Consider the following 57,671-nt stretch of genomic DNA (forward strand, 5'->3'; position numbering starts at 1 on the left):
ATTGGTCACTCAGTTCATTGATAAATCTTTTTGATTATCATCAACGAGTGCCCACACAGATTGATAGGTTTATATTGTTAAAGAGCGTTCTTCTCTGGCTTGCCGAGGCTTCCTTTGAAGAGGCGGCCATTCTAGCGAGATAATGAAAAGTGTCAAACACTTTATTAAATTATTTCGTCTTACCGATTTGACCTACTTATTGGCTGCTCGCTGGGCTTGAACCCTTACTGGCTGTGCCGTGTCAGTGAGGCGGCATTATAGGGAGAACGAAGATGAGTGCAAGCGGTTTTTAATAAAAAATAAGAAAAACATCTATTTTGTTTAAATAGCAGCCACAAAGCGTCAAAAGAGAGCATTTCGCTCTCTTTTGATAGGCTTTAATCTCTCTCGATCTTAAATAAAAGCGTAGGCATCAGCAAACATGTGATCGCTTTTTGCATTTTTGTATTGGGTAAACTGTTCTCTTGCTACTCCAGCCATATCAAAACGACCTGCAATATAAATGTCGTACGCTTCTAACGACTCGAAATCATCATTGATCGCTTGGAGTACATTGCCAACCTTACCATTCCAACCTTCATCAGCCGTTTCAACAACAGGTACAAAGTGGATGTTCTCAAATTGCTGAGCAATCTCACTCAGTTCTGTTTTTGCATAGAGTTGGTAAACGTCTTTTGCTCCCCAGTACAAATAGATAGCGTTACTTTTCTTTTGGCTAATACAGTGATCTAAAATCGAGCGTACATAGCTAAAACCTGTTCCTCCAGCAATGAGTAGTAGAGGGCGCTCATTTTCTTTTACCCACGCATCACCGTGAGGTGCATCTATATTGACTAAACCATTGTTGCTTAATGCCGTTCTCATTTTCTCAACCACTTCCTGTGCATAAGCATTGTGCTCGGCGGCACCAATGTGCAACTCTAGTTCACCAGAACGGCAAGGGCTGCTTGCGATAGAAAATGGACGTTTATCTTTCTCACCCATTTCTACCATGAGATATTGCCCAGCTTTAAATGCAAGAACGCTTTCAGGTTGGAGGATGATTTTATAAGTATTAGAGGCTAATGGCTCAATTGACTTTACTTTACATTGGGTGGTCATGTTTTTCCTCTGACTTACTCTGCAAAAGTAAGTACTAAGTTACTTGTTGCAAAGGCTTGGCAAGGGAATATCCAACCTTGTCGCTGCTCTTCGTCAGTCAACATCGGTTCTAAGTTATATTCCACTACACCTTCTAATTTTCTGCACATACACATAGCGCATGCACCTATTTGACAACGGTGTGGAAAAGAGATGTTCTTGTTGAGCGCAGCTTCCAACACCGTTGTACCGTCTTGCACTTCAAAAGTATCGCCTTTCGGCAGTAAGATCACCGTATAAGTCATAAAATACCTAGCTCATCCCAGAGCGAGTCTATTTTGGTGACGACCTCGTGATCTTTTTGGATTGGCGTCCCCCACTCTCGCTGAACTTCACCAGAGAGTTTGTTGGTTGCATCCAGCAGGAGCTTGGAACATTGCCCTTCGTTAGCTTCTATACGATCAGTATCTCGAGACGGATCCATGCGCGTGGTTATCGCCCAAATCACATCATTCCAATCTCGGATATTCACATCATCATCACAGAGCACAACAAACTTCAGGTTTGAAAATGTCTCTAAAAATGCCCATATCTTTTTTAACAGCTCTTGAGATTGACCAGCGAACGCTTTGTTCATGGATACAATCAAGAAACCATCATTAGAAAATGGCACTAAATAGATATCAACAATCTCAGAATGCTGTGCTCTAAGCTGATCCAAATGCTCAGCTTTGATCTGAGGAGCCGTTGATGGTGATGACTGTTGTCTTGTACCGTCACTCTCAACATCCCATTTAATGGTAGCATCTAAGCCCATTTTGGAGCCTAGCCCCACCACTGGAGAGGCAAAATCAAGTGAATCAATCGGTGTATGTTCGATGAATAAAGTGTCTCGGACTGGGTCCATATGTGTTGTCATTGCATTGATAACTGAATTCCAATCACGAGCATCGACTGATTCATCGCACACCACCACATATTTAGTGTACATAAACTGGCGAAGGAACGACCAAACTCCCATCATGACTCGCTTTGCATGACCAGGGTATTGCTTTTTCATCGTCACCACCGCCATTCGATAAGAACAACCTTCCGGCGGTAAATAGAAATCGACGATTTCAGGGAACTGTTTTTGGAGTATAGGTACAAACACTTCATTTAACGCAACACCAAGCACAGCTGGTTCATCAGGTGGGCGTCCGGTATAAGTGCTATGGTAGATAGGATTGCTGCGCATTGTGATATGCGTAACCGTAAAGACACGATGCTTTTCAACTTCATTATAGTAACCCGTGTGATCACCATAAGGCCCTTCGTCAGCATATTCGTTTGGATCTATGTAGCCTTCCAGCACAATTTCCGCACTAGCAGGCACATCTAGATCATTACTGAGCGATTTAACCACTTCTGTTTTACTGCCTCGTAGCAATCCAGCAAAAGCATATTCAGAAAGCGTATCTGGCACTGGTGTCACCGCGCCTAGAATGGTTGCAGGATCAGCACCAAAAGCCACTGAAACTGGGAAATTCTCTCCGGGGTGAGTGTCCATCCAATCTCTTAAATCTAGAGCACCACCACGATGCGCCAGCCAACGCATGATGACTTTGTTTTTACTGAGTTTCTGTTGGCGATAAATCCCGAGATTTTGTCGCTTCTTGTTTGGCCCTTTAGTGATGGTCAGCCCCCAAGTTAGAAGGGGTGCCACATCATCGGCCCAACAACTCATCACTGGGATTTTGTCTAAGTCAACATCGTTGCCCTGCCAAACAATCTCCTGGCAAGGAGCCTTGCGTAGTCGTTTGGTTGGCATGTTGAGCACTTGCTTAAATAAAGGCAATTTATCGATAGCATCTTTGAAGCCCTGTGGTGGCTCAGGCTCTTTGAGATAAGCCAGTAATTTGCCGACTTCCCTTAACTCTTGGACCTCTTTACGCCCCATGCCGATCGCGACGCGTTTTGCGGTGCCAAACAAGTTAGTGAGCACGGGAACCGTATAACCGATCGGGTTTTCAAATAGCAAAGCAGGACCTGCGGCACGCAAAGTGCGGTCGCTAATTTCCGTCATTTCATAATGAGGATCAATCGGGCAAGTAATGCGTTTTAGTTGGCCTGTTTTTTCCAGATGGTCAACAAATTCACGTAAATCCTTAAAGCTCATAGGCCTACTACATCGCTGATTAAACTGCAGGCAGTATAACAAAAACAACCCATTAACGATCCCCAAATTTCATAGGGTTATTGAGAGAGGGCTTGCAAAATACCACGACTTTTCACCTGAGAATTACTCACCAGTAAATCCTTTAGCCAGCGGCTGTGTCCTTGCTCGACCAAAGCAGTGGCCACTAAATTGACCTCTTCATTGATTGACATTTTGGCTATCAGAAAGTCGCGGATATCAGGACGCATGGGGCTGATGCGAACTAATGCCTTAATCGCTTGTACTTTTAAACTTGGATTTTCACTGGCGGCCATGATCTGTTTTATCGCAAATTCATCGCTTACGCTGGCTAATCGTGTGAGTTCCTGCTGAATGGAGAAATCGAGAATGGTTTGTTCCTGCCGCCAACGCTTTAATAAACGGCTGGCTATCGCAGAAGAGTCAAAAGCTGGGGTTGAGAATTCATAGCCTTGTTCTTTTTCGACAACTTGATAAGTGGGTGCAAGCGCTTGCTGCTCTTCAATGAAGATCACCATATTCGGCGTTAGCGCGAGATCCAACTGCTCGATTTTTTGCAGCAACAGAAAACGTGCGGCTTCTTGCGGTAATAGCGCTAAACGTTGTAATGAAAAACGCAAAGAATCAAATTCATCATGTACTGCGTACTGCAATAGCTCTGCACTTTTATGGCGAATTTGTTCTTCCTGAAGCCATTTTTGAGCTGTATCAGACGTTATTTCTATAGAGGCAGCACTTGGCCACGCACAAAATAAAAATAGCGAGAGGAGAAGCGACGACAACATTCCTTGTTGCATTTTAACCTCCTTGTAACATTTAGCCTATTGTGGAAGGTTAATGGGTCAAATGCAAACAAAAACGCCACCGATAAACGGTGGCGTTGGTCATACTAAACTTAGCGTTTATTATTGACGGCGCATCGCATCAAAAAACTCATCATTAGTTTTCGTCATAGCGAGCTTATCAATTAAGAATTCCATTGCGTCACTTTCACTCATTGGGTGAACGATCTTACGCAGAATCCACATTTTTTGTAACTCATCAGGTTTAGTAAGCAACTCTTCACGGCGAGTACCGCTGCGGTTGAAGTCGATAGCAGGGAAAACACGTTTTTCCGCAATTTTACGGTTAAGGTGCAATTCCATGTTACCTGTACCTTTAAACTCTTCGTAGATAACTTCATCCATTTTAGAGCCAGTATCAACCAGTGCCGTCGCAATAATCGTTAAACTACCGCCTTCTTCTACATTACGAGCCGCACCAAAAAAGCGCTTAGGGCGTTGCAATGCGTTGGCATCCACACCACCAGTCAACACTTTGCCAGATGACGGGATCACTGTGTTGTAAGCGCGAGCTAAACGTGTGATGGAATCAAGCAGGATAACGACATCTTTCTTATGCTCAACCAAACGTTTTGCTTTTTCGATCACCATTTCTGCCACTTGTACGTGACGTGAAGCTGGCTCATCGAACGTAGAAGCAACCACTTCGCCTTTCACAAGGCGTTGCATCTCCGTTACTTCTTCAGGACGTTCGTCAATCAGTAGCACCATCAACACGCAATCAGGATGGTTGTTAGCAATACTTTGCGCGATATTTTGTAGCAACATGGTTTTGCCCGCTTTTGGCGGAGCAACAATCAAACCACGCTGGCCTTTACCAATCGGAGAGGCAAGGTCTAGAACTCGTGCCGTAATGTCTTCTGTCGAGCCATTACCACGCTCCATGATCATACGTTCATTGGCATGCAGTGGAGTTAAGTTCTCAAATAAAATCTTGTTACGTGCATTATCCGGTTTGTCGTGGTTAACGGTGTTAACTTTTAACAATGCGAAATAACGTTCGCCTTCTTTTGGTGGGCGAATTTTGCCGGATACTGAGTCACCGGTGCGTAAGTTGAAACGGCGAATTTGGCTTGGTGATACGTAGATATCATCAGGGCCAGCTAAATATGAACAGTCGGCGCTACGTAAGAAACCAAAACCGTCTTGAAGAATTTCCAAGACCCCATCACCAAATATATCTTCACCACTTTTTGCGTGCGCTTTTAGGATGGAGAAGATGATGTCTTGTTTTCTTAGACGCGCTAGGTTTTCGAGGCCTAGGCTCTCACCAAGTTTCACAAGATCAGACACAGGTCTGTTCTTCAATTCTGTTAGATTCATTGTGGTGGATACTTGTTTAGTCAAAATAGGATCTATTTTCTAGTTAAGATGGATTTTGGTCTCAGGATCGACCAAGAAGTGAACACTTGTCTAATTAACGTGCGATAAACTAGCACTAAATAATAGCCTAGTCTAGAGTTTGTTTCTTTTCAAAAAAACAAAGCCGTGCATCAGAAAATGTACGGCTTTGCGATACCTGTTATAGGTTTGCGTCCAAAAACTCTTTCAATTGAGTTTTTGATAACGCACCAACTTTCGTTGCAGCGACGTTGCCATTTTTGAACAGCAGCAAGGTTGGGATGCCACGAATACCAAACTTAGGTGGAGTACCTGCGTTGTGGTCGATATTTAATTTACCGATAGTCAGTTTGCCTTCGTACTCGCTAGCGATTTCATCCAAAATTGGCGCAATCATCTTACAAGGACCACACCATTCTGCCCAAAAATCAACAAGAACAGGGCCTGCAGCTTTGATTACATCGTTCTCAAAACCATCATCTGTAAGCTGCAAAATCTTATCGCTCATCTTCCACTCCAATATGTTTTTCTGCACTGATTATAAGCTAACCAGTAAATAGATGCTCTATTGGAATGTATTTACTTTCGTATTGCAAGCTTAAGCTGATATTCTATGGCGATGAAAAAGACACATATCACAGAGCAAAAGTTCGCCGATTTGGGATTACATCCTCAAGTTGTTGAAGGATTGGAAAAAAAAGGGTTCGATTACTGTACCCCGATCCAAGCCTTGGCGTTGCCGGTACTGCTCACCGGCCAAGACATTGCAGGCCAGGCCCAAACAGGGACTGGTAAAACGCTTGCGTTTCTCGCTGCTACTTTTAACCACTTACTAACAACCCCTGAACATGAAGGGCGAAAACCGACGCAGCCGCGTGCCATTATTATGGCCCCGACTCGTGAGTTAGCGATTCAAATTTATAACGACGCCGAACCTCTGATTGCCAGCACTGGCATCAAAGCCGCGCTGGCTTACGGTGGTGAAAGCTACGATAAGCAGTTGTCTAAGCTGCAAGATGGTGTCGACATATTGATCGGTACAACAGGACGTATCATCGATTTCTACAAACAACACGTGTTTAACTTGAATAATATTCAAGCAGTTGTGCTGGATGAAGCTGATCGCATGTTTGACCTTGGTTTTATCAAGGACATTCGTTTTCTGTTTCGCCGTATGCCAGAACCTAAAGAGCGCCTGAACATGCTGTTTTCAGCCACGCTTTCTTATCGCGTTCAAGAATTGGCGTTCGAGCACATGCATAACCCTGAGCACGTGGTTGTTGAACCAGAACAAAAAACTGGCCATCGCATCCAAGAAGAGCTGTTCTACCCGTCTAACGAACATAAGATGGCGCTATTACAGACACTGATAGAACAAGACTGGCCAGATCGCGCCATCATTTTTGCCAACACAAAACACCGCTGCGACTCTATTTGGGGTCATTTAGCTGCAGATGGGCACCGTGTCGGCCTGCTAACGGGTGATGTACCGCAGAAGAAACGTGAAAAGATCCTTGAGCAATTTACTACCGGTGATGTCGACATTCTTGTTGCAACCGATGTGGCAGCGCGAGGCTTACACATTCCTCAAGTCACACACGTATTCAACTACGACTTACCTGATGACTGTGAAGACTACGTGCACCGTATTGGTCGTACAGGTCGCGCAGGAGAGAGTGGTCACTCGATTAGTTTTGCCTGTGAAGAGTACGCCATTAACCTAACCGCGATTGAAGAGTACACCGGGCACGCGGTTCCTGTTTCTGATTACGATGCATCGGCGTTGATTGAAGACTTACCACCGCCAATTCGTCTGCGTTCTCGTAATCCTCAGCAGCGCCGTACTAATAACAATGGCCCTCGTACTGGCAACCGTAAGCCACAAAATCGTCGCCCACGTCAACCGCATCAAAGCAATAAGGGTTCGTAATCCATTTATGAGTAAAGCCGTCTCCTCGCCGCTCTACGCTGCCATCGACCTTGGGTCGAACAGTTTTCATATGCTCATCGTGCGTCATATTGATGGCAGTGTACAAACGATGGCCAAAATAAAGCGCAAAGTACGCTTGGCCGCCGGGTTAGATGATAACAACGCTCTTAGCCAAGAAGCGATGCAGCGAGGATGGGACTGCCTCAGTTTATTTGCGGAACGACTACAAGATATACCCGCCAGCAATATCCGTATTGTTGGCACTGCCACACTGCGCACAGCCACCAACGTTGAACTGTTTTTAACTCAAGCCAACCAAATACTCGGCCACCCCATTCAGGTTATTTCCGGTGAAGAAGAGGCGGCGACTATCTATAAAGGAGTGGCGCACACTTCAGGTGGCTTAGGACGACGCTTGGTTGTCGATATTGGTGGGGCCAGTACTGAACTCATCATTGGTGAAGGGTTCGGTGCCAAAGCGTTAACCAGTTTAAAAATGGGCTGCGTCACTTGGCTTGAGCGCCATTTTAAAGACAGACAACTTAACGCGGCTAACTTTAATCGAGCGATCGATGCGGCAAAACAGACGTTAGCGCCTATCCTTGAACAATACTCACAGTTAGGTTGGGATGTGTGCGTGGGTGCCAGTGGCACAGTACAAGCGTTGCAAGAAATTATGCTAGCGCAAGGGATGGATGAGGTGATCACTCATACCAAACTAAAACGCTTGCAAAAACAAGCGATGCTCGCCGATCACTTGGAAGAGCTTGATATTGAAGGCTTAACTTTAGAGCGAGCGTTAGTTTTCCCAAGTGGCCTCTCGATTTTAATTGCCATCTTTGAACTGCTCGAGATTGAATCGATGACTTTAGCTGGCGGCGCATTGCGTGAAGGCTTAGTGTATGAAATGGTCGAAGAGCTGCGCCAAGATGACATTCGAACGCGTACCATCAATAGCGTCCAGGTGCGATATCAAATTGATGTTGACTACGCCAAGCAAGTGGCTCAACTTGCCCAATCACTGCTCAAACAGTGTGGGGGGGAAGATTGGATTGCGGAACCGCAAGCTGAAATGCTGCTCACTACCGCTGCACAATTGCATGAAATAGGGTTAGCGATTGATTTAAAAAAAGGCGGTGAACACAGCGCCTACCTGTTACAAAACCTCGACTTACCCGGCTATACCCGTGCACAGAAACACTTTCTAGGCGAAATTGCTCGTCGTTATCGCGAGCAGCTCTCTTCATTGCCAGAGCAGTACGCTCTGTCGGGCAACAGCGCCAAGCGGGTGTTACGTTTACTGCGCCTTGCCGTATTGCTCAGCCATCGTCGTAACGAGGCACTACAGCCTAAATTTACACTGCAAGCTCAAGGTGACCAACTGACTCTTCGGTTATCCGCCAAATGGTTAGCGGCCAATCCTCTCACCACCGCCGAGCTGGATATTGAAGCAAACCGTCAAAGCGACATTGGTTGGCCACTCATTATCGACCCATCATAGTTATAAGATGCAGACACATAAAAAAGCCCGAGCAGCACTTGCTCGGGCTTTGATTTTCTATCTTCCTAGTATAATAGCTTGCTACCCCACTACTGAACATTTCAACTACTGAGCATTGATCCCAACGGTTCGAAAATCAGGGTTGACCGCTGTCAGCTTCCGGATCAAGTAATTGAGCAGCACACCGTACATCGGCACAAACAGGCCTAAACTGATCACCAGTTTAAAACCATAATCAACCAAGGCAATTTCGGTCCAATGTTCAGCCATGAATGGATCTGGGCTTTGATAGAAAGCAATCGCAAAAAAAGCGACCGTGTCTAATGCATTACCAAATAACGTAGAACATGTTGGCGCAACCCACCACTGCTTCATCTGGCGCAGACGATTAAACACATGCACATCCATAATTTGCCCTAGCAAATACGCCATAAAACTGGCAATCGCAATACGAGCAACAAACAGATTAAACTCATGAAGCTGAGCAAGCCCTTGGAATTGACCTTCAAAAAATAGCACCGAGAGTGCATAAGAAACAATCAAAGCCGGTAACATCACTAAGAAAATGATTTTACGGGCCAAGGCTGCACCAAAAATGCGTACAGTGAGATCCGTTGCCAGAAAAATGAATGGGAAAGTAAATGCGCCCCAAGTGGTATGTAAACCGAATACAGTAAAGGGCAGCTGAACCAGATAATTGCTTGATGCAATAATGATCAAATGAAATAGCACTAAAAGTGCCAAAGCTTTGCGCTGCTGCGCAAGGGTAAAGTAACTCATTGTGTACCTTTTTAGTTTGTTTTGGGGGCGAGGGAACCCAAATCGAAGAATTAGTCTTGCATTAATTTGTAGGCTTATCACGCGATCATATTCAAATCACGAGCTCAGCGGCGGGCGATTATACAGCAATAAACCCCCTCGACAAGCCTTGAAATAAGAGCAAACGTTTACCCATTGAAGAAAATATCACCGTTTTAAAATTCCCCTTTCACAGCTAAAGGCCGACCTTTTTGTTGTAGACATCCATGGGAACGTGCTATTCTTCGCCTCCATTTTTTCTGGCCTTATTTTCATTTTCTAGGATGAAACTCTCTGGGTCAGTGCTATCTTTTAACATGCTGATAGACGCAAATATCAGTATTCAATCCTAACCTAACGTGGAACAGAACAGATGGGCAAAGGTACTCTTTATATCGTCTCTGCACCCAGTGGTGCAGGCAAATCAAGCTTGATCTCTGCGATGTTGGAAACCAACCCAACCTATGCGATGAAAGTCTCTGTTTCACATACCACACGCGGCATGCGCCCGGGCGAACAAGATGGTGTTCACTACCATTTTGTGCAAAAAGAGCTGTTTGAAGAGTTGATTACTAAAGGTGAATTTCTCGAACATGCTGAAGTATTTGGCAACTACTACGGCACCTCTAAGGTATGGATTGAAAATAACCTCAACAAAGGCATTGACGTTTTTCTTGATATTGACTGGCAAGGCGCGCGTCAAATACGCGACAAAATGCCGGATGCAAAAAGTGTGTTTATCCTTCCTCCTTCAAAAGAAGAATTGGAACGCCGCTTGAATGCTCGTGGTCAAGACAGTGAAGCCGTCATTGCTAAACGTATGAATGAAGCTCAAGCTGAAATCTCGCATTACACCGAATACGACTATGTCATCATAAATGATGATTTCGATGTGGCATTAATGGATTTCAGAGCTATTTTACGTGCTGAACGATTGAAGCAAGACAAGCAAGCTGCTAAATATAACAGCATGCTCAACGCGCTACTGGCGGAATAATCACCCGCTCAAACAAGGCAAAGTCTATCGCTAGTATAAACAAAGATTAGACTGTATACTTTCTCGTCATTTAAAAATTTTTAGTTAACTATTTGGAGTTCTCATGGCACGCGTAACTGTTCAAGACGCTGTTGAAAAAGTGGGCAATCGTTTCGACCTAGTTCTGATTGCGGCTCGCCGCGCTCGTCAAATGCAAACTGGCGGTAAAGATTCATTGGTGCCAGAAGAGAACGATAAGCCAACCGTTATCGCTCTGCGCGAAATCGAAGAAGGTCTTATCACGAAAGATGTGCTTGATGCTCGTGAGCGCCAAGAGCAGAAAGAGCAAGAAGCCGCAGAATTGGCCGCCGTAAGCAGCATCGCTCACAACCGTTAATTCTGCCATTCAAATTCAACAACCTTCCGGGCCTATAATTTGTATCTATTTGATAGCCTTAAAGACGTTGTCCAAGAATACCTAACAGAGCCTCAAATTGAGGCTCTGCGTCAATCTTATGTGGTCGCACGTGAAGCCCATGAAGGGCAAACCCGTTCTAGCGGCGAACCTTACATTATTCACCCTGTTGCGGTTTCTCGAATTTTGGCTGATATGCGCCTTGATTTGGAAACGCTACAAGCAGCGTTATTACATGATGTCATCGAAGATTGCGATGTCACTAAAGACGATCTTGAAGCACAATTTGGTCACGCCGTGGCGGAATTGGTGGACGGGGTTTCTAAACTCGACAAGTTGAAATTTCGTGATCGTAAAGAAGCCCAAGCCGAGAACTTTCGTAAGATGGTGCTGGCAATGGTGCAAGACATTCGCGTTATTCTCATCAAACTTGCTGACCGCACACACAATATGCGTACCCTTGGCGCATTGCGCCCGGATAAAAAGCGTCGTATTGCCCGTGAAACGTTAGAGATTTACGCGCCTCTTGCTCACCGCTTAGGGATTCATAACATCAAAACTGAGCTAGAAGAGCTTGGCTTTGAAGCATTGTACCCGAATCGTTATCGCGTATTGAAAGAAGTGGTGAGATCCGCTCGCGGTAACCGCAAAGAGATGATCCAACGCATCCACAGTGAAATTGAAGGCCGCTTGCAAGATTTCGGTTTGAAAGCACGCGTGGTCGGCCGTGAAAAGAACCTGTTCTCCATCTATAACAAGATGAAAACCAAAGAGCAGCGCTTTCACACCATTATGGACATCTACGCTTTTCGAGTAGTAGTGGATAGCGCAGACACTTGTTATCGCGCATTAGGCCAAGTTCATAGCTTGTACAAACCTCGCCCGGGGCGCATGAAAGATTACATCGCCGTGCCCAAAGCGAACGGCTACCAATCTTTGCATACCTCGATGGTCGGCCCACACGGCGTTCCAGTTGAAGTGCAGATCCGCACTGAAGACATGGAACAGATGGCCGACAAAGGCGTGGCTGCTCATTGGTCTTACAAAGGTAATGGCGAACGCACTGGCACCACCGCGCAAATTAAAGCACAGCGCTGGATGCAAAGCCTACTTGAGCTACAACAAAGCGCTGGCAACTCGTTTGAGTTTATTGAGAACGTTAAGTCGGATCTTTTCCCTGATGAAATCTACGTCTTCACCCCCAAAGGCCGCATCGTTGAGCTGCCTGTCGGGGCAACTGCGGTTGATTTTGCCTACGCGGTACACACCGATGTCGGTAATACCTGTGTTGGAGCTCGTGTTGATCGAAACCCTTATCCGTTAAGTAAATCACTGAAAAACGGCCAAACGATTGAAATCATCAGCGCACCTGGGGCTCGCCCTAATGCCGCTTGGCTCAACTATGTGGTCACGTCTCGCGCTCGTACTAAGATACGTCAAGTGCTTAAAACCATGCGCCGTGAGGAATCGATCACACTTGGTAGACGTTTGCTCAATCACGCGCTGGGTGATCTTTCACTCAGTGACATCAGTGACGAGAACATTAAACATGTGATTGGTGAGCTTAAAATGGCCACGGTCGATGATCTGCTGGCCGCGATTGGTTTAGGCGAACTGATGAGTATTGTCATTGCGCGTCGTCTGCTTGGTGATGCTGATGAGCTGACCGAAGTGGAAAGCAATGATGGCAAACCGAAAAAGAAACTGCCGATCCGCGGCGCTGAAGGTATTTTGCTCACGTTTGCTAACTGCTGCCACCCCATCCCAGACGATCACATCATTGCGCATGTATCTCCGGGTCGTGGTTTAGTGGTGCATCGTGAAACCTGCCCTAATGTTCGTGGCTACCAAAAAGAGCCGGATCGTTACATGGCGGTTGAGTGGTCTAAAGATTACGACCAAGAGTTCATCACCGAACTGAAAGTGGACATGCAAAACCACCAAGGTGCGTTAGCGGAACTGACGAATGTAATCTCGAAAACAGGTTCCAACATTCATGGCCTCTCCACCGAAGAGCGTGATGGACGTTTGTATACTGTTACTGTGCTGCTGACCACCAAAGATCGCATTCACTTAGCAAACATCATGAAAAAAATTCGTGTGATGCCTCATGCACTGAAAGTGCGACGCCGGAAAAATTAAACTATCCAAATAAATAAAACCCCTTGCGGCTAACCACTCATGGGGTTTTTTATTTGCCGATACCCTACTTCATCTTGCATTTTAGACGTCACTATTCAAATTAGCCGATGGCCTGCCGCTTATCGACCATTACATGATTTTATGCTGTACAAAAAAACAGTTCGATGGTTGAATAATAGATAACGATACTGTTAATGAGCCCTGTTATGTCACAGCTACTGTCCGCGATTCCTCTCACCTCACTCTCTGGCGTGGGTGCTAAAGTGGCTGAAAAACTGGAAAAGGTTGGCTTAATCAGTGTGCAAGATCTGCTGTTCCATCTCCCTTTACGTTATGAGGACCGCACACGGATCTACCCTATTGCTAAATTGCATCCCGGGCTTTGGGCCGCCGTGCAAGGTAAAGTCATGGCGGTGGATACGGTTTTTGGCAAACGCAAAATGCTCACAGTAAAAATAAGCGATGGTAACGGCACCATTACGCTGCGTTTTTTTAACTTTACGGCTGGGATGAAAAACAATTTTGCTGAAGGTAAGTTAGTGCACGCTTACGGTGAAATTAAGCGTGGTGGATTCGGCCTTGAAATTGTTCATCCTGATTATAAATTTTATGCTCCTCAGCAACAGCCAGATGTCGAAGCTAACTTAACACCCGTTTACCCAACAACCGATGGCCTGCGCCAACTCACGCTACGCACACTTACTGATCAAGCATTAAGTTTACTCGACAAAGCCGCCGTACAAGAATTGCTACCTGCCGGGTTGTATGATCACCAAATTACGCTCTCTGAAGCGCTGCACATCATTCACCGGCCGCCACCGGGCATTAACCTGCAACTGTTTGATGAAGGGAAACACCCGGCGCAGGTTCGCTTAATTATGGAAGAGCTGTTGGCGCAAAACCTCTCCATGCTGGCTGTACGCCATCAAGGCCAGCAAGATATCGCATTGCCGCTGGCTGGGTCTGGCAAACTCAAACAACAACTGCTTGCACAACTGCCTTTCTCTCCCACTAAAGCGCAAACACGTGTTGTGACAGAGATCGAAGCCGATCTGGCACAAGCTCACCCCATGATGCGTTTAGTACAAGGTGATGTGGGCTCAGGGAAAACCTTGGTCGCTGCATTAGCCGCCGCACGAGCTATCGAACATGGCTATCAAGTAGCATTAATGGCGCCGACGGAATTGCTGGCCGAGCAGCACGCGATTAACTTTGCCAACTGGTTTGAAGCAATGGGCATCCAAGTCGGCTGGCTGGCGGGTAAATTAAAAGGCAAAGCGAAAGAAACAGAACTGGCTCGCATTGCCAGCGGTGAGGCAAAAATGATAGTGGGTACTCACGCTCTTTTTCAAGAACAAGTTGAATTTAATCACCTTGCACTCGTCATCATTGATGAACAACACCGCTTTGGCGTCCACCAGCGTTTAGAACTGCGTGAGAAAGGGGCGAAGCAAGGCGCGTATCCGCACCAGTTGATCATGACCGCAACGCCGATCCCACGAACTTTAGCGATGACTGCTTACGCTGATTTAGAAACCTCCGTTATTGATGAACTGCCACCGGGACGAACGCCCATTCAAACTGTCGCAATCCCAGATACAAAGCGTGATGATATCGTCGAGCGCGTACGTCATGCCTGTTTGAGTGAAGGAAAACAGGCTTATTGGGTCTGTACTTTGATTGATGAGTCTGAGGTGCTAGAAGCGCAAGCCGCCGCCGACACAGCGCAAGAACTACAACGCACTCTGCCCGATGTCAAAATCGGTTTGGTGCATGGCCGAATGAAGCCAAGCGAAAAACAAGCGGTGATGCAAGCCTTTAAAAACAATGAACTGCACTTGCTGGTTGCCACAACGGTGATTGAGGTTGGCGTTGACGTGCCGAATGCGAGCTTGATGATCATCGAAAACCCTGAGCGTTTAGGCTTAGCACAGTTGCACCAATTACGCGGCCGCGTAGGGCGAGGCTCTGTCGCCAGCCATTGCGTATTGCTCTACCATGCGCCGCTATCGAAAACCGCGCAAAAACGCTTGGGTGTACTGCGTGAGAGCAATGACGGTTTTGTGATTGCCCAACGAGACTTAGAAATTCGCGGTCCGGGTGAGCTGCTTGGTACCAAACAGACCGGCCTCGCGGATTTCAAAATTGCGGATTTAGTCCGTGACCAACGTTTAATTCCTGAAGTACAGCGCATTGCTCGCTACTTACACGACCATTATCCAAGCCACGCGACCGCCATTATCGATCGCTGGTTAGGAGAGAAGGACATCTACGCCAAAGCATAAGATTGTTCGTTCTGTATTCCCCTCTCCCTTACACAGCAAAAGCAAACGTTTGCTTTCTTGCGTAAACCCTCTATAATTTCGCCAATTTTTTTAGTGAACTACTCACTTATCCAGTCCGAGCAGATTCTGATTAACAGCAATCACAGATGACGTGTCTGCTCCACTTAGTGCTCCCACTCAGCGAACGCTAAGACAACAACGCACCATTAGGAAAACAGTATGACTATCCACAACGCTTCGCGTAAGTCTGATTTGGTTTATCAACTCAACGATAGGCCACCGCTACCCCAAACCATTTTCGCCGCTTTACAACATTTGCTAGCCATGTTTGTTGCGGTCATCACCCCTTCGCTTATTATTTGCCAAACACTTGGTGTTTCTGCCGAACAGACTAACACCATCATCAGCATGTCGCTGTTTGCATCTGGCTTATCCTCTTTTATCCAGATCCGCACCATTGGCCCGATTGGCTCCGGTTTACTTTCTATCCAAGGCACCAGTTTTAACTTTCTTGGGCCAATTATTGGCGCAGGCTTGTCATTAAAAGCGGGTGGTGCAGATATCAGCACTATGATGGCGGCGATCTTTGGCACCATTTTAGTTGCCTCTTTTGCTGAAATCCTATTATCACGAGTGCTGCAATACGCGCGCCGCGTGATCACGCCGCTGGTGTCGGGCATTGTGGTTACCCTGATAGGCTTAACACTGGTACAAGTTGGTTTAGTTTCTATGGGTGGCGGCTATGCTGCGCTCAGCGATGGCACTTTTGGCAGCTTAGACAAACTGGCATTGGCGGGAACCGTGCTTGGACTTATCGTGCTGCTCAACCGCTCAAGTAACCCATACATTCGCGTAGCATCGATTGTGATTGCGATGTTCGTCGGTTATATCATGGCCTACTTGATGGGGATGGTGAACACTGATTCACTGAGTGAGACTGCCCTGATTGCCCTACCAATACCTATGCAGTTTGGTTTAGGTTTTGATTGGTCACTCTTTATTCCTCTGGTACTGATTTTCTTGATCACCGCATTGGAAGCGATTGGTGATATCACCGCCACTTCCGAAGTGTCGGGCGAGCCTGTCAAAGGGCCGATTTACATGAAGCGTATTAAAGGTGGTGTGCTGGCTGATGGTTTGAACTCCGCGCTGGCGGCGGTCTTTAACAGTTTTCCCAACTCGACCTTTAGCCAAAACAATGGTGTAATTATGCTCACCGGGGTTGCCAGCCGTTATGTGGGTTACTTTATTTCCGCCATGTTGGTGTTGCTCGGCCTGTTCCCGGGCGTGGCAAGCTTTGTACAATTGATTCCTGAACCGGTACTTGGCGGTGCAACCATCGTCATGTTCGGCACCATTGCAGCCGCGGGTGTGCGTATTATTTCCCGTGTGGATCTCGACCGCCGCGCGATTTTAATCATGGCGCTGTCGTTTTCGATGGGGTTAGGCATTGCGCAAAAGCCAGAGATTCTGCAATTTATGCCCGAGTTCATTAAGAGCATTTTTTCATCCGGCGTAGCGGCTGGCGGTATCACCGCCATTTTGCTCAACTTGCTACTGCCAGAAAAATTGCCACGCGAAGAAGAAGAAGAAGAAGAAGAACTCGAAGAGCTCAAAACCAACTGATTGCATGGATGGGCCCAAAAACGTCGGTCAGCAGCCGAAAAGACATAAACCGCAAACACAATGGGCTCAACTGAGCCCATTGTGTTATTTAGTGAATAAGCCCCTATTTGGTCGGGAAGCTCAGTTGCGCTTTGAGTCCACCTTCACTGCGGTTACTCACCACAACGCTGCCATGATGCTGGCTAACAATCCGTTTCACTATCGCCAAACCAAGCCCTGTACCTTCACTGCCGCGCGCGGTATCACCACGCGTAAAAGGTTCAAACACTTTACTCACTTGGCTAGGATCAATACCCGGGCCATTATCTTCGACACAAACCCAAGCCATTTTGTTATCTGCGGTACTGCCCGTGCTCACCTTAACCCAACCATTGCCATAGCGAATGGCGTTCACCACTAAGTTGCTCACTGCGCGTTTAATGGCGATCGCATTGCCAAAGGCTGGCTGCATTGGTAAATGCAGCGCGACATCGATTTTGATCTCATAGCCCCCTTCGGCAGTGGCGACATCATTAGCTATCTCATTGAGATCAACGGCGGTAAAGGTCTGTTTATTGACGGGTTTAAGGTAGTCCATAAACTGACTGATGATCTCGTTACACTCTTCCGTATCACTGATGATCCCTTCGGCGAGATAACTTTCTTCTGGAGACATCATTTCCGTGGCTAAGCGAATACGAGTTAGCGGCGTACGTAAGTCGTGGCTGATCCCTGCCATCAATAATGAGCGATCCTCTTCAAGCGCTTGGATCCCTTTCGACATTTGATTAAACGCCAACGTCACCGCGCGAATTTCAGAAGCGCCTTTGAGCGGCAATGGTGGCGGGTTCTCGCCTCGGCCAACGGCTTTGGCGGCTTTTTCTAAGGCAATTAAAGGACGATTTTGCAGACGAATAAACAGCCATCCCCCCAAGACAATCAGTAACGCCATCACCAAACTATTGTGAAATAGTGGCGCAAAATCCTCTTTTTGCAACTCAGAGAGAGGGATGCGTATTAATGATCCCGGAAAAGAGTCCACTTTCATCCATAAAATATAACTCTCTTTACCCAAAATCATCCGCACATCGGTCGGCGAGCCGAGCTCATTGCTCATCTCCTCGCTCATCAAATCAATGCTGATGGCATCGTGATACTCTTGGGCCATCTCACTCTCTTCACTATGAATGGTGACGCCCAACTGTTCTAACACTCGGCGGCGCTGTAAGGCGTCCATTCCCAGCTTCGATGTATTGTTCGCCGCATCGTCCAGCATTAGGTTGATCTCATGGCCCAAAATCTTATTGAACTGCTGCAAACTGGGCATCAAAGCATAGTTAAATACGGCGTAATAAGAATACACTTGGCTGGCGATCAGCAATGAAAAGAAGAGCAAAATCGATTGAGTAAAGGAACTGCGAATGCGCATAGGAAAACCCGCTATGAACGTACTATCAAAAAGGCGACAAAAAAGCTCCTGTGGGTTAACCGACAGGAGCTGATTGAAATTTAAGACTCTTTACCATCTGGAACGAAGACGTAACCTAAGCCCCACACCGTTTGTATGTAGCGTGGTTTGCTTGGATCCACTTCAAGCATGCGACGTAAACGCGAGATTTGCACATCAATCGAGCGCTCCATTGCGGAGTATTCACGCCCTCTTGCCATATTCATCAACTTATCGCGCGACATTGGCTCACGCGCATTGGTGACTAAGGTCTTCAATACGGCAAATTCACCGGAAGTGAGCGGCATCGGCTCATCGCCACGGAACATTTCGCGGGTACCTAAATTCAGGCGAAACTCACCAAATTCAACCACCGATTCTTCAGCACTTGGCGCGCCGGGGGCTTCAATCACTTGGCGACGTAGCACGGCTTTGATTCGCGCCAGTAGTTCACGCGGGTTAAACGGTTTGGGCAGGTAATCATCCGCACCCACCTCCAAGCCAACAATACGATCCACTTCGTCGCCTTTGGCGGTCAGCATTAAAATCGGCAACATGTTATTGGCGTTACGCAAGCGGCGGCAAATAGACAAACCATCTTCACCCGGTAACATCAAATCAAGCACCATTAAGTGGAAGTTTTCACGAGTGAGCAGGCGATCCATCTGTTCGCTATTGGCGACACTACGCACCAGAAAACCTTGCTCTGACAAGTAACGCTCAAGCAATGCACGTAAACGCGCATCATCATCCACCACTAAAATTTTATAGTTTTCTTGCATTTATTCGTCCACCGATGATCTAACCTTACCAGTAAACTGGCTTTGGCAAAATGTAGCACTGATTCCCCTACCGTGAGCTAAAGAATTGTTACGCTTTATTACTTTCTTAGTCGATCACTAACAATCTAATCGATAACAGAAAACGCGGCCATGCCCTTTGTCACAACGTTGGTATCATAAGTTGAGTCGATGGTGTAACGAAGGGGAGTGAGTGAGTTACTACATTTCGCACGCGCTTCAATGGATGAGTTAGAGGCTTACGCACTGAACCGCTCTTAAATATAATGAAGCCCCAGAAATCATTCTGGGGCAGTTTTAGTTTATCTACGGAGATTAAAAACCTCCGATATTTGTCACCATTGAGGCTACAATAGTTATTGTGGATTAAGACCCAACTTTTCTAATACTAACTTAAAGTTCGCTCTACGCTCCGCCAAGTTATGTACCTCGCCCGTAGAGCAGGTTGAATCTGGGCAACCACGGTTAACAATACCTGACACGTCATCAATAAACGCTGACCCTTTTAGACCACTCTCAACGTACTTTTTCAGCTCGTTGTAGTAATTCCAATCTGCGTATTGCCCACCTTCATTCGAATACGCCTGCACTGAGGTTACCCAGTAGAACAAACCAGCAATCCATTTAATTTCTTTGTTCTCTTCAGAGCTACAAATCAGACCGGGGTTGGAGCAAAAATCCATTTCAGCATATAGTGGATTTTCGGGCGGCGCTTCAACGGTTACACCATCAATGGTTTGGCCAATCGTTTCAGGGTCAACATGTGAACGTCCTAAGTAGTGGTTGAGCGTACCAAAGTTTTGACGCCCGGTGGTTTGGATAACACCGCGCCCCCACCAGCCACAGCCCTCTACGCTTTCTTGGCTGCTGCCGTCCCAAATGAACTTACCTGCTTTTTGACCAACGTAAGTCTTACACTCGTCACGCTCCCAAACTTGCTTAGACGTATCTACGTTTTCTGGAACATCGTTACAGTGGCCGTTGTTAGTCCAACGTCCTACTGCCCCGTTGACCAAGAGACCGCGCTCTTCTAGTACCGCATCAGGGGCGGCAAAAACTGGCGCTGGTGCACCGTACCATTTCGCATGTGTTAGCGCGCTCATTTCCATTTTATTATCACGCGGGCAGGAATACGCATGGTCTAAGCCCGATGCTGGGTTGACACCGTAGTCTGCGTATTTCTGACCAAGCTGACCACAACTGGCCGACATGGGATAGTCTGCAGGCGCACCGTATTTGGTTTCAGACCAATTATTTTCGTCACAGGCGTTATAACGGATAGTTTCCTGCATACTTTGTGCAAGGAATGCGGCAATCGCGACTTTGGCGTATGTGATGTTGGTTGCATCATCAACATTCTCATCCATCAACCAGAACTTGTTGCCTGCAACGCCAATGTTGTGCATCGCATTCAGACCGTCTAGGAAGTCATTCCATTTGTACACCGTTGATGGCACCCAACCATTACTTGGCGTTTCATATAGGAACGCTTCGTTATCCATCGCATTTTCAGCGTCAGCTAACTGTTGGTTCAATGCTTCGATACGAGTCAAAGAACCGTTTTCTAGCTCTTCACCAACGTAGTACAGGGGTACCTTCGCCTCTTGGTAACGCTCAATTTTTGCCGTTAGCGCTTCACTGTCTTTATCAAATTGCAGTGCAAACACGTTACTAAATGCCGCTTTCCGCAGTTGAGGTTTACTTTCACCTTGGCCCATGAAGTAGTTAGCTGCTTGCTCTGTTGGCATGTTCGTCAACATTGCTGGCGTCTTAATGTAGTCTGTCACCTGCTTCACGTACTCTAACGCGTTGTGCCACTGCTCAGCTGATAAGGCCTCTGTTACGCTGGATTTAGTAAACGCAACAAAGTCTGCTTTCGTCGCCACTTCAGCGTTGTACAGCTCAAACTTGTCGAGTAATTCTGCTGTATCGCCTGATGCACTGTCCCAAACTGACTGTCGACCTGAATGACTACCGTAGGCAAAATCACCAATGCTAAGAGTCCAGCCGAAAGGGGCGTTTGGTGCTAATGTTGAGAGAATAAGATGGTGAGCTTGAGCCCAACCTTTGACATCATCGCTCAAGGCTTGAATCGCATCCATATCGATTCGGTTGTCCGTTCCAGTGGAATTGACCGCACTCGTGAGGGCTTCTTTAACCGCAACGGAGCCAAAGAACTCGCCTTGATCTTGTGTTGCAAGGTCCAACACATCGCTGGTGATGATGATTGATGCTGTGTCTGCCTGCTCAGCTTGATTGATGATAGAGACAAACGCTTGCGTTAATTGCTCAACATCCGCTAATTCCTCACGATTGCTCGCTTCAATTATCAGTGTCTTCGGTGCATTAGTTGATGGGCTGGCAACCACAAACGTATTTGGCCAGCCTGCCACTTCTAAACGCACAGGATCCATTGGGTTTGGTAGTGAAAGCAGTGGCGCAGTACCAGGCTCTGAACCATCACAATTAAGATGCAAAGACCATGAGCCGTCGCTACCTGGCAAGGTTTGTGTCCAATGCGCTGCAGAATAAGCAATATTGTTATGCACCATAATGTCGCCCTGATTGGCATGATCACCGCTTGTCCAATTTGGATAAACATTAAACTCCGCGCAGAGCTCATCTGGTGGAGTGACAGGTGGATCAACTGGATCCTCTGCAACCGTAAGACGAACACTCGCGCTAGAAAAAAGATTCTGAGCATCGGTGGCGATCGCATTTAAAGTGACGTCACCAGCTTGAATTGGCGACCAATCACAATCAAAACTATCCACCTCATTGGCCTCGTCGGCATTAAAAGTACAAATAGCTTGGCCATTAGCCTGCACAACCAGCGTGGATAAGTCATTATCCACGTCTGTTGCACGAACAGAAACCGAAACCTTCTCAGTAGGCTGAACCATCGCCCCGTTTACGGGGGTGATGAAACTCACCGCTGGAGCTGTAAAATCTTCTGTCACATTGGCTTCGATTGTAACAGACACTTAATGACCTGATTACTTTTATCAAGCACCAACACCTTAATCGTCGCGCTACCAGCAGCATCGGGTGTCCAACTCTGAGAGTAGTTTGTTTGACTTTGATCGATGTTTTGCAGACCTAGGTTCTGACTGTTCACCCAAAATTCCACTTTTGCGGCTAATTCGCCTTCAATACTAACTTGAATGGCCGTCTCGTCACCCGCCGTTACCAGTTGGCCTGATACAGGGGTAAGAATCGATAATTCGGTTTCGTCAGGGATGGCTGGCTGATCAGAACACTCAGTCACCTGCCAAAACCAAGAGTCCTCATTCGGAGTTTCCCATACACCAGGGCTATTTTCTGCAATAAAGCACTGATCGTTATAAGAAACAACTTGACCATTTTCAACTTGAGTTTCACCCGGAATAAAAGGAATGATATCGCCTAAATCAGGTTCTGGTTCAGGTTCTCCTGAACAGGCAGCAGTATCCCAAAACCAAGAGCTAGCATTAGGAGTTTCCCACACACCAGGATTATTTTTGGCAATAAAACATTCTCCATTATAAGAAACCAGATCTCCATTATGAACCTTAGTTTCACCTGGTATAAAAGTAACTATTGAATTGCTGTCAGCAGCATACAAATATCCGCTGAACATCACACTTGCCAGAACGGCAGTTATTTTATTTATTTTTTTCATTTATTTATCCTTTGGGATAAAGATGATTTAAGTAAGGCGCACGTAACAGATACGGCAACGGCACAACCACAATAAGAAGGGCATTCACAATAAGGGCATTCGATTTATGCCTATATTTAGCACGAGATACTTATTACTCGAAATGAAAAAAACTGAATAATACCGGGCATAATAATAATGAATAGATTCAGTAACTAAAATACAAAGGATAACTACATTATTATCATAACACTAATGCATCAATACATTAAAAATGATAATCAAAGAAGATAATGGTGAGTAATAACAAACTTCACCATATATCGCCAACGGTTAAAAGAGCGAGCAACTTAAATTACGGAAAAGCTAGTCAATAATACTAGCTTTATAAATAAGATGGACAAACAGTAAAATATTTCTCATTCAATATTTTACTGTTTGAGTTTGAGAATCGGTAAAGTACTCAACTAAATTCTATTTATTGCAATGTTCTACACTTCTTCCTAAGTAACTGTGCACAGTTTCGAGCACATTAGGTGGCAACTTTCATGGATGACATCGTTTGTCAGTTCGACTCTTTATCAAAGCGGCCAAAACGATAGCGATAGCCTAAACCAAAGGCAATATCGGTGCTGTTGTTGGCATTAAACATATTTTCGACCACAGTAATTTCAATCGCTGAATGGCTCATTTGATAACGATACCCCAAAATAAACTCGGTCGATGGTTTAGAAAAGTCATCCTCCCCCGTTGAAAGGCCTTGATAGAATGAGACCTGCCCAATCAGATAATGGCGTTCTAACCACTGATATCGATAACTGGTACCCATCGACCAAGTGCTCGAATGATACTGTGTTTGGCCTGGTACATTGGTCGGGTTGCGAAAGGTGATAGCCAACAGCGTATCAAGTGCATGCTTACCTCTTCGGTAGCCATAATTAAGCTGCACCGCTTGTTCAAACTCGGATAGGTTGAATATTCCATGGTGTGGATCGTTGTAATAGAGTGAAACTCCCAATGACAAACCGTGATGAGACTTATCCACCAGCTGGTACTGTAAATAACTGGTCAACGCACGGCTCAATGTCTCGCCTCGGAACGCTTCCTGATCAATGCCGTACTCTGGCATTTGAATGATGAAGCGATCGTTATCGACATCCTCACGCCCGTTTTGATCAATGCCAAACCCATCATGAAAAGCAATGGTTAAGCCATCTAAATGATTATTGGCAGCAAAGTTCCAACGATAATTAAGCTCAGCCTGCCACTTAGAAGAGAGCTGCCATTTACCGCCCATTGCAAGCTGATTCTGGTAATAATCCAAACTATAGTGGGGAGTGATCGCCCAAATGCTGGCGATAGTCGCGCTGGTGTAGAGCTCCACTTCTTCCTCTTGCATCGAAAAGCCGGAGCGAAGTTGTGCAGAAAGGCTATTGGTATGCAGTGGCGATTGTACATAGCTTTGCGCAGGCCCGTAGTCAATATCCGCCCACGCCGAGGGGATGGGAAGAGAAAAGAGAATAAACCAACAAATGCACTTACACTCAGTCATGCATACTCTCCGGCCAAAGCAACCTTTTGAATATATTAGACAATCATTAACGCTTAGTGAGTGACCATATCCCTTAATGATGATCTACCGTACACATTAAGTGTATGCGCTAATTCAGAAATATCATGAGATAGTGCTAACTTTTTCCGCAAGCTAGAGCGTTTTCAAATTCGGATTATCAAATTTTTTTTGAAAATGAATTAAGCAAGAGGCGGTTTCTTGTTTGGACTCAGTCCGTTATCTTAGCGCCATCTCGAATGTTATCTTCCCTAGGAGGGAAAAATGAATATTGTTCAAGCATCGCAAGCGCGCTATTCCACCAAAGCGTTTGACACCAACCGTAAACTGACTGAACAGCAAGTCGCTGATATTAAAGAACTGGTGCGCATGAGCGCCTCTAGCGTCAATTCGCAGCCTTGGCATTTTATTTTGGCGGCTAGCGAGGAAGGCAAAACGCGTATCGCCAAAGCGGCGCAAGGTCAATTTTCCTTTAACGAACGCAAAATTTTGGATGCGTCTCACGTGATGGTGTTTTGCGCCAAAACCGATATTGATGATAACTACTTATTGACGCTGCTGGAAAACGAAGAGAAAGATGGCCGCTTTGCCAATGAAGAAGCGAAAACAGGCATGCACGGCGGACGCAGCTATTTTGTTAACTTGCATCGAGAAACGCTCAATGACGCCGAACACTGGATGCAAAAACAAGTTTATTTAAATGTTGGAACACTGCTGCTCGGAGCGGCTGCGATGGGCATTGATGCAGTCCCCATTGAAGGGTTTGATGCCGAGGTGCTCAACCAAGAGTTTGGCCTGACTGAAAAAGGGGTCACCAGCTTAGTGATTGTACCGCTCGGTTACCACAGCGAAGAAGATTTCAACGCCAAGCTGCCGAAATCTCGCTGGCCAGAGCAAACCGTCTTTACTGAGTTATAAGCCATGATCCACTTATTAGCCGAAATCAAAGCCCTTCCCGACTCAATAGAGCGAGTGCAAGCTATGCTTGAAGCGCTGCTTGAACCGAGCCGCAACGAAACCGGCTGCTGCCAATATGAGCTCTATCGTGATAACTCGATTGACGGGTTATTCTTGATGCAGGAGATTTGGTGCTCAGAGGAGAGCTTGCAACAACACCAGCAGAGTGCGCATTTTCAGCACTTTCAACAACAGCTTAGCGAGCAAGAGGCATTGGAATACCTACAAATCCGCCCGCTAACGTTTGTTGGCTAATGCGGGATTAACCCTCACGCTGTTTGATGGCTGTCAGTACCGCTTGTCGTTGCTGGCAGCCTTTTCCACGAATAAATTCCTGAAAAGCGCGAATGGTTGGGGTGATCAAACGTCGGTCTGCGCACACGATATAAATTGGCACTGGCCCACTTTCCCATTGCGGTAAAATGCGTACTAAGCGCCCATCAATAATATCCTGACTGATATCCATTAATGACTTATTGGCAATGCCTTTGCCTTTAACAGCCAATCGATGTACCACGTCACCATCGTTGCATGCGGGGTTTCCTTGCACTACCACACTCTGCGTTTCGCCCTCTCGGCTCAAAACCCACTTATTATGCAGCGTGTCGGCCAGCATATAACAAAGACAATTGTGATGTTGCAGATCGTCAGGATGGAGGATAGGTGGATGCGTCGCCAAATATTCTGGCGAGGCGCACAACACGCGCTCGTTTGATTCACACAGCGGCATCGTAACCAAATTGGAATCAGCAGGATGGCCATAACGAATCGCAATATCCATCGGGTGAGCATACATATCCGCTAAGCGATCAGAGAGATCCAGTTTAACGATGACGTTCGGGTGCAAGGCAATAAATTCATCGATCCAATCCAGCAGTAAATTGCGCCCCAAATCCGAAGGGGCACTGAGGTGCAGCTTCCCCGCTAGTTGACCGCGCGCGCATGCTATCTGATCGAGCCCTTCTTGCAACGTGGCAAGGGCTGTCTGAGTTTTGGCGAGGAAAATCTCCCCCTCTTGGGTTAAGCGCATATGACGTGTCGAGCGGACAAAGAGCGGAAACTGCACCTGCTCTTCTAAGCGGCGAATGGCGGCACTGACCGCGGCCGTGGTCAGCGATACGCTGTTGGCCGCCTTAGAAAAACTGCCTTGGCGTGCGGTTTCGACAAACAAGTTCAGATCATTGAGTGCTTTCATATTCTCCGCCTATTGAACTATTTCCATCGCTAAAATTTCCATGACAAGTGATATTAATCGGCTGATAGGCTTGCCAACACTTTTGCGCGCTAACATCGCCGCCTTGCGCTTTACGCTGATAATGCTGTTGCAATTGCGTCAGATAACGCTGGGCAATCATTTTTTGCTCATCATTGTCCACTTGCCAGATCGATTCACCGACCAAACTAAGGGGTGGTAATTTTGGTTCTTTGCCTCGTACTGCAGGCGGATGAATCTGCACGTCCAGCAGCTCGTAGATACGCCGATTCTCTTCCACCAGTTGTTCCTGTTGTAATCTCGCGCCCAGTGTCATCAACTGTTCACGTAAGGTGTAGCCGTGATGCACAGGACAAAGCAGAAAATCGAACGAGCGATGCGGATAACGCTCAACCAGCGCGGCAATGAATTCACTCATTAAATCACCGCCAACCCCAGCGATGATCAGTAGATGCGAGCCAGAATGGCTATCAAGCGGCAAATCGCGCACATCCATGCAATGTGTACGCCAGCGCGGTAACGCCGCCGTTGCAGGGAAATAGCGCGTTAAATCAAGCGTCACCTTTTCAATCAACGCTGGCACAATATCTACAAAATGCACCACACTATTTGGACAGCGCTTCAGTAACGCCGCGCCAAGCAAACCGTGATCGCAGCAGCAATCCCAAATATGATCGTAGTGACGGTTGATCTGCTGTACTAGTTGCGTGAGCCGTTTTCCTAATTTCATCTTTGCCCAACCAAGCCGCATGATACAACACGCCGCCGAATAAAAAGAGTGGCGGCCATTTTACTTGGATTTGAAGAAATGTTGCATAGAAAATAACAAACCCATCAATGAACATTTCTAGTTAACCTGTCAGTGATTTATAGTGAGCAACACTTAATCTATTCTGACAAAAGGAAATGTCATGGCAGCTCTGTTTTTCAAGTGCCTGCTTGGTGCGCTTGCCGTGTTGATCATCGCCCTGCTCTCCAAAAGCAAAAGCTTTTTTATTGCTGGTCTTGTACCGCTGTTTCCTACCTTCGCTCTGATTGCGCATTACATTGTCGGCACCGAACGCACGTTGGAAGACCTGCGCACCACCGCGTTGTTTGGCCTTTACTCGCTTATCCCGTATGCGGCATATCTGTTGGCAGTATACTACTTCAGTTATTGGCTACCTCTCACCAGTACACTGGTATGTGCCACTTTGGTGTGGTTGGCATTCGCTGCATTATTGTTAGTAAGTTGGACACGTTTAAACCCTGCGATGGCCTAAACCATCATCCCCGACGGTCATATCGATACGGGAGAAAGCCAAACGCAAGCACTACAACGTGAAGTGCTAGAGGAACGATGGCATTTACGCTGCACAATTTATTAAGGAAAGGCATAATGTTCGAAAGAGCTTCTTTTACTCTGTTTATTCACATTGTGGTGATCGCAGCTGTTGCGGCGAGTGTGGGAAGCCTGCTCGCCATTCCGCTTTCTGAAATGTTTATTGCCGCAGCTTTAGTCATTGTGCTGCATAAAAAACGCCTCTTATCCATTCGCGTTCCTAACGGGTTATTGTTGACGGTGCAAATTGTGCTAGGCATCAGCGTTGGGGCAACCATCAGTTTAAGTCAATTGGGCGAAACCTTAACCCTACCGGTGATTATCGGTTTGGTTTGCTGCTTAAGCTTGCAGATCGCCAGCAGCTTTCTTTGGCTCCGCAAAAAAGAAGGTTGGTCACCGTTTGAATCTCTACTCGGTGCGGTACCGGGCGCGATGGCAGCGATTTTGGTGATCAGCGAATCAAGCCAGACTCCTTCAACCAAAGTGGTTTATTCGCACTCGGTGCGCTTGATGATCCTCACTTTACTGGCTCTTTTTATCTCCAATAGCACGCCCGACGTTGTCCCCGTTGAGAGCAGTTTAACGATTTACGCGTGGTTGATTTTCTTTGCGCTTGCGCTGCTTAGTCTACTGCTGGGCAAAGGCTCGACCTTGCTCGGCATTCCCGCGCCATATATGTTGGCGGCACTGCTGGTCACGGCCAGTTTCAATAGTTTTTCGACAGGCATTGCGCTACAACTTCCAACATGGATGGTAGTATTCGCCACCGCACTGCTGGGCATTTTGATTGGCGCACGCCTTGCCGATACCACATTGCGCGAAGCCATGGCTTATTCGCGCGCGGGTGTGATGGTTACACTGATTGGTCTGCTGGTCGCCGTCGCCGTGTCTGGCTTATTTGCGTTACTGCTGGATAAATCTTGGGTGGTATTACTTCTAGCTTGGGTCCCCGGCAGTGTAGAAGCGATGACCGCCGTCGCCCTACTGCTGGGCATGGAACCCGCGTTTGTGATGATCAACCACGCCCTACGGCTACTGCTGCTCTACTCGCTACCCGCCGTGTTGAAAAAGCCGTTAGAGGCGTTGCGAAGCAAGTGAGGTGAGAAAAATGAGCGACCGAGGAATATCTTGGATAACCGAATACTCCGTTCACTGCCCTTTTTCATACTCAATCGAGTTAATAAACCACTCTTTGATACCGGTGGGCGTGGGCACTTGCACCTCGTCATCAACCTCTTTTTTCAGCAGAGCACGCGCCATCGGTGAATCGATGGAGATGTAATCTTTCGCGTCACCGTAAATCTCTTCTGGGCCCACAATGCGAAAGCGCTTTACATCACCCGCTTCATTTTCAATTTCCACCCAAGCTCCGAAAAACACTTTCCCCTCTTGTTGAGGCGAATAATCAACTATCGTCACTTCCGGTAAAAATTTTCTCAAAAAACGAATTCGGCGATCAATTTGGCGCAGTAAACGCTTATTAAAGGTGTAGTCTGCGTTTTCAGAGCGATCCCCGAGGCCAGCAGCCCAAGTGACTATTTTGGTAATTTCTGGCCGTTTTTCATGCCAAAGATGGTCATGCTCTGCCTTTAATTTATTGTAGCCCTCACGGGTAATCAGTTTGGTCTTCAAGATCTTTTCCCATTACACACTGCCGCACATTCAAGGTAGCCGCGGGTTATACATTCATCACGATGGCTTGCTACTATACTGTCATTTTCGCTCGGCACCAACTGACTGAGCTTATCTTTAGCCACCAAACTCATCTTCGGTTTTAGCGCTGCCAACGCTGAAAAATGACATCAAAATCACACGCGTTACGTGACCTCTTTGGCACAATCGGGTAGAAGGTTATCTCACTAATCTCATAACAGCGCGCCGTTAGACTAGAAATAAGTCTAACGTGCCCCAATAGTTACCTTATTCAAACCACCCTGAGTGGTGGTGCTACTGAACTACAAAAGAGAAACCACGGATGAGCCAAGCTATCTGCAAATTGATCGCACAAGAGCTAAATGTGCGTCTTGAGCAAGTGACAGCGACTGTCACACTTATTGATGACGGAAACACCGTTCCTTTTATCGCCCGTTACCGTAAAGAGGTCACGGGTGGGCTAGACGACACCCAACTGCGTACCTTAGACAGCCGTTTATCCTATCTGCGCGAACTCGATGATCGCCGCCAAACCATTCTGAAATCGATTCAAGAACAAGGCAAGCTCAGCGCTGAGCTAGCACAAGAGATCAACCAAGCAGATAGTAAAACTCGCCTTGAAGATCTCTATTTGCCCTACAAACCTAAGCGTCGTACTAAAGGTCAAATTGCGATTGAAGCAGGGCTTGAACCCCTGGCAGACAAGCTGTGGAATGAAGCGCAAACCGACCCTGAAACCGAGGCCGCACACTATGTGAACACCGAGAAAGGGATCAGTGATATCAAAGCAGCACTGGACGGTGCACGCGCCATTATCATGGAACGCATTGCTGAAGATGCCAACCTGCTGGACAAAGTGCGCCGCCATTTGACGCGCAGTGCCGAATTGGTCTCTCGCGTGGTCGAAGGCAAAGAGCAAGCAGGGGAGAAATTTAAAGATTACTTCGCGCATAATGAAACGCTCAGTAAAGTGCCTTCACACCGCGCATTGGCCATGCTTCGCGGCCGCAATGAAGGCTTTTTAAGCTTGAGCATGAATGCCGACCCAGAGCAAGAAGAGGGCGTGCGCCAATCGTATTGCGAAACGCTGATTGCACAACACTATGGCATTCACTTAAGCAGCGCCCCTGCCGATGGGTGGCGCAAACAAGTGATCAGTTGGGCGTGGCGCATTAAAGTGTCAATGCACATGGAAACCGAACTAATGGGCGCAATGAAAGAGCGTGCCGAAATCGAAGCGATTGAAGTGTTTGCCACCAACTTAAAAGATTTGTTGATGGCCGCACCGGCTGGCCCACGCGCCACTCTCGGCTTGGATCCTGGTTTGCGAACGGGTTCGAAAATTGCGGTAGTGGACGCCACGGGTAAAGTACTGGCGACCGAGACGATTTATCCGCATCAACCGCATAACCAACATGACAAATCAGCGAAAATTGTTGAGCAGTTGGTACGCCAATTTAACGTCGATTTGATTGCGATTGGCAACGGTACCGCATCGCGCGAAACCGATACTTTTGTCGCCGATGTCATTAAGCGCGGCAACCTGAAAGTGCAGAAAATCATTGTTAGCGAAGCGGGGGCATCGGTCTACTCAGCCTCTGAGTTGGCGGCCAAAGAGTTTCCCAATATGGATGTGTCGCTACGCGGCGCGGTGTCGATTGCTCGCCGCCTGCAAGATCCACTTGCCGAGCTGGTGAAAATCGATCCGAAATCGATCGGTGTGGGCCAATACCAACACGATGTCAGCCAGTCGATGCTCGCCAAACGCTTAGATGCGATTGTTGAAGACTGCGTCAACGCAGTGGGCGTGGATGTGAATACCGCCTCTGCCGCGCTGTTAACACGCGTGGCTGGCTTGTCTAACGCACTGGCGCAAAACATCGTTGATTATCGGGATGAAAATGGACGCTTCGCCTCACGCGCTACACTGAAAAAAGTCGCGCGCTTAGGGCCAAAAGCATTTGAGCAATGTGCGGGCTTCTTACGCATTATGGATGGAAAAAATCCACTCGATGCCTCTTCGGTTCACCCAGAAGCGTATCCAGTGGTGAAAGCCATCGCCGAAAAAAACAGCAAAGAGATCAAAGCACTGATCGGCAATAGTGAATTTTTGCGCAATTTACACGCCGTCGATTACACCGACGAGCATTTTGGCCTACCGACTGTCACTGACATCATCAAAGAGCTCGATAAACCGGGCCGCGATCCACGCCCTGAGTTTAAGACCGCGACCTTTGCTGACGGCGTGACTGAAATGAAAGATCTGGAAATTGGGATGATTTTGGAAGGCGTGGTATCGAATGTGGCCAACTTTGGTGCTTTTGTCGACATTGGCGTTCACCAAGATGGCTTAGTGCATATCTCTGCATTGACTGATCGTTTCATTGCCGACCCGCGTGAAGTGGTGAAAGCGGGCGATATCGTCAAAGTTAAAGTGATGGAAGTCGATGTGCAGCGAAAACGCATTGCTCTCTCGATGCGCTTAAACGATGAGCCGGGGCAAGATAACCGCAGCCAACGCTCTGGCTCTACAAGTGGCAACACGCGTTCGCATCAAAACGGTGGCCAACCGCAACGCCGTCGTGAAGAGCCACAACAAAACGCGGCAATGGGTGGAGCTTTCGCCGCCGCCTTTGCTAAAGCGAAAAAATAGCGGCGATGCGTAACTTACTGGATAAACGAATCACAGTGAAAAGCACCTAACCACGTCGCTCATACCAGAGCCGCAAAAAACACAAATCCCCACTGCGGCCAATGCCTAAGTGGGGATTTTATTTATCGCGATAAGTCGCATTCATCGACCTACAACACCGCAATCACTTCAGAAGGCGTATTGGGTGCAACCGCGTGACCATAATAGTACTTAATTACAGTTCGCCGGCGCGCCATTTTGCCTTCGGTTATCGCAGCATCAATAATGTGTTTAGGTAACCTAAACCGCATCGTATAGCTTTTACCTTGATCCTTGCTGTAGGTGGCGAGAGCGAGCAAGTCAAACAGCCTTTCGAGCTCGCTTTTCTGCTCCTCTTGATAAGAAGTCGATGTTTCGTATTCGGTGCCAACCTCATAGCTTGGGTGCTCTGAAGGGTCCCATGACGACTGTTTTCGTCTTTTATCATCCGCCTTTACCTTACGCTCAGCGTTGGTTTTAGCCAGTTCGACGGTTGGCATCACAGGGGCGCGGATCCGATTGTCACGCGCGGCCTGTTCCGTTTGCACATTAACCGATGGGGCGATAAGTGGCACACTTACGTTCGTTGGTGACACCATCATAGCCGAAACCTCCTCAGTATCGCCCGCCCCGATAGACCTGCTTTCGCTCAGCACTACTGGGTTAGACTTTATATCGACCAGATTGCTCAAACTTTTAGCAAATTTATTTTTAATTTAACATTTGTACCCAACGGCTTGACGTTTCAGGACGCTACAGATAAAGACAGCAAACGGGTGAATCCCCATGAGAGAGATCAACGATGTGATTGAGGTGAGCCAACAAAGCTGTAGCTTTAAGTAGAAAGACATTGCATGAGTATCAATGCCTTAACGTGCAAAGGCGATGAGCTGCTGGCAAAAATCGTCCAGTTCAGTGATGAACGGTGCGTGGGAGGAATTGCCAAAAATGTACTGCTCGCTATTGGGCAAGGTTTTTTGCAACTCTTGCGCCACCTTAACCGGCACCAAACCATCAAGCCGACCATATAGACGAAGCATGGGAATCGAGAGTGCTGTCAACGGCTGGCGCAAATCCACCTCCGCCAACATGACCAAACCCGCTAACAATGATTGTGGGTTCGGCGCGGGCCGTGATAACACCGCTTGTTTTAGGTATTTGACATCTTGCTTTGCCTGAGGGCTGCCCATCGCTTGCAGCGCCATAAAGCGCTCAACAGTAGCCTGAAAATCGTCCATTAACTGTTCAGTAAAGGCACTGAGCACTTGAGGGAGAATGCCACGCCACGGTTTCTGTGCCGCAAATTTGGGAGAGCTCGCCACAGTGACCAATTTGCTCACATAACTTGGGTGATGCAGTGCCATATGAGTCGCCACTAACCCACCCAAAGACCAACCGACCCAAATGGCTTGTTTAGGTGCTTGCATGATTAGCGCTTGCGCGATCTCTTCTAGATCAGCGGCGTGGCTAGCAGCGCTGTGACCATAACCAGGCAAATCAACCACGTGCACACGAAAATGTCCTTTAAGCACATCGACCGCTTGCTGCCATACTGCACCATTCATCCCCCAACCGTGCACCAAGACAAGATCATCGCCCTCGCCTGAGGCTTGCCAATATAACGCTGTGGCCATGCTCACAAATTCTCCCACTAAATTCACACTTCTTCGCTGAAAAAATACCGATCATACACTCACTGACTTGAAATCACGGTCAACACAAAGACTGATTCAAGTTGCAAGAGTATAACCATACTTCGTTTCACAGCTTTGGTTGAGTTATGTTATCGCATTGGGTTCAAAAAACCATCACTCGCTTGGTAAGCCGTCAGTGTCTACTGTGTCGTTTACCGATTGAAACTCACCAAACTGGGGCTTGGTGTAAGACCTGCCTAACCTATTTTTCACCGCAACCTCGCTGCCAACAGTGCGGCCTGCCAACGCTTATTACCGTGCCTCAATGCGGGCAATGTTTAGCAAATCCTCCGCCTTGGCAACGCCTATACTGTGTCGGCGACTACATTTTTCCGCTCAGTCACACCATTCATCAACTCAAATATGAAGGTCAATTTTGGCAATCTCGCCATTTGAGTGCCTTACTGACGCCACGTATCGACACTCCCGCCCCGCTCATTACTAGCGTTCCGTTGCACTGGCAACGGCGCTTAAAACGCGGATTCAATCAAAGTGCACTACTTGCCTCTCAATTAAGTCAACAACTGGGGGCTAGCTGCGATAACCAGTTGATCAAACGCAATCGCGCAACGCCCCAGCAGCAAGGGCTTTCTAAATTACAGCGCAAACAAAATCTCAAACATGCATTCACACTACGGCACCTCCCCACGCACAAGCACATTGCACTTGTTGACGATGTAGTGACCACGGGCAGTACCGTGCAGCAAATCTGTCAATTACTGCTTGAAGTCGGTGTCGAAAGGATTGATATTTACTGCATATGCCGTACTCCTGAACCTAAAGATTAACCAACACGGTTTTATTTAGCGCGTAAAAAGGACTGGATCCGCCGTGTTTCAGGAGTAGAATGGCAAGTAATAACCTATAAATTTACTCAGGTATTCGTCGTGTCAAATTCTATTATTATTACCGAAACAGCCCAAACCCATTTCGGCAAGTTGCTTGGGCAACAGCCTGATGGTACTAACATCCGAGTTTTTGTAGTCAATCCAGGCACTCAAAATGCAGAGTGTGGCGTCTCTTACTGCCCACCAGAGGCAGTGGAAGCGACTGATACTGAAATTGCCTTTGAAGGTTTTTCTGCGTATGTCGATGAACTGAGCTTGCCGTTTTTAGAAGACGCAGAGATCGATTTCGTCACAGATAAAATGGGTTCACAACTGACACTTAAAGCTCCGAATGCGAAGATGCGTAAAGTGTCTGATGACGCAAGCCTGATTGAACGTGTGGAATATGCGATTCAAACTCAAGTCAACCCGCAGTTAGCTGGCCATGGTGGCCATGTCAGCTTGGTTGAAATCACCGAAGATGGTATTGCGATTGTCGCCTTTGGTGGCGGCTGTAACGGTTGTTCAATGGTCGATGTCACCCTCAAAGAAGGCATTGAAAAAGAACTGCTTCAACAATTTGAAGGCGAATTAACCGCGGTGCGCGATGCCACTGAACACGATCGTGGTGAGCACTCTTACTACTAGTGACTCGCTAGATGCGTGGATTACAGAAAACGAAGCCGAGATGAGATTCTCGGCTTTTTTATACTTAAAATCATTTGCCGCGCTCAAGTCCTTTTCAATTAAGGTCATTTTCTCATATAGTTAGAAAAGTCATTTGCCTTACGGGAATTAGTGTATGCCAACCAGAAAACTGCCCGAAATTTTAGCCCAAAGAACGGCAGCTCAATCGACCCTGTTTACCATCGAATCATTAGATTTACGCTTTTCTAACGGCGAACAGCGCACCTATGAACGAATGAAACCGAGCGGCCGGCATGCAGTTATGATGGTGCCAGTAACGGCACAAGGAGATTTACTGCTGGTTCGAGAGTATGCCGCTGGCACTGAACGCTATGAGCTCGGATTCCCTAAGGGTTTGATTGACCAAGGAGAAAGCCCGCAACAAGCAGCAAATCGTGAACTCAAAGAAGAAATTGGTTTTGGCGCAAGCACCTTAACCCCCTTAAAAGAGGTGGTACTTGCCCCCTCTTACTTTTCGAGCAAAATGACACTCTTCTTAGCACAAGATCTATACTCAGAAGTAATGGAAGGCGATGAACCCGAACCTTTAGAGGTCATTCGCTGGCCTCTGGCCCAAGCAGAAGAGCTACTGACTCACCTCGATTTCTGTGAAGCCCGAAGCATTACCGCACTACTGCTTGCTCTGCGCAGCCTAAAATAACAAAGTAGAGCTATAGGATTGATGATGCCAACAGCCAATAATTTATCTTACTTACTGCCTGACGTAATTGAAATCGCTCGCTCTGCCGGGCAATTGATTCTCGATATCTACGAAAAGAAAAACTACGAAGCGTTCACCAAAAGTGACCACACCCCTGTCACCAGTGCCGATCTTGCTGCGCATAAACTGATCTGCGAACGACTGAGTGAACTCACGCCAGATATTCCTGTTTTGTCGGAAGAGGCGGCGGACATTAGCCTAGAAAAACGCAGCCAATGGCAGCGGTACTGGTTGGTTGACCCGCTTGATGGTACGCAAGAGTTTATTGCGCGCAGTGGTGACTTTGCCACCATTATCGCACTGATCGAAGAAAACCAACCAGTGATGGGCGTCGTCTATGGGCCCGTTTCTGGCGTGACCTACTACGCCTACGCAGGCAAAGGCGCATGGAAGATCCCCGACATGTCTGAAAGCTTGCGTATTGAAACACACAAGCACGAAACCGTTGGGCAATCCATCGCGATTGCGATCAGTCGCCGCCAAGATATTAACCGTATTACAAGTTGCATGAGCAGCGCATGGAATTATGAGTTAGTGCCGCTGGGCTCGGCAGCGCTGAAAGCGTGTTTAGTCGCAGAAGGTGCTGTCGACTGCTATTTGCGCCTCGGCCCAACGGGTGAATGGGATACCGCAGCCACGCAATGCATCGTAGAAGAGGCGGGCGGACGCATCCTCAACACGCAACTGCAACCGCTGTCCTACAATGAGCGTGAAACGTTAGAAAACCCCAACTTTATTGTATTAGGGGATGCCGATTTGCCTTGGAATACCATTTTACAAGTCAAACCATAACGGCCATTACCAATAAAAATGCTGAGCAATAGACTCAGCATTTTTATTGGGGTATGAAATGATTACGGTTAAAAAACCAATCAAAGCTGGCCTTGATAATTAAACTGATATTTACCTTGGTTGTCTGGCGCTCCAATCCACTGTAATTGCTCCGCCATTTCGGGTGGGAATTGCGCTTCAGGTTTGAACCACGCTTTCGCACTGTAACTCATATCTGGTTGCAGCTGCAGGGCAAACTCACTGCTCATTTGATCACTGTTTTGCTGGCCGTTCAATGTCATCTGATTGCTTTGACATTGCAGATCTGCCACTACCGGACCAAGCGAGAGCTCTCCTAAAGGTGAGTCAACTCGGCCATGAGTCCACGCAAGTGAGCCTTCGGCAGATTCACACCACGGGCTATCATAGCGGTAATGGTTCAGGGACAACTCGACTTGCCCCTGAAAAGTCACTGGTACAGGCAGCGGAAACAGCGTCGCTAATTTATTAGCCGCGACAGAAACTACAACCTTGTCCGCATAAGGGCCAGAAAACCCCAGACCAAGATTGCCTTTGCCACGAACTCCCATATCACTACCGCGTCCAAAGCGTACCGCCACTTCAAACTTGGCCATCAGCAGTTGTGATACTTGGATGTCCCAGTTGAGATCGCCGACATTTTGCCCTTGCCAAAACAGTTGTTGAGCACTACCAGACCACACCGTACCGTCAACACCAGTGACACGCATGACTTCGGAAGAGGAGAGTTGATTCATCACCAAGGAGGCAGGAATATGCGCGACCACACTGATGAGAAAAACCATTACAAGGAACCCGCTATAGAGCAATTTCTTTTTCACTCACCACCTCGCTTCAGTTGTAAGCGTTTTACTTCGACAACGCCACTTTGCTGAGCACGATTGATGTCCATAAACTCGACATCGACACCTTGCTGCTCTTTTAGAAAGGCAAGCCAATCCACCAATTTAGAGAAAGGAAGTGGTTGTATCCAAACCTGCATCATTTCATCACGCGGTTGAATACGAATAAGCTCAATTTGAAAACGCTGCACACTTGATGAGATGACTTGATTGAGCGGTTGCGTCGTTGCCACCCCACCACCTTGTGCGCGCAATTGAGTAATGGCATCGGCCTTATCCGTCACCCAATTAAGCAATTGTCTTTCACTGATAATCCGGGCTTGCGCAAGCTCGGTTTTCTGATTAAGTGGCGCTAAAATGCCCCAATAAATGATCGCAACCACACACAGCGACACACCACCTAACAGTAATTTCTGTTCACGAGGGGAAAAGGCCGCCCATCGTTGTTGAAGTGCACTCAGGCTATTTTTCATGTCACTAACCTCACTGGCTTTTCAGTATGAAGGTACCATTAACTACAGAACCCGAGCGGTTTAACTGCCCTTGCTCAACCACAAACTGCTTTTCCAATTTAAGGCGCGCTTGTTCAAAGCTTTCAAAATCATTACTTTGAACTTCAAGGCGAATTTCACCCCGATTGCCATCATATTTAACACTTTGCAACTGCATGTTCGGTACGCTGCCGATACTGCTGGGCAACTTCGACAACCACTCCAACATCGAACCATTGGCTTCACCGCCAGAGAGTCGAGCCGCTTCATCATTCATCAGTCTTTTCAGGTAACTGATGGTGGGTATTTTCTGTTTATCAGGGAAAACCGCGCGAAAAACACGTTCACTCTCCGCTCGATAAGCATCGGCTTGCGCTTCGTAGTGCCCAGCTTGCAAAAGATGGTGGCTGGTTGAAATTACAATCAACACCGCGGCCGCTAATGCGCATTTTTGCCATACTTGCCAATGCTTCAAAAACGAGGACTTGGTTTTAAAACTTCCCGTCAGTAAAGTCACTTTGCTCGCTATCGCTTGCTGAGTCAGCAGCGCCATGACTAAATGAGGCTCGGCCTGTTGCCAATGTTGTCCTTCAGCCAGTGTCAGCTCAGGGAGCGGGGTATACGCCTCAAGTGGTAAATAGTGCCCATCTTGCTTGACCCACTCTGCAGCACTAAACAGCGTTAACCACTGCGGTTCAATGCTCACCCCTAAATACTCACCTTTACGGATTAACCATTCTTGGCCGATCTGCAGTGCCGACAACCCCTCTGATGCAGGGATAGCCAACACATCCGGTAATACCTTTTTCACGTCAAAACCCGCGGCTTTGAGCTCATCTAAGCGGGTACGCAACCAAGCACGATCCACCCCGACAACGTAAGCAGTGGAAGCGGTTTTATGCAAAATTGAAAAATGCAGCTCATCCACATCTTGTGCGATCTCATCTTCGATTAGATAAGGCAACATTGACTCTAAGCGACGAGCCGCCCCTGATGGAATCGCGACCTCAGTCAGTACTAAATCACTGGCAGCAAGCAGCACAATCGTGGCGCGTTCAGCTGCATAGCTAGAGAGCTGAGATAGCTGCTCCCATCCGGATATTTCACCGCTGGCAATCACTTCTTGCTGCTGTGTTGACCACACCAGCCAAGGTATTTCAGCGTCTTGTTGACTACTCAGCCGAACGGTCAGAAACTCGCTCACTGATCCCTCCAAAGCGACGGCGTATGACCGTTGCGGTTTCTCTATTATCACTAAACAATAAACTGCGAATACGAACTCGCGAGTCATCAACCAAGATTTGAGCATCCAGTTCAAAATAAGCACTATCGACAGCTAGGTACTGTTTCGCTTCTTCTTTCACTTTGCTCTCCACAGCAGCCAATGCGGCCTCTGCGAGAAAATTGTCTACCGAAGCCCAGCCATCAAATGGTCGGCTCTCGAGTAAGTTTTTTGCATCCCCTTCACTTAAGTGCGGGCTGAACATCGCCACCAATAACTTGGCATGATCGGGTTCCAAGGTATTGATATTCAAACGCCAATCATCAGTGGGGAGAGTGCAGATATAAGGCGCTATTTTATTCATTACATCACCGCTCACCTGCTGAACCGCGCGCAACTCACTGCTATCCGCAAGTAAACTATTCGCCGCCAGATAAGCAGGAGACATTGATTCATACTGGCTGTCTTCTACGCCATAAGAGGACTGCACATCTGAATCGCCATCAATATACTCCCAAGCCGAATCGGCAATCACTTCGGCTTGATAGCTGTCGACCTCAAGCTCTTGCAATAACCGTTGCAACACTTGCACTAAATAGGGTTTTTCGACACTCCCTGCCGCAGGTCTGGCCCTCGAGAGTACATTCAGGTTAAAACAAGCCTGTTTATCAAGGATGCGCCCTTTCAGAGTGCCGTAATCCAATGGATACGTTTGCTCTTTCATCGCCCAAGGTTGACTTAAGTTAATCGTTTCGTTGTCTTTGTAGCTCTGCTCGATAGCGACTTTGGCTAAAGCTTCACTACCCACACTATACCAATAGGCTTGCTGGTAACTAATTTGATTATTCGCTCTTTGAAACTGTGTGAATAAACGTTCGGACATGGTTGCGGCAATCGATACCATAATCGCCAACAACAGCAAGATAACGATTAACGCCACACCGCGTTGGGCTCGATTAGGGTGCGCCATTATTATCAGCCTCTTTATTGGTCGAATTGATGCCACCACCAGCAGTAAGGTAGATACGCTCAATCTCGCCATAATCTTTCAGCGCCAATTTCACGGCCACCGCCTGTGGGATTTTCAAGGCATCACTCCACTCTTCACTCCATTTATCTTGGTTATAAAAGCGCAGCGATAGTGACTCAACATCATGTAACAATGGCGTGATGATCCCTTCTTGCCCTGCAGGAGTATCAGGATAACGCCACCATATACGCTCTAACACGCCCTCTTTAATTCGGTAGCCGACCTTAGTGACTTCCCCGCGTGGAAATTGCTGCTGTGGGTTATGCCAACCTAAGCGTGCAAACAGCACTCCTTTTTGATCGGAGTCGAGCAAGTACTCTTTCCAAATCAGCATCTGTTGACTTGGCTCTTCACCATTGGTGCGAAATTGACGCGTTGCCATCTGCCGAAAATCGCCATCCATTAACACCATGGCACGCTGCAATTCGTTCAAACGTTGGCTACGTTGGGCTGAAATTTCATTACTGCGCTGGACTTGGTTCAATACTTGGTAAGCACCGACGCTCAAACTGGCGAAAATCGCGATCGCCACCAGCACTTCAATCAAGGTAAAGCCTTTGCTTTGTTTATTTGGCGACATAACTTCTCACTGTCACCAAAGGTGATCCTTCTTTTTCACTAGCTACGCTGACATCAAAAGCTTTCAATAAATTATCCGCAGTGGGTACTAAAGTGACTTTCCAATACCAGGTTCGACCCGCCAATACTTCACTGCCATTTTTCGCTTGTACGTTTTGAGGAGTAAGCATCACTTGCGCCATCTGGTTATCGACCACCATGGCGGCAAACGCTTTTTCTTCCAAATAACTCACGGTATTGATGTGTTGGCTGACCGAACGGATCACACTGATGGAAGCGGTGGCAAAAATAGCCAGCGCCACCAAGACTTCTAACAGCGTCATCGCTTTTTGTTTACCCATCAATCGCATCTCCCGGAGCGAACAGCGTGATTTCCCCGTTTTCTTTCACTACCACTCGCCAGCCTTGCTCTGCATCTTGCTGATTAAGATGGATGCTCAGGACAAAAGGGGTCAGCTCACCACTCGATAAAATAAACACCTGTGGTGGTAATTGTTTTTTTTGCTCGCCTTCATCAGCAAACTTATCGTCATCAAACAGACTGCCCGGTTTGAAGAGTCGATCGTCGTTTTTCCATGCACTTCCTCCCAGCTCAAACTGGAGAGATAATCCCTCAGGCAGTTGGAGCTGTGAAGCCATTTTCTTGCTCTCTAGCGGCTGCCATCCCTTGTCCTCCATCGATAGGAAAACCAGATGCGATTTTTTTTCATCGACCCGCAAACCAAAATCTTTGCCACTGAGAATGGCTTCTTCATTGCTCAGTTGTAGACGCTGATAAAGGCTCATCGCGTACTGTTTCGCATCATCGTTGTTCGTGCTAGGTAGCGTCGATATAACGGCCACAGCACTGAGCGAGAGCAGCACGAGCACCAGCAGTATTTCGAGTAGGGTAAAACCGCGTTGAGATAGCATCAGATAAATGGGGCGGCTAAGGCCGCCCTCTCTCTTATTGGAAATCTTGCATGTTCCAGTTGCCTATGTCGGCACTGGCGCCTTCGCCACCTTCTTGACCATCAGCACCTAGCGTGAAGATATCAATCGTACCGTTATCACCAGGGCTTAAGTATTGATAAGGGTTGCCCCAAGGGTCATTTGGCAAACGGCGAATATAACCGTTATCGCGGTAGTTGCGTGGCTCAGGATTCGACGGCTTGGTCACTAGCGCTTCTAAGCCTTGATCTGTCGTTGGGTACACGCTGTTGTCTAATTTATACATATCCAACGCATTTTCGAGTGCGACAATATCGGTAATCGCTTTTTGTTGGTCAGCTTTTTCTTTATTACCGAGCAAATTAGGCACCACAAAACTCGCCAAAATACCCAAAATAACCACAACCACCATCACTTCAAGCAAAGTAAAGCCCGACTGTTTATTTGTTTTTATTCTCATTCCAATCTCCAACATAGTTTGGTCGTTATCATTGCAGAATTCAGTCATGATCAACGACTCATTAAATTATTCATTTCTAAAATCGGCATCAAGGTCGCCATCACGATAAACAGTACCAACCCAGCCATCAATGCAATCAATGCCGGGGTAAAAATACCTAATGCGATGTTGACCGTCGATTCAAAACTCGCGTCTTGGTTATCGGCCGAGCGCGTCAGCATACTTTCGAGCTCACCACTTTGTTCACCACTGGCGATCATATGCAGCATCATCGGTGGAAATAACTTGGTTTGCTCAAGCGCTTTACGCAAGCTCGACCCTTCGCGAACATTGTCAGCCGCCAACAATACTTGTTGCTTGACGTATTTATTGGACATCACATCCACCGCCACACGCATCCCATCCAAAATAGGAATCGCACTGGAGGTACAAATAGACAAAGTTCGCGCAAAACGCGCAGTATTGAGACCGCGAGTGATTTTGCCAATCAACGGCATGCCGATGATTTTTTTATCCCACTTCAACCGCAAATTTGGCTTGCTTAACAACCATCGGACGAGATAAATCAAGATCACCAATAGCACCAGCAATTGGACACCCCAATGCTGGATAAAATCACTTGAGGAGAGTAAAAATTGAGTCGACTTCGGTAATTCTTGCCCCATTTGGACAAATTGTCCGACGATTTTAGGCACCACAGCCGCCAGTAAAAAAGCCACAATACACACCGCGAACACCACCAACACCACTGGATAAATCATCGCTTGTTGTAACTTGGAACGCATTTTTTGGCGATTCTCAGCATAGTCCGCTAAACGCTCAAGCACCGAATCCAAATGGCCTGATTTTTCGCCCGCTTCAACCATCGAACGAAACAGGTCATCAAAGATATGTGGATAATCACCCAAGCTGTCTGACAAGGTATACCCCTCAGTCACTTTGGAACGAACAGCGGCCAACATGGTGCGAATACGCGGCTTTTCCGATTGTTCAGATACCGCTTTCAAACACTCTTCTAATGGCATGCCTGACTGCACTAAAGTGGATAACTGGCGAGTAATGAGCGCTAAATCCGGTGTACTGATACCGCGCTTAAAACTCAAAGGCGATTGCTCACGCTGAGCCGCTTTCGCTTGCGTCTCAATGAGTTCAATCGGTATAAGCCCTTGCTCTTTTAAGCGCTGGCGAACCTGCCGAGCATGGTCCCCCTCAATAACACCCTTTTTTTGTTTGCCTTTGGCGTCGAGCGCTTTATATTCAAATGCCGCCATTATGCTTCCTTCGTCACTCGCATCACTTCTTCAAGTGAGGTAATGCCTTTCAGCACTTTATCGAGCCCGTCATCACGAATGCTCGGTGTTTTCGCCCGCACCGCTTTTTCAATTGCTTGCTCTCCGGCTTCGCTATGAATTAAGGCTTGTACCTCATCATCAATCAGCAACAATTCATGTATACCCGTTCGGCCTCGATACCCTTTGTGATTGCATTTGTCACAGCCCTTCGGACGATACAGTGTCAGCGACTCTTTTTTCTTACAATTGAACAGTTTTTTCTGCTCATTGTCTGCTTGGTAGGCCTCTTTGCAATCTGGACATAAGGTACGCACTAAGCGTTGTGCCAATACGCCAAGCAGCGATGATGAGATCAAAAAGGGTTCAATTCCCATATCGCGCAAACGTGTTATCGCACCGATGGCGGTATTGGTATGCAAAGTCGACATCACCAAGTGTCCGGTTAAAGACGCTTGCACCGCAATCTGCGCGGTTTCTAAATCACGAATTTCCCCAACCATGACCACATCCGGGTCTTGACGCAAAATAGCACGTAATCCTCGCGCAAAAGTCATGTCCACTTTAGGATTGACTTGAGTTTGGCCGATACCATCAATATCGAACTCAATCGGGTCTTCCACGGTTAAAATATTACGCTCGTTGCTGTTGAGTTCTTGCAGGCCAGCGTACAAGGTAGTCGATTTTCCTGAACCGGTTGGGCCCGTCACCAAAATAATGCCGTGCGGTCGTTTGATTAATTGACGGAAGCTTTCGTGGTTGGCGGCCGTCATTCCTAGACTGTGCAGATCTAAGCGCGTGGCGTTTTTATCTAGCAAACGCATCACCACACGCTCACCGTGAGACGAAGGCATGGTTGACACGCGAACATCGACCGCTCGGCCGCCAATGCGTAATGAAATGCGTCCATCTTGTGGTACACGTTTTTCAGCGATATCAAGCTTAGCCATTACTTTGACGCGTGAAACCAGCAACGGCGCTAATTTACGACTCGGCGCTAACACTTCACGCAGTACCCCATCGACACGAAAACGAATCGACAAGATTTTCTCAAAGGTTTCAATATGAATATCCGACGCACCCTCTTTGATCGCTTCACCAAGCATGGCGTTGATCAATTTGATGATGGGCGCATCGTTTTCTGACTCTAACAAATCTTCATTTTGCGGCAGCTCTTCGGCTAATGAGAAGAAATCATCACTGTCAGCACCGATATCTTCCATTAATTGTCGCGCTTCTGACGAGTCTCGTTGGTAAGCTTGGGTTAACTTACTTTCAAACTCGGCCAGTGAAATTTCAACCAAGTTGAGCGGCTGTTTCACGACTCGTTTCACTTCGACCAATGACTCGATAGCCAGCGGAGCGACATAAAATAACGTCGGCAGCTCGTTGTCTTCTACCTGCTCTAATACCAATTTAAAACGATTGGCAAAGCTAAACGGTAAACGACGGTAGTGAGGTTGCGACAAAACTTCGGTCATTGCTGTTTTTCCATTTGTTCGATGAAGGCTTGTACTTCCGCAGAATGGGTGCGCTCATCACCAAACTTAGGCAGCACAGGAATATTGTCGTTCGCCATCAACTTCAAACCGCGATCAGCGTTATAGAGCTGCTCTGCACGAATGTAGTTGTACTTACGCTGAGTGATGCCATCGGCCGTCATGCCATCACGAATGATGGTCGGCTTAATAAAGACCATCAGGTTTTTCTTCTCAACTTGGGTACTGGTCGATTTGAACAAATAGCCTAAAACCGGTATATCGCCTAATAGTGGGACTTTGGATTCACTTTCGACCGCGCGCTCATCAATCAACCCTCCCAGCACTAACATTTGCCCGTCTTGAATGATGACCGATGTGTTTAATTGACGCTTTGCAAAACGGACATCGACGGCACCATTCGCTCCTAATACGTTGGATACCTCCTGTTCAATTTTCAGTTGAACTGAGTCGCCTTCGTTGATTTGTGGTACCACTTTCAGCTTGATACCGACCTCTTTGCGTTCTACGGTTTGGAAAGGATTATCGTTATTTGCGCCCGCGCTCGAACCTGTTAAAACAGGTACCTCTTCGCCCACGATGAAGGAGGCTTCTTCATTATCCATCACCGTAATACTCGGTGATGACAAGATGTTCGAGTTGGAGTCACTCGACACGGCGCTGATGAGGGCCGTCCAGTCGCCCATCACTAAGCTCATGGCTGCACCATTGACCGCACCGAGCGCTGACGCCAAAGTAGAGTAATCCCCTTTCTTCGTTGTTTCTTCGTAGTATTTTATTTCGCCTGTTGAGCTATCTCGAATCGGTTTTTTCTCAACGCTATCTTTGGCTTCTTCTAAACCAATCATTACCTTACCGATTGGCGCGCCCGCGTTGCCATACTGAATCACAGAGCCGTTATCGAGTGAGCCCCATTGCACGCCTAAGTTGATGCCATCCCCTTCAGCCATTTCAACAATCAGCGCTTCAATCAATACCTGAGCGCGACGAATATCCAACTGCGCAACCACATCTTCTAGCTCTTTCATAATGTCTTGCGGAGCGGTAACAATTAAGGAATTGGTCGGCGCATGTGCTGAAATCATCACTTCAGTGCGTTGTGAACTTTGCCCCGTTTTTTGCCCAGACTGTTTTTCGGCCTGCAAGTTGTCAGACACTCCTTTCAGCACATCAACCAAATCTTCCGCTTTCGCATTCTTTAGATAAATGACGCGGTTATTGCCTCTTGTTGCCATCTCAACATCAAGCTGAGTGATCAATCGCTTTAGGCGTTCACGGACTTTAGGATCACCTGAGATCAAAATCGAATTGGTACGATCATCGGCCACCAGCTTAGGCTGCAAAAACTCTGGGGTATTTTTAGCATCCGTAGTTTTGTTTAATGCCTCCACAATACGCACCATTTCAGCGGCAGATGCATTACTTAGTTCCACAACCTCGATGTCTTTGTCACCGGCTTGGTCAACTCGTTTGATGATATCGGCTAAACGGTTGACGACCGCAGCACGACCTGTAATCAAAATGATGTTCGCCGGATCATAATGCACTACGTTGCCCGCTCCTGCGTTATCGATCAACTGGCGTAGCAAAGGTGAAAGCTCTCGTACCGAAACATTCCGCACCGCAACAACGCGCGTGATCACGCTATCACCGTTCTCTTTTCCTTCATCACCAACGACAGGAATCGCAGACGTTTTGGCATCTTTCGACTTGATCACTTTGAGCACGCCGTTGTCCATTTCCACCACGGCAAAACCATACACTTCCAATACATTCAAAAAGAAGCTGTAGTATTGCTCTTCATTAAGCGTGTCATAGCTGCGGACATCAACCTTCCCCCGAACGGAAGGATCAACAATGATTGTTTTTTCAAGATTACGGCCCACGATATTGATGAATTCTTGAATATCGGTGCCTTTAAAGCTGGCACTAAAATCGTTTGCCATGGCTAACGGCGATGACAACAAGCCACCCATCAATAACCACGTCGTTTTGTTTAACCAATGCTTCACGTCTTACTCCCTAAACTCATGCTCATGCATCAGTCTGTCTAAAATTGGATATAAATGTCATGGGATTGCCCGTCTCTTTCGACTGTTAAGTTCATTTCGGTTAACTCAGAGACTGACTGAAAAATCTTATTCATGGCGTCCGGGTCCGTTAAATCCTGACCGTTTAACGCGATTGCGACATCGCCATCTTGTAGCCCTACCGACTCAAACAACTCAGGAGATTGCCCAGGGCTCACTCGGTATCCAAGCACTTTGTCATCACGTTTCACTTGCGACAGGCGTACATATTTAAAGATTTCTTGCGGATTGCTGGCAATAGCGGCGCGAATGTCATCCAACTTCTCTTCTGCAGACGCTGGGTTATTACCACGCACATTCGATGCAACAACGCGCTCAGGCGTTGCCACACTCGGTTTATGATAGTCAATTCCATCCAACATCAAGGTTTCATCGCGCCCTGAGTTATCAATAATAACGCGATCATTGAACACCGCTTTCAATTTGACACGGGTTCCTTCAATGACTTCGTTAACACCATAGGTCGCTTGACTACCACGATTTGCGATTACCGCTAGACTCTTACTCGGTTCATTGCTCGCCACCACTCCAACCAATAATAAGCTAAGGCTGGTTTTAGGGGCATCTTTGACCACAGGCTGTGCGGCTTCGACCTTCTGCTCGCTATAGCGACCAAATAAACTTCCTTGTTGTAAAGAAGAGAGATCAAGCGAACGCGCCGCATTCGGCGTTGATGCGATTGCTCTTGGAGACCAAGGCGTTATATCAACCGCGTTTTGCTGAATCAGCCACACCATTTTTCCTAGAATCCAAGCCGACGTGACCAGCAATACTAAGGTAAGAAATTGGCTGATTTGTTTCTGCCATTGCGGTATTTTTTGTAGCAAACCTGCTTGCCATAAGCGAGATGAGGTCATACTGCTAAAATCGATTCGCCTCAAAAGATGTCCTTACTGATATTTTCTTACTTCAACCATGATGTTTCACATTCATGAGCCGTTAGCCAGACGAAAACCGGCGGATTGGCCTCAAACTATACTTCCATTTCATTTAAACTATGCTTCCATTTAAATGGAACAGATACATAAGACCGCGAAGATCGCGCTACAAAAACACATTAATATATCATAGGAGACATTCTCGTCATTTTTACTGACATTATTTTGTCGGGTAGCTTGAAAATCTGGAACCAAAACACCATTGTAAAGGCCATAAAACGTACAAGACTAACTCCCTTTGAGGCACATTTGTAGTATGAGTTCTGCGACAGAGCAAATAAGATTGGATAAATGGCTATGGGCAGCACGATTTTATAAAACGCGGTCGATCGCCCGCAGTATGGTCGATGGTGGTAAAGTCCATTATAATGGCCAACGCACCAAGCCAAGCAAAATTGTCGAGCTTGGGGCAACGATTACCTTACGCCAAGGCCAAGAAGAGAAAATCGTCACTGTGATCAATCTGTTAGGGCAAAGGCGTAGCGCGCCAGAAGCACAAACCCTGTATTCGGAAACCGCAGCAAGCATCGCCAAACGTGCCCATCATGCCGAGCAACGTAAGCTCAACGCACACAACCCAAGCCCCGAACGCAGACCAGACAAAAAAGAGCGTCGTGACATCATTAAATTTAAACATCAATAAAAGCTGGACCATGTTCCGAGGAAATAGCTAAATGGCAAATAACATTTTAAATCGCTACTTATTTGAAGATCTATCCGTACGTGGCGAGTTGGTACAATTAGACGACGCGTATCAACACATCCTTTCGAGCCAGGAATATCCAGCCCCAGTACAAAAACTTTTGGGCGAACTGCTCGTCGCAACGACCTTGCTAACTGCAACGCTGAAGTTTGAAGGCTCAATTACCATGCAATTGCAAGGCAATGGCCCAGTTTCCTTAGTCGTTATCAATGGTGATAATGAACAGAAAGTGCGTGGTGTCGCACGCTGGAAAGGCGATATTGCCGATGATGCCGACCTACACACTTTGATGGGTAAAGGTCATTTAGTTATCACTATCGAGCCCAAGAAAGGCGAGCGCTACCAAGGTGTGGTCGGTTTAGAGGGGGACAACTTAGTGGAAGTGCTGGAAGGTTACTTCATCCGCTCTGAACAGTTGAAAACACGCCTTTGGATACGCATTGGTACGCAAGATGGAAAAGCCTGTGCCGCTGGCATGTTGCTGCAAACCATTCCGGACGGAACGGGTACGCCCGATGATTTTGAGCACTTAGAGCAGTTAACTAACACCGTAAAAAACGAAGAGCTGTTCACCTTAGAAGCCACTGATCTGTTGTATCGCCTGTATAACCAAGAGAAAGTTCAGTTGTTCACCCCACAACCCGTGGAATTTCATTGTGGTTGTTCACGTGAACGCAGTGGGGCGGCCATCATCACAATAGGCAAAGAGGAAATTTACGACATTTTATCGTCTGAAGGATCCGTTTCTTTACATTGTGACTACTGTGGCACCAACTACTCATTTGAAGAGGCTGAGATCGCAACACTCTACGCACAAGCCTCCTCAGGAAGCGACACAATTCATTAATTTGCATGAATTAACAAGCACGAAGAAAACGTATCAGAGCCAGCTTTACGCTGGCTTTTTTTGTGATCAAAACCCAGTAAAATCAAGCCTTAAACAAACAGAATGGCGTACTTATTTTTTTAAAAGTATTAATCTTATTGATCTAGCGCAAAGGTTTGCGTACGCGATAAAATAGTTGCGCCAATATGTGACGGGACACCTAAAACCACAGGAGTGTCATGGGCAATTTTTGAACTGTGTCCCTGTTTTATCCCCCACCCGTTGCTAGCATGGTGAGCAGATAACAATTACAAACATTATTACAAAATCCCTACAAAATCTCTTACAAGGAGCACCTATGACCGTTATGGAACATACAAAGGCTGCACAACTAGACCTGACCAAATACGGAATAACCAACGTAGTCGAAGTGGTTCGCAACCCAAGCTATGAACTGTTATTTGCCGAGGAAACTCGCCCAGACCTTGAAGGCTACGAAAAAGGCGTCGTCACTGAACTTGGCGCTGTTGCCGTTGATACTGGCATTTTTACAGGCCGCTCACCAAAAGATAAATTCATTGTCAAAGATGACACCACACGCGATACCCTATGGTGGACATCTGAACAAGCGAAAAACGATAACAAGCCGATTAACCAAGAAGTATGGAATGATCTAAAAGCACTAGTGGGTCGTCAACTATCCGCTAAACGTCTATTCGTTCTTGACGGTTACTGTGGTGCCAACGCAGATACGCGCCTTTGCGTGCGTTTCATTACTGAAGTGGCGTGGCAAGCGCACTTCGTCAAAAACATGTTCATTCGCCCAACAGAAGAAGAGCTAGCTAACTTCGAACCTGATTTTGTGGTCATGAATGGTGCCAAATGCACCAATGACAAATGGCAAGAGCAAGGCCTGAACTCAGAAAACTTCACTGTGTTTAACTTAACGGAAAAAATGCAGTTGATCGGCGGTACTTGGTACGGCGGTGAAATGAAGAAAGGGATGTTCGCAATGATGAACTACTTCCTTCCACTGCAAGGTATTGCTTCAATGCACTGTTCAGCCAACATGGCTAAAGATGGCGATGTGGCGATTTTCTTTGGCCTATCTGGCACAGGAAAAACCACACTCTCTACCGATCCAAAACGCGCGTTAATCGGCGATGACGAGCACGGCTGGGATGATGATGGTGTCTTTAACTTTGAAGGCGGTTGCTACGCGAAAACCATCAAGCTCTCCAAAGAAGCCGAGCCTGACATCTACAACGCGATCCGCCGTGATGCGCTACTGGAAAACGTCACAGTACGTAGCGATGGTTCGATTGACTTTGATGATGGTTCTAAAACCGAGAATACTCGTGTTTCTTATCCTATCTACCACATCGAAAACATCGTTAAGCCTGTATCGAAAGGTGGTCACGCCAATAAAGTGATCTTCCTATCCGCGGATGCATTTGGTGTGCTTCCACCAGTCTCTAAATTGACTCCAGAACAAACCAAGTATCACTTCTTGTCTGGCTTTACGGCAAAACTAGCGGGTACTGAACGTGGCATCACCGAACCAACACCAACCTTCTCAGCCTGTTTTGGCGCAGCGTTTTTAACGCTCCACCCAACACAATATGCCGAAGTGCTGGTAAAACGTATGGAAGCAGCTGGTGCTGAAGCTTATCTAGTCAACACTGGTTGGAACGGCAGCGGTAAACGCATCTCGATTCAAGATACCCGCGCCATCATTGACGCTATCTTAGATGGTTCGATTGAGAAGGCAGCAACCAAGCATATTCCAATCTTCAATCTTGAAGTGCCAACCTCACTACCTGGTGTGAACCCAACCATTCTCGACCCACGCGATACTTACGTGGATCCTCTACAATGGACAAGCAAAGCCGAAGATCTCGCCTCGCGCTTTATCAATAACTTTGCCAAGTATACTGATAACGCAGAAGGTAAAGCATTAGTGGCCGCAGGCCCACAACTCGACTAAAACTGATAAGTCAGTAGCAAGCCCCTTTGATAAGGGGCTTTTTTTGTTGCTGCGTGAGGTAATTTGTTTCACTCTGTCGCAGGTAACGATTTACGAGTAAGGACACCATGAACAAGGCTTTGGCATTGCTGATTGCGATCATCGCGCTATTTCTCACTTTCATGCTGGGTATGTTTGCACTGCTACATACCTCTTATGCTACTCCCGTTGCTCAAACTCTCGTTGAACGGCTTTCGAAAGGAAACGTGACGTTTCAATCTCTTCAATACCAGTATCCTTTGCATTTTCAGTTCAACCAATTAACACTGCGGCAAAATAAGCAGCATATCCCGATAGAGCAAGCCGATATTTGGCTCAGCCCACAGCTCATTCGCGACCAAAAAATCGCCGTTGATAGCGTGCTACTTAGTGGCATCAGTCTACAAAATGGCCTTCCTACCGATTTGCGATCATGGCCCATTTCGGTGAGCCAAATCGCGCTCAATCACGCCGACATCGCCCAACAAGGTTGGCTAGCGCGCGGTGTTAACCTACAGATTAAAAATCCACATTGGCCGGATGTTCCAACAGCTCTGCCTTTCGGCGAGATACAACTCTCAGCCGAACAATTTTATTGGCAAGGAGAAGCGCTGAATAACCTACTGCTCGATATGGATTACAAACCTGCCAACAGCACCGTCTATGGGCTCTCGTTGTCATGGCGCGGCGCGGCTATTTCAGGTCAAGCCGAGCAGTATCCTCAAGGTTGGTCGCTGATCAATGTGACACTGGAAAAACTCAATCTTAGCCGAGATATGAGTCATTCCTTACGCCAATCGGGTTGGTTTCAGCTCTTTGACAAAATAGACCATATCAATAGCTTAGATATTTTAAACAGTCAGATCGAGCTTGCGGATATCAGCTTGCGTAACGTCGATATTTCGCTGGAGAACATTTATCCACACAGCAATATTTGGCAGCAGCAACAAGGTAAATTATCGCTGCGAGCCGACGATGCAACTTGGCTAGGTCAGCAGTGGGTGGAGCCGACCTTTAGCCTGCGCACCGAGCCGGGTAAACTGATCATTGAGGATTTTAGTAGTGAATTTAAGCAAGGTGATATTCAATGGGCGGGTGTTATCACCCCAACCTCAGCATCGCTGCAACAGCTCACTATTCGCGGTGTAAAATGGGTGAGCGAAAGCAAAGATGATTTTACGTCGCTGAGCCAGCATTGGCCGTGGGTTGATAACCTCACCATCGAGCAACTCACCATCGCCAATAGCCAACTCATTCAATTGTTTGCCCCACCTTATTGGCAATTGTCTGGTGTCCATGCCAAAGGGAAGCAGTTAACTCTCGTAAAAGAGAAACGCTTGGGATTGTGGCAAGGCACGCTCAATATCAGCGCAAACAGCGCCAGCTACGATTCACTATTGAGCACGCAAAGCGTCGTTGAGATGCGCAGCGAGCAAGGCCAATGGTACCTAGATCGTTTATTCATGCCGTTAGAAAACGGCTATATCGATGCCACTGCGCGTTGGAATTTCCAAACGTTAAGTCAGCCTTGGCAAGCCAACATTCATGCCGATGGGCTACCGCTAGCGGTGCTCAATAAAGTCACCCAGCTTCCCTTTACCATAGAGGGTCTCAGTGAATTGGAAGCGCAGGTCAACGGCCTCGCCGGAGACTACGCCACCTTCGCCCACACCCTCACAGGTGAAGCAACGCTCAATATTCGACAGGGCATATTAACGCTAAGCGATCCTGAGCAAAACCTCAGCCATGAGCCGTTTACGCTCGAAGGTTTAGTCATTCACTCAGACAGAGGGCGGATGATGATTAATACAACGCCGCTGGTTGGAAAGACGCTCAAGGCAAACCTTGATGGTCACGTGGATTTGGTCAAGTTGGAGAAAGGACAACTTAACCTTAACCTCCAACAGATGTGCCGTGAGATGCACTTCGAACTGCTCCACAACACACAGCACACCATCTATTCGTGTGATCCAGAAACCGACACTTACTCAGCCGATGATGCGGCGGCTAACAATGCCTTGTAATTGGGGATCAACATATAGGTTCCCGTAAATTCAACGGCGGGTTTACCGCCACTGGTGATAGTGACATTGACGACGATACGCGCTTTACGTCCACTGGCTAAACGATCTAAATCGCCACTGATGCCATCCAATGAAGTGAAGGCTAAAGGGTTATGCACCACAGGGTGACGATAGCGGATGCGGCTATCAACCAAAACAATATCGCCATTCAGGCTTCGCTCACGCATCAGCAGCCATGCCATTCCCCATCCTGTTAAGGTGGCAAGGGTAAATGCCGAGCCTGCAAATAAGGTGTTGTGTGGGTTCAAATTCGGATTGAGCTGAGCGCTGCACTCAAATTGGTAGCCCGTATATTGAGTCACCTTAATGCCCATTTTTTCGCTGATAGGAATGTGCGTGGCCCAGCGTTCTTGCAGTTCAGTACACCATTCAGGTTTGCGAATTACATTGGCCATGGGATCGAGCGGTTTGACCATTTGTTGATGTCGAACCGGACCGCGTTCATCATTGAGCGAGCCCCGGCGTTCAAAGCCGTTCTTTTCATAAAATGCAATCGCATCTTCACGGGCGCTACAGACTAGGCGCTTTGCACCTTCTTGACGAGCCAGCGACTCTAGCGCCACCAGCACCAAAGAGCCCATACCTTTATTGCGACGGCTACTTTTAACCGCCATATAGCGAATTTGCCCTTCGCAATCTGGCGTAATGTACAAGCGACCAATGGCAATCGGTCGGTTACGACCATCGACAATCATCCTGTGGTGACTCATGCCATCATACTCATCACGCTCCGAGCCGATCGGTAGATGCCATGGCTCACGCAGCATTTGCCAGCGAAAATGGTAGTATTTATTCAGTTGGTTGTCGGTACTTGGCGTAATCAGTTTAAACATTTGGTTATCCCTAAATCACAGCCTCTCATACTCCGCATGATCCCAACGAAGGAGGCTCTATCCATTTCTTTATTAAACCTGAAGCCAGAATGTCACTGGGCCATCATTAATCAGCGAAACTTTCATATCTTGTGCAAAGCGGCCACGCTGAGTTGGCAAAATGTGCTCACACAAATCCGAAAAGTAATCATACAGACGCTCAGCATCAGCAGGGTGTGCACCTTTTGAAAATCCGGCACGCGTCCCCTTTTTGGTATCGGCTGGCAATGTAAATTGAGACACCACTAAAACCTGACCGTTCACTTGTTGCACGTTCAAGTTCATTTTTCCCTCTTCATCTTCAAACACGCGGTACTGAGTCACACGTTCGACTAGACGTTTGGCCTTTGCCTCATCGTCATCTCTTTCGACCCCAAGTAGCACCAGTAAGCCTTGATTGATTTCGCCAACCACTTCCCCATCAACACGTACCGCCGCTTCACTCACTCTCTGGATCAACGCTATCACTCTGATTTCCCTTTATCATTTGCTCGGAGATAGGCAATGAGTTTAGCATTTCTTGCTCATTGCTCCAGTGCTCTTTTTCACCCAAAGTCGCCGTCACCTCCGCCCCAACGAGCACAATCATCCAGCATAAGTAGACCCACACAAACAGAATAGGGATCGCCGCCAGTGCGCCGTAAATCAGTTGATAGGAGGGAAACTGAGTAATATAAGCAGCAAAACCTTTTTTACTGAACTCAAATAAAATAGCCGCCACCATTGCCCCGACCAAGGCGTGTGAAAGATGCACTTTTTTATTCGGCACCAGCAGGTACAAACCGACAAAAGCAGAGAATGACAAAATAAAAGGTAGCCAGCGCAGCAACAAATTATAAGCACCAGAGAGTGCTTCGCTGTCAATAATCTTGAGTGAGGTAATATACGAGGTTGCCGCAATACTTGCGCCGACTAAAATTGGCCCGAGCGTAAGAACCATCCAATACATTGAAAAAGAGAGCACCATGCGCCGTTTATCTTTAACTCGCCAAATGTAGTTCAAATTCTTGTCAATATTGGAAATCAGCATTAAAGCTGCAACGAATAAAAATACCCCGCCCACGGCCGTCATCTTACCTGTATTCGCGATAAATTCGAGCAACGCCTCTCGCACTACATCGCCTGCGGCAGGCACAAAATGGGTGATCACAAAATCTTGAATAACCATACCGACATTGGCAAAAATAGAAAATGAGGAGAGAATTGATAACAGCACGGTAAGCATAGGTACGATCGACAACAACGTGATATAAGCCAAATAGCCCGCATTAACATTGACGCGGTCATGATCCATCCGGCTGAGTAAATAACGCGTAAACAGTAAACATTGTTTGCCAAGCTTTTTAATTTTCAAATGCCTTCTCCCTGCTTATTTTTATCATCAATCACCATTCTATACCTAAAACTGACTATATTGCAGATAAGCAAAAGGCGAGAAGTACACTCCTCGCCCTTAGATTAACTCGTTAACTTATACCATGACGGTATTAGCCACGGCTTGCACGTTTACGATCATTTTCAGTCAAATGACGTTTACGGATACGAATGCTCTGTGGGGTCACTTCCACTAGTTCATCGTCGTCAATAAACTCAAGTGCTTGCTCAAGTGTAAACTTGATTGCAGGTGACAATACTTGCGCTTCATCAGTACCAGAAGCACGAACGTTTGTCAGCTGTTTACCTTTCAAGCAGTTCACTGTTAGGTCGTTAGAACGGTTGTGGATACCGATCACTTGGCCTTCGTACACTTCATCTGCGTGCTCAGTAAATAGGCGACCGCGCTCTTGTAGGTTGAACAGAGCGTAAGTCAACGCTTTACCTGTCGCGTTAGAGATCAACACGCCGTTGTTACGTTGGCCAATGTTACCGCCTTTGTGTAGGCCGTAATGATCAAACGTATGGTAAAGCAAACCTGAACCTGAGGTTAAGGTCATGAATTCTGTTTGGAAACCAATCAAACCGCGAGAAGGCATCATGAAATCAAGACGCACACGGCCTTTGCCGTCTGGAGTCATATTCGTCAGCTCACCTTTACGCAGGCCGATTTTCTCCATCACGCCGCCTTGGCTCTCTTCCATCACATCGATTGTTACGGTTTCGAACGGTTCCATTTTCTGGCCGTCTTCTTCCTTCAAAATAACTTCAGGACGAGAAACCGCAAGCTCAAAGCCTTCACGACGCATGTTCTCAATCAGGATTGATAGGTGAAGTTCACCACGACCTGAAACGCGGAAGCGATCTGGGTTGTCGGTTTCTTCAACACGCAATGCTACGTTATGAACAAGCTCTTTTTGCAGACGCTCAAGGATATTACGTGAAGTCACGTATTTACCTTCTTTACCTGCAAACGGTGAGGTATTGACTTGGAAAGTCATGGTCACTGTCGGTTCATCAACGGATAGTGGCACCATGGCTTCAACACAGTTTTGGTCACAAATGGTGTCTGAAATTTTCAGTTCACCTAACCCTGTTACCGCAATGATGTCGCCAGCGTTAGCTTGTTCAACTTCGTTACGCTCAAGGCCAAGATAGCCCAGAACTGTACCAACTTTACCGTTACGTTTCTTACCATCAGCGCCGACGACTGTTACTTGTTGGTTCGCTTTTACGCTACCACGAGTCACACGACAAACACCGATAACACCAACGTAAGAGCTGTAATCAAGTTGAGAAACTTGCATTTGTAGTGGGCCATCAAGGTCAACTTGT

General features: G+C 47.1%; 52 protein-coding genes and 1 pseudogene (1 of these 53 running past the window's edge). 21 read left to right on the forward strand and 32 right to left on the reverse strand.

All coding sequences use genetic code 11. From position 1 onward, the window contains the following. Positions 1–393: 393 nt before the first annotated feature. From fre to trxA, 6 genes are all read right to left on the reverse strand, one after another. A complete protein-coding gene (fre, locus tag AACT18_RS02365) occupies positions 394–1,101 on the reverse strand; it encodes an NAD(P)H-flavin reductase (protein WP_094125369.1) in 708 nt (235 codons plus the stop codon). A 14-nt stretch (positions 1,102–1,115) separates the two neighbouring features. Next, positions 1,116–1,385 (reverse strand): 2Fe-2S iron-sulfur cluster-binding protein, encoded by a 270-nt coding sequence (locus tag AACT18_RS02370; protein WP_013855397.1) that lies wholly within the window; start codon positions 1,383–1,385, stop codon positions 1,116–1,118. Continuing rightward, on the reverse strand, positions 1,382–3,238 hold the full coding sequence (ubiD, locus tag AACT18_RS02375; protein WP_029189858.1) for a 4-hydroxy-3-polyprenylbenzoate decarboxylase: 1,857 nt from the start codon (positions 3,236–3,238) through the stop codon (positions 1,382–1,384). Before ubiD ends, AACT18_RS02370 begins: the two co-directional genes overlap by 4 nt. Positions 3,239–3,315: 77 nt before the next feature. Beyond that, positions 3,316–4,053, reverse strand: coding sequence for a hypothetical protein (locus AACT18_RS02380; protein WP_094125370.1), 738 nt, complete (start codon positions 4,051–4,053; stop codon positions 3,316–3,318). A 108-nt stretch (positions 4,054–4,161) separates the two neighbouring features. Further along, positions 4,162–5,421, reverse strand: coding sequence for a transcription termination factor Rho (gene rho / locus AACT18_RS02385; RefSeq protein WP_010319292.1), 1,260 nt, complete (start codon positions 5,419–5,421; stop codon positions 4,162–4,164). 199 nt (positions 5,422–5,620) lie between these two features. Next, complete coding sequence (gene trxA / locus AACT18_RS02390) at positions 5,621–5,947, reverse strand: thioredoxin TrxA (protein ID WP_010319293.1); 327 nt, start codon at positions 5,945–5,947, stop codon at positions 5,621–5,623. Between the two features lie 111 nt (positions 5,948–6,058). On the opposite strand from trxA, the gene rhlB reads away from it, so the two are divergent. Together rhlB and gppA are read left to right on the forward strand one after the other, a co-directional pair. Next, on the forward strand, positions 6,059–7,369 hold the full coding sequence (gene rhlB, locus AACT18_RS02395; RefSeq protein WP_064626111.1) for an ATP-dependent RNA helicase RhlB: 1,311 nt from the start codon (positions 6,059–6,061) through the stop codon (positions 7,367–7,369). A gap of 7 nt (positions 7,370–7,376) precedes the next feature. Beyond that, the gene (gene gppA, locus AACT18_RS02400) at positions 7,377–8,870 is read left to right on the forward strand and encodes a guanosine-5'-triphosphate,3'-diphosphate diphosphatase (RefSeq protein WP_094125371.1); all 1,494 of its coding nucleotides are present in this window, start codon (positions 7,377–7,379) and stop codon (positions 8,868–8,870) included. Between the two features lie 105 nt (positions 8,871–8,975). Here gppA and AACT18_RS02405 read toward each other — a convergent pair whose 3' ends face one another. Beyond that, positions 8,976–9,650, reverse strand: a complete 675-nt coding sequence (locus tag AACT18_RS02405) for a 7-cyano-7-deazaguanine/7-aminomethyl-7-deazaguanine transporter (RefSeq protein ID WP_026028324.1) — start codon at positions 9,648–9,650, stop codon at positions 8,976–8,978. Positions 9,651–10,041: 391 nt separating this feature from the next. Between AACT18_RS02405 and gmk the strand changes: the two genes are divergently transcribed. From gmk to AACT18_RS02430, 5 genes are all read left to right on the forward strand, one after another. Further along, positions 10,042–10,665, forward strand: coding sequence for a guanylate kinase (gene gmk, locus AACT18_RS02410; protein WP_017044367.1), 624 nt, complete (start codon positions 10,042–10,044; stop codon positions 10,663–10,665). A gap of 103 nt (positions 10,666–10,768) precedes the next feature. Then, positions 10,769–11,041 carry a DNA-directed RNA polymerase subunit omega gene (gene rpoZ / locus AACT18_RS02415; protein ID WP_013855406.1) on the forward strand — a complete coding sequence of 91 codons (273 nt, stop codon included), beginning with the start codon at positions 10,769–10,771 and terminating at the stop codon, positions 11,039–11,041. Positions 11,042–11,080: 39 nt separating this feature from the next. After that, positions 11,081–13,201, forward strand: a complete 2,121-nt coding sequence (gene spoT / locus AACT18_RS02420) for a bifunctional GTP diphosphokinase/guanosine-3',5'-bis pyrophosphate 3'-pyrophosphohydrolase (protein ID WP_094125372.1) — start codon at positions 11,081–11,083, stop codon at positions 13,199–13,201. A gap of 206 nt (positions 13,202–13,407) precedes the next feature. Beyond that, positions 13,408–15,486 (forward strand): ATP-dependent DNA helicase RecG, encoded by a 2,079-nt coding sequence (recG, locus tag AACT18_RS02425; protein WP_094125373.1) that lies wholly within the window; start codon positions 13,408–13,410, stop codon positions 15,484–15,486. Between the two features lie 219 nt (positions 15,487–15,705). Beyond that, on the forward strand, positions 15,706–17,112 hold the full coding sequence (locus tag AACT18_RS02430) for a uracil-xanthine permease family protein (protein ID WP_094125374.1): 1,407 nt from the start codon (positions 15,706–15,708) through the stop codon (positions 17,110–17,112). A 103-nt stretch (positions 17,113–17,215) separates the two neighbouring features. On the opposite strand, the gene envZ is transcribed toward AACT18_RS02430, so the two are convergent. The 4 genes and pseudogenes from envZ to AACT18_RS02450 all read right to left on the reverse strand — a co-directional run bounded on the left by envZ (position 17,216) and on the right by AACT18_RS02450 (position 24,530). Then, positions 17,216–18,520 carry a two-component system sensor histidine kinase EnvZ gene (envZ, locus tag AACT18_RS02435; RefSeq protein WP_013855410.1) on the reverse strand — a complete coding sequence of 435 codons (1,305 nt, stop codon included), beginning with the start codon at positions 18,518–18,520 and terminating at the stop codon, positions 17,216–17,218. 80 nt (positions 18,521–18,600) lie between these two features. Next, positions 18,601–19,320, reverse strand: coding sequence for an osmolarity response regulator transcription factor OmpR (gene ompR, locus AACT18_RS02440; protein ID WP_010319303.1), 720 nt, complete (start codon positions 19,318–19,320; stop codon positions 18,601–18,603). A 374-nt stretch (positions 19,321–19,694) separates the two neighbouring features. Next, positions 19,695–22,999: pseudogene (locus tag AACT18_RS02445) on the reverse strand (cellulose-binding domain-containing protein). Positions 23,000–23,543: 544 nt separating this feature from the next. Next, positions 23,544–24,530: a DUF3187 family protein gene (locus AACT18_RS02450; protein WP_094125375.1), complete on the reverse strand. Its 987-nt coding sequence runs from the start codon at positions 24,528–24,530 to the stop codon at positions 23,544–23,546. Positions 24,531–24,812: 282 nt separating this feature from the next. Here AACT18_RS02450 and nfsB point away from each other — a divergent pair, with 282 nt between their 5' ends. Both nfsB and AACT18_RS02460 read left to right on the forward strand, forming a co-directional pair. Continuing rightward, the gene (gene nfsB / locus AACT18_RS02455; RefSeq protein ID WP_094125376.1) at positions 24,813–25,466 is read left to right on the forward strand and encodes an oxygen-insensitive NAD(P)H nitroreductase; all 654 of its coding nucleotides are present in this window, start codon (positions 24,813–24,815) and stop codon (positions 25,464–25,466) included. A 3-nt stretch (positions 25,467–25,469) separates the two neighbouring features. Further along, on the forward strand, positions 25,470–25,760 hold the full coding sequence (locus AACT18_RS02460) for a putative quinol monooxygenase (RefSeq protein ID WP_013855414.1): 291 nt from the start codon (positions 25,470–25,472) through the stop codon (positions 25,758–25,760). Between the two features lie 7 nt (positions 25,761–25,767). Here AACT18_RS02460 and AACT18_RS02465 read toward each other — a convergent pair whose 3' ends face one another. After that, positions 25,768–26,700 carry a LysR family transcriptional regulator gene (locus AACT18_RS02465; protein ID WP_094125377.1) on the reverse strand — a complete coding sequence of 311 codons (933 nt, stop codon included), beginning with the start codon at positions 26,698–26,700 and terminating at the stop codon, positions 25,768–25,770. Continuing rightward, positions 26,684–27,448 carry a tRNA (adenine(22)-N(1))-methyltransferase gene (locus AACT18_RS02470; protein WP_237666694.1) on the reverse strand — a complete coding sequence of 255 codons (765 nt, stop codon included), beginning with the start codon at positions 27,446–27,448 and terminating at the stop codon, positions 26,684–26,686. Before AACT18_RS02470 ends, AACT18_RS02465 begins: the two co-directional genes overlap by 17 nt. A gap of 181 nt (positions 27,449–27,629) precedes the next feature. Between AACT18_RS02470 and AACT18_RS02475 the strand changes: the two genes are divergently transcribed. From AACT18_RS02475 to AACT18_RS02480, 3 genes are read left to right on the forward strand one after another with little or no spacing between them, the layout of a single operon-like run. After that, positions 27,630–27,980, forward strand: coding sequence for a GlpM family protein (locus AACT18_RS02475; RefSeq protein WP_094125379.1), 351 nt, complete (start codon positions 27,630–27,632; stop codon positions 27,978–27,980). A gap of 6 nt (positions 27,981–27,986) precedes the next feature. Beyond that, on the forward strand, positions 27,987–28,085 hold the full coding sequence (locus tag AACT18_RS18120; RefSeq protein WP_256375990.1) for an NUDIX domain-containing protein: 99 nt from the start codon (positions 27,987–27,989) through the stop codon (positions 28,083–28,085). 11 nt (positions 28,086–28,096) lie between these two features. Next, positions 28,097–29,137 (forward strand): AbrB family transcriptional regulator, encoded by a 1,041-nt coding sequence (locus AACT18_RS02480; protein ID WP_094125380.1) that lies wholly within the window; start codon positions 28,097–28,099, stop codon positions 29,135–29,137. 51 nt (positions 29,138–29,188) lie between these two features. Here AACT18_RS02480 and greB read toward each other — a convergent pair whose 3' ends face one another. Next, positions 29,189–29,671, reverse strand: coding sequence for a transcription elongation factor GreB (gene greB, locus AACT18_RS02485; protein ID WP_010319306.1), 483 nt, complete (start codon positions 29,669–29,671; stop codon positions 29,189–29,191). A 343-nt stretch (positions 29,672–30,014) separates the two neighbouring features. Between greB and AACT18_RS02490 the strand changes: the two genes are divergently transcribed. Next, entirely contained in the window at positions 30,015–32,345 is a 2,331-nt protein-coding gene (locus AACT18_RS02490) for a Tex family protein (protein WP_094125381.1), read from the forward strand. Positions 32,346–32,494: 149 nt separating this feature from the next. Here AACT18_RS02490 and AACT18_RS02495 read toward each other — a convergent pair whose 3' ends face one another. Continuing rightward, positions 32,495–32,965, reverse strand: a complete 471-nt coding sequence (locus AACT18_RS02495; RefSeq protein WP_026027513.1) for a hypothetical protein — start codon at positions 32,963–32,965, stop codon at positions 32,495–32,497. A gap of 267 nt (positions 32,966–33,232) precedes the next feature. After that, positions 33,233–33,997, reverse strand: a complete 765-nt coding sequence (gene bioH / locus AACT18_RS02500; RefSeq protein ID WP_038148688.1) for a pimeloyl-ACP methyl ester esterase BioH — start codon at positions 33,995–33,997, stop codon at positions 33,233–33,235. A 146-nt stretch (positions 33,998–34,143) separates the two neighbouring features. On the opposite strand from bioH, the gene AACT18_RS02505 reads away from it, so the two are divergent. From AACT18_RS02505 to cysQ, 4 genes are all read left to right on the forward strand, one after another. Continuing rightward, positions 34,144–34,845 carry an amidophosphoribosyltransferase gene (locus tag AACT18_RS02505; RefSeq protein WP_013855424.1) on the forward strand — a complete coding sequence of 234 codons (702 nt, stop codon included), beginning with the start codon at positions 34,144–34,146 and terminating at the stop codon, positions 34,843–34,845. Positions 34,846–34,944: 99 nt separating this feature from the next. After that, positions 34,945–35,532: a Fe-S biogenesis protein NfuA gene (gene nfuA / locus AACT18_RS02510; protein ID WP_013855425.1), complete on the forward strand. Its 588-nt coding sequence runs from the start codon at positions 34,945–34,947 to the stop codon at positions 35,530–35,532. Between the two features lie 154 nt (positions 35,533–35,686). Beyond that, entirely contained in the window at positions 35,687–36,232 is a 546-nt protein-coding gene (nudE, locus tag AACT18_RS02515) for an ADP compounds hydrolase NudE (protein WP_013855426.1), read from the forward strand. A 24-nt stretch (positions 36,233–36,256) separates the two neighbouring features. Continuing rightward, positions 36,257–37,084 (forward strand): 3'(2'),5'-bisphosphate nucleotidase CysQ, encoded by an 828-nt coding sequence (gene cysQ, locus AACT18_RS02520; RefSeq protein ID WP_010319313.1) that lies wholly within the window; start codon positions 36,257–36,259, stop codon positions 37,082–37,084. Between the two features lie 80 nt (positions 37,085–37,164). Here the strand turns inward: cysQ and AACT18_RS02525 are convergent, their stop codons facing one another. The 12 genes from AACT18_RS02525 to gspC are packed head-to-tail and all read right to left on the reverse strand — an operon-like array spanning position 37,165 to position 48,391. Further along, positions 37,165–37,923 (reverse strand): type II secretion system protein N, encoded by a 759-nt coding sequence (locus tag AACT18_RS02525; RefSeq protein WP_019282844.1) that lies wholly within the window; start codon positions 37,921–37,923, stop codon positions 37,165–37,167. After that, on the reverse strand, positions 37,920–38,417 hold the full coding sequence (locus tag AACT18_RS02530; RefSeq protein WP_013855429.1) for a type II secretion system protein M: 498 nt from the start codon (positions 38,415–38,417) through the stop codon (positions 37,920–37,922). The genes AACT18_RS02525 and AACT18_RS02530 overlap by 4 nt, the downstream gene beginning before the upstream one ends. A 10-nt stretch (positions 38,418–38,427) precedes the next feature. Further along, positions 38,428–39,639, reverse strand: coding sequence for a type II secretion system protein GspL (gene gspL, locus AACT18_RS02535; RefSeq protein WP_094125489.1), 1,212 nt, complete (start codon positions 39,637–39,639; stop codon positions 38,428–38,430). After that, positions 39,608–40,627 carry a type II secretion system minor pseudopilin GspK gene (gspK, locus tag AACT18_RS02540; protein WP_094125490.1) on the reverse strand — a complete coding sequence of 340 codons (1,020 nt, stop codon included), beginning with the start codon at positions 40,625–40,627 and terminating at the stop codon, positions 39,608–39,610. Before gspK ends, gspL begins: the two co-directional genes overlap by 32 nt. Continuing rightward, the gene (gspJ, locus tag AACT18_RS02545; RefSeq protein ID WP_017043520.1) at positions 40,614–41,267 is read right to left on the reverse strand and encodes a type II secretion system minor pseudopilin GspJ; all 654 of its coding nucleotides are present in this window, start codon (positions 41,265–41,267) and stop codon (positions 40,614–40,616) included. The genes gspK and gspJ overlap by 14 nt, the downstream gene beginning before the upstream one ends. Next, positions 41,254–41,616 (reverse strand): type II secretion system minor pseudopilin GspI, encoded by a 363-nt coding sequence (gene gspI, locus AACT18_RS02550; RefSeq protein ID WP_047688027.1) that lies wholly within the window; start codon positions 41,614–41,616, stop codon positions 41,254–41,256. Before gspI ends, gspJ begins: the two co-directional genes overlap by 14 nt. Continuing rightward, a complete protein-coding gene (gene gspH / locus AACT18_RS02555) occupies positions 41,600–42,178 on the reverse strand; it encodes a type II secretion system minor pseudopilin GspH (protein WP_017045696.1) in 579 nt (192 codons plus the stop codon). Before gspH ends, gspI begins: the two co-directional genes overlap by 17 nt. Positions 42,179–42,212: 34 nt before the next feature. Then, the gene (gene gspG / locus AACT18_RS02560; RefSeq protein WP_094125496.1) at positions 42,213–42,656 is read right to left on the reverse strand and encodes a type II secretion system major pseudopilin GspG; all 444 of its coding nucleotides are present in this window, start codon (positions 42,654–42,656) and stop codon (positions 42,213–42,215) included. Positions 42,657–42,706: 50 nt separating this feature from the next. Continuing rightward, entirely contained in the window at positions 42,707–43,927 is a 1,221-nt protein-coding gene (gene gspF / locus AACT18_RS02565) for a type II secretion system inner membrane protein GspF (protein WP_017045694.1), read from the reverse strand. Beyond that, positions 43,927–45,426: a type II secretion system ATPase GspE gene (gene gspE / locus AACT18_RS02570; protein ID WP_088731478.1), complete on the reverse strand. Its 1,500-nt coding sequence runs from the start codon at positions 45,424–45,426 to the stop codon at positions 43,927–43,929. Before gspE ends, gspF begins: the two co-directional genes overlap by 1 nt. Continuing rightward, positions 45,423–47,456: a type II secretion system secretin GspD gene (gspD, locus tag AACT18_RS02575; protein ID WP_019281044.1), complete on the reverse strand. Its 2,034-nt coding sequence runs from the start codon at positions 47,454–47,456 to the stop codon at positions 45,423–45,425. The genes gspE and gspD overlap by 4 nt, the downstream gene beginning before the upstream one ends. A gap of 38 nt (positions 47,457–47,494) precedes the next feature. Further along, entirely contained in the window at positions 47,495–48,391 is an 897-nt protein-coding gene (gspC, locus tag AACT18_RS02580) for a type II secretion system protein GspC (RefSeq protein WP_231140402.1), read from the reverse strand. 337 nt (positions 48,392–48,728) lie between these two features. On the opposite strand from gspC, the gene hslR reads away from it, so the two are divergent. The 4 genes from hslR to AACT18_RS02600 all read left to right on the forward strand — a co-directional run bounded on the left by hslR (position 48,729) and on the right by AACT18_RS02600 (position 54,030). Next, the gene (gene hslR, locus AACT18_RS02585) at positions 48,729–49,115 is read left to right on the forward strand and encodes a ribosome-associated heat shock protein Hsp15 (protein ID WP_026028320.1); all 387 of its coding nucleotides are present in this window, start codon (positions 48,729–48,731) and stop codon (positions 49,113–49,115) included. 31 nt (positions 49,116–49,146) lie between these two features. Beyond that, positions 49,147–50,022 (forward strand): Hsp33 family molecular chaperone HslO, encoded by an 876-nt coding sequence (gene hslO / locus AACT18_RS02590; protein ID WP_013855441.1) that lies wholly within the window; start codon positions 49,147–49,149, stop codon positions 50,020–50,022. A 337-nt stretch (positions 50,023–50,359) separates the two neighbouring features. Next, positions 50,360–51,988, forward strand: a complete 1,629-nt coding sequence (pckA, locus tag AACT18_RS02595) for a phosphoenolpyruvate carboxykinase (ATP) (protein WP_013855443.1) — start codon at positions 50,360–50,362, stop codon at positions 51,986–51,988. A gap of 107 nt (positions 51,989–52,095) precedes the next feature. Then, positions 52,096–54,030, forward strand: coding sequence for an AsmA family protein (locus AACT18_RS02600; RefSeq protein WP_094125491.1), 1,935 nt, complete (start codon positions 52,096–52,098; stop codon positions 54,028–54,030). On the opposite strand, the gene AACT18_RS02605 is transcribed toward AACT18_RS02600, so the two are convergent. The 4 genes from AACT18_RS02605 to typA form a co-directional block, all read right to left on the reverse strand. Continuing rightward, on the reverse strand, positions 53,991–54,923 hold the full coding sequence (locus AACT18_RS02605) for a bifunctional GNAT family N-acetyltransferase/hotdog fold thioesterase (protein ID WP_017043511.1): 933 nt from the start codon (positions 54,921–54,923) through the stop codon (positions 53,991–53,993). The genes AACT18_RS02600 and AACT18_RS02605 overlap by 40 nt on opposite strands. Before the next feature lie 72 nt (positions 54,924–54,995). Then, positions 54,996–55,430, reverse strand: coding sequence for a D-aminoacyl-tRNA deacylase (gene dtd / locus AACT18_RS02610; RefSeq protein ID WP_013855445.1), 435 nt, complete (start codon positions 55,428–55,430; stop codon positions 54,996–54,998). After that, positions 55,402–56,316, reverse strand: a complete 915-nt coding sequence (locus tag AACT18_RS02615) for a virulence factor BrkB family protein (protein WP_017045688.1) — start codon at positions 56,314–56,316, stop codon at positions 55,402–55,404. Before AACT18_RS02615 ends, dtd begins: the two co-directional genes overlap by 29 nt. A gap of 133 nt (positions 56,317–56,449) precedes the next feature. After that, positions 56,450–57,671, reverse strand: partial view of a translational GTPase TypA gene (typA, locus tag AACT18_RS02620; RefSeq protein WP_010319743.1) — the 3' portion only. 602 nt of this gene lie beyond the right edge of the window; only the last 1,222 of its 1,824 coding nucleotides appear in the window; the start codon falls outside the window, past its right edge; the stop codon is at positions 56,450–56,452.

Source organism: Vibrio sp. V04_P4A5T148, assembly GCF_963875605.1.
GTDB classification, from domain to species: domain Bacteria; phylum Pseudomonadota; class Gammaproteobacteria; order Enterobacterales; family Vibrionaceae; genus Vibrio; species Vibrio anguillarum.

Excerpts from the sequence above, each read along its gene's own strand:
- gspE (WP_088731478.1), bottom strand. The coding sequence starts at position 45,426 with ATGACCGAAGTTTTGTCGCAACCTCACTACCGTCGTTTACCGTTTAGC.
- AACT18_RS02600 (WP_094125491.1), top strand. The coding sequence starts at position 52,096 with ATGAACAAGGCTTTGGCATTGCTGATTGCGATCATCGCGCTATTTCTC.
- rho (WP_010319292.1), bottom strand. The coding sequence starts at position 5,421 with ATGAATCTAACAGAATTGAAGAACAGACCTGTGTCTGATCTTGTGAAA.
- cysQ (WP_010319313.1), top strand. The coding sequence starts at position 36,257 with ATGCCAACAGCCAATAATTTATCTTACTTACTGCCTGACGTAATTGAA.
- ompR (WP_010319303.1), bottom strand. The coding sequence starts at position 19,320 with ATGCAAGAAAACTATAAAATTTTAGTGGTGGATGATGATGCGCGTTTA.
- gppA (WP_094125371.1), top strand. The coding sequence starts at position 7,377 with ATGAGTAAAGCCGTCTCCTCGCCGCTCTACGCTGCCATCGACCTTGGG.
- nfsB (WP_094125376.1), top strand. The coding sequence starts at position 24,813 with ATGAATATTGTTCAAGCATCGCAAGCGCGCTATTCCACCAAAGCGTTT.
- AACT18_RS02490 (WP_094125381.1), top strand. The coding sequence starts at position 30,015 with ATGAGCCAAGCTATCTGCAAATTGATCGCACAAGAGCTAAATGTGCGT.
- gspJ (WP_017043520.1), bottom strand. The coding sequence starts at position 41,267 with ATGTCGCCAAATAAACAAAGCAAAGGCTTTACCTTGATTGAAGTGCTG.
- gspK (WP_094125490.1), bottom strand. The coding sequence starts at position 40,627 with ATGGCGCACCCTAATCGAGCCCAACGCGGTGTGGCGTTAATCGTTATC.
- gspC (WP_231140402.1), bottom strand. The coding sequence starts at position 48,391 with ATGACCTCATCTCGCTTATGGCAAGCAGGTTTGCTACAAAAAATACCG.
- AACT18_RS02605 (WP_017043511.1), bottom strand. The coding sequence starts at position 54,923 with ATGTTTAAACTGATTACGCCAAGTACCGACAACCAACTGAATAAATAC.
- hslO (WP_013855441.1), top strand. The coding sequence starts at position 49,147 with ATGGCAAATAACATTTTAAATCGCTACTTATTTGAAGATCTATCCGTA.
- envZ (WP_013855410.1), bottom strand. The coding sequence starts at position 18,520 with ATGCGCATTCGCAGTTCCTTTACTCAATCGATTTTGCTCTTCTTTTCA.
- AACT18_RS02495 (WP_026027513.1), bottom strand. The coding sequence starts at position 32,965 with ATGATGGTGTCACCAACGAACGTAAGTGTGCCACTTATCGCCCCATCG.
- AACT18_RS02480 (WP_094125380.1), top strand. The coding sequence starts at position 28,097 with ATGTTCGAAAGAGCTTCTTTTACTCTGTTTATTCACATTGTGGTGATC.
- fre (WP_094125369.1), bottom strand. The coding sequence starts at position 1,101 with ATGACCACCCAATGTAAAGTAAAGTCAATTGAGCCATTAGCCTCTAAT.
- gspG (WP_094125496.1), bottom strand. The coding sequence starts at position 42,656 with ATGAGAATAAAAACAAATAAACAGTCGGGCTTTACTTTGCTTGAAGTG.
- AACT18_RS02405 (WP_026028324.1), bottom strand. The coding sequence starts at position 9,650 with ATGAGTTACTTTACCCTTGCGCAGCAGCGCAAAGCTTTGGCACTTTTA.
- rpoZ (WP_013855406.1), top strand. The coding sequence starts at position 10,769 with ATGGCACGCGTAACTGTTCAAGACGCTGTTGAAAAAGTGGGCAATCGT.
- nudE (WP_013855426.1), top strand. The coding sequence starts at position 35,687 with ATGCCAACCAGAAAACTGCCCGAAATTTTAGCCCAAAGAACGGCAGCT.
- pckA (WP_013855443.1), top strand. The coding sequence starts at position 50,360 with ATGACCGTTATGGAACATACAAAGGCTGCACAACTAGACCTGACCAAA.
- rhlB (WP_064626111.1), top strand. The coding sequence starts at position 6,059 with ATGAAAAAGACACATATCACAGAGCAAAAGTTCGCCGATTTGGGATTA.
- AACT18_RS02475 (WP_094125379.1), top strand. The coding sequence starts at position 27,630 with ATGGCAGCTCTGTTTTTCAAGTGCCTGCTTGGTGCGCTTGCCGTGTTG.
- gmk (WP_017044367.1), top strand. The coding sequence starts at position 10,042 with ATGGGCAAAGGTACTCTTTATATCGTCTCTGCACCCAGTGGTGCAGGC.
- trxA (WP_010319293.1), bottom strand. The coding sequence starts at position 5,947 with ATGAGCGATAAGATTTTGCAGCTTACAGATGATGGTTTTGAGAACGAT.
- bioH (WP_038148688.1), bottom strand. The coding sequence starts at position 33,997 with ATGGCCACAGCGTTATATTGGCAAGCCTCAGGCGAGGGCGATGATCTT.
- AACT18_RS02450 (WP_094125375.1), bottom strand. The coding sequence starts at position 24,530 with ATGACTGAGTGTAAGTGCATTTGTTGGTTTATTCTCTTTTCTCTTCCC.
- AACT18_RS02370 (WP_013855397.1), bottom strand. The coding sequence starts at position 1,385 with ATGACTTATACGGTGATCTTACTGCCGAAAGGCGATACTTTTGAAGTG.
- AACT18_RS02470 (WP_237666694.1), bottom strand. The coding sequence starts at position 27,448 with ATGAAATTAGGAAAACGGCTCACGCAACTAGTACAGCAGATCAACCGT.
- recG (WP_094125373.1), top strand. The coding sequence starts at position 13,408 with ATGTCACAGCTACTGTCCGCGATTCCTCTCACCTCACTCTCTGGCGTG.
- ubiD (WP_029189858.1), bottom strand. The coding sequence starts at position 3,238 with ATGAGCTTTAAGGATTTACGTGAATTTGTTGACCATCTGGAAAAAACA.
- AACT18_RS02460 (WP_013855414.1), top strand. The coding sequence starts at position 25,470 with ATGATCCACTTATTAGCCGAAATCAAAGCCCTTCCCGACTCAATAGAG.
- AACT18_RS02380 (WP_094125370.1), bottom strand. The coding sequence starts at position 4,053 with ATGCAACAAGGAATGTTGTCGTCGCTTCTCCTCTCGCTATTTTTATTT.
- AACT18_RS02430 (WP_094125374.1), top strand. The coding sequence starts at position 15,706 with ATGACTATCCACAACGCTTCGCGTAAGTCTGATTTGGTTTATCAACTC.
- hslR (WP_026028320.1), top strand. The coding sequence starts at position 48,729 with ATGAGTTCTGCGACAGAGCAAATAAGATTGGATAAATGGCTATGGGCA.
- AACT18_RS02530 (WP_013855429.1), bottom strand. The coding sequence starts at position 38,417 with ATGAAAAATAGCCTGAGTGCACTTCAACAACGATGGGCGGCCTTTTCC.
- AACT18_RS02465 (WP_094125377.1), bottom strand. The coding sequence starts at position 26,700 with ATGAAAGCACTCAATGATCTGAACTTGTTTGTCGAAACCGCACGCCAA.
- AACT18_RS02505 (WP_013855424.1), top strand. The coding sequence starts at position 34,144 with ATGTTATCGCATTGGGTTCAAAAAACCATCACTCGCTTGGTAAGCCGT.
- gspI (WP_047688027.1), bottom strand. The coding sequence starts at position 41,616 with ATGCGATTGATGGGTAAACAAAAAGCGATGACGCTGTTAGAAGTCTTG.
- gspH (WP_017045696.1), bottom strand. The coding sequence starts at position 42,178 with ATGCTATCTCAACGCGGTTTTACCCTACTCGAAATACTGCTGGTGCTC.
- gspF (WP_017045694.1), bottom strand. The coding sequence starts at position 43,927 with ATGGCGGCATTTGAATATAAAGCGCTCGACGCCAAAGGCAAACAAAAA.